Raw genomic sequence first — 49,846 nt, forward strand, 5'->3', positions numbered from 1 at the left:
TAATAGGTTGGGTTTTCGTACCAGACTACGCCCAGCCCACCTTCGGTTGCACTATTATTATTTTCCTCTGAAGTGAGTACATCAAGATCACTATCCTGGTCCATATCTATAAGTACCACAAGGTCGTACTTGATCCCCTCCAGGTTGCTGACAGGGTAAAACTGCCGGGTTTTGCCATCTCGCCAGACTACACCATACTTTTCTTCTGCTCCTTCAAAGCTGAGCACTAAATCCTCAGTGCCATCCAGGTTGATGTCTCCTACACTCACAGCTTTTCCACGGCTTCCGACTATATTCGGATAGGCAATAGTATCTGCCTGCCACTGCCCTTCCGCGCTTTGCTGAAAATGTAAAAGCCCCATTTTCAGGTCGGGAGCATAAATATCTCCGGTTTCGGTAAGTGTTAAAAACATAGGCTCACCATCCTGCACACCTATCCTATGGCTTTCCCAATGATCACTAAGCTTTTGAGCGGAACCAGGATTTTTAAGCCAGCGGACGCCTCTGTGCTCACCATAGCGATCGGAAATCAGGATGTCTTCCAGGTTATCTCCATCCATATCGCGGCTTAAAATAGACATAATCCAACCGGCAGGGCTGATTTCATGGTATTGCCAGGCAGCAACATTGCGGGGATTGGCAGGTGATTCCAGCCAGCCTATTGTACCATTTGGATCTTTGGAGCCGACAATCAGGTCTAATCCGTTTTTGCCATCCACATCCATCGCCAGACCAAACATCCAGCGTGTAGTGCCGAGGGTGGAAGGTACATCTACAGATTGCCAGTGTTCGCCTTGCGCATATTTTACTTCATCGGCCGGTGCCCAGTGAAAAGTAATCCGCTGCTGATCTCCCTCACTTAAAGTGACGATATCAGCAAATCCATCATCATCCAGGTCGGCTAGCAGGGCATCTTCCACCTGAGGAGCAGGTACTTCCACAAAAGGCCAGTCCAGTTCTGTATTGGCAGGGTTTATATACAGACGGGCCACATTGCCCTGCTCCCAGCCACAGATGATGTCAAAAAAATGATCTTCATTGACATGGTGTAGTTTGGTGCCGTCAGCGCCAAAGGAGGTGCTATCAATCGTATGCATTTTCCAGCTTTGCTGAGCATGAGCAGAAAAACTGATGAGTAGCAATAAGGTGATACGAGGCAAATTCATGTATAGCGTAGCTTAAACTTTTCCGTTACATTTCTCAAATCTTTAGGAAGTCTGTCTACTACTTCCTGGGCAATATCTGCCGGTACACTTCCATAAAAAGCCTCGGCGATACTTCCGGCTATGCAGGCCTGGGTATCACTATCACCTCCCAGAGAAACAGCCCGGCGAATACTGTCTTCAAGAGACTCACTTTCCAGAAAAGCAATGATGGCTTGGGGTACCGAACCCTGGCAGCTTACATCAAAACTATAATATGGCCTGATGTCTTCCAGCTTTCGGCTCAAATCGTAGCCAAAGTTTTCCTCAATATAAGCTTTGATTTCGGATTTGCTATTTCCTTTTCTGGCCAGAAAAATGGCTGTCGCTGTAGCCTGTGCTCCTTTGATGCCTTCGGGATGGTTGTGCGTAACCGCTGCGCTTTTTTTGGCTTCTTCTAGAACCTGTTCCAGTTTATCAAATGCCCAGCCAACCGGGCTAACCCGCATGGCTGATCCATTGCCCCAACTGTTGTATGGCTTAGGATTTTTGTCCATTATCCACTGCATAAAGTTGCCTCCGTAGCCAGCATCAGGATATTTTCGTCCATACTGCTGTAGGGTGGCAGTATAGTCCTTCTGATTCAAAAGACAATCCGCTACGGCTACAGTCAGTACGGTATCGTCCGTGAAAGTAGAGGCGGACTGAAAAAGTGGAAAATCTGTTCGTTTGATAGGAGAAGCTTCATAGACTGAACCTATGATATCTCCGGCAATAGCACCTAGCATAATTTGAAAAGTTTATAAACGCTATACATGGATAATCATGAGACATAAAAGGATGTTTGCAGTGATCTTACTAATTTTGTGGTCTTAGCAGTTAAAAGGCAAGATGATCAAGCAAATGTATCAGGAAGAAAAGCAGGGGTGTAAACGGCAGATGAACATTCTGGGAGCAAGCGGTACGCCTTTCCTCTTCGTCATTGATTTTTTGGTCCGTGAGCCTGTTATCATTCCTTTGCATGAGATAGACAGCACCCAACTCTTATACGATTTCCAAGGGTTTAACAATATTCCTAAGGCAGCGTATGCTGCAAACTTACAACCTCTGGTATTTGAGAAATTCCCGGTTGACTTTGCTACATACAAGCGTTCTTTTGATACGGTGATGCATCATCTTAAGGCAGGAAACTCCTTTCTGGTGAACTTGACTTTGCCTACCCCCATCGCGATCAACCGCAGCCTGAAGGATATTTTCTATCAAAGTAAAGCCACTTATAAACTTTGGTACCAGGATGAATTTGTTGTTTTTTCTCCCGAGCCTTTTGTCAAAATCAGAGGAAGAGAAATTTTTTCTTATCCGATGAAGGGAACGATAGACAGTAGCCTGCCTAAAGCAGAAGAAAGATTGCTTTCTGACCCTAAAGAAATGGCAGAACATGTAACCATTGTGGATCTGATCCGCAACGATCTGAGCTATTTTGCCAGCGATGTACAGGTGAAATGCTTCCGCTTTGTGGAAGAAGTGCAGACGTACAAAGGCAAGCTTTTGCAGGTGAGTTCGGAAATCAGTGGACAGCTTGCCGAAAATTATCATGAGCAATTAGGTGATATATTGATGAGCATGCTACCGGCAGGTTCTATCAGCGGAGCGCCCAAGCCCAAAACGCTGGAGATCATCCGCGAAGCAGAAGGTTACGAACGAGGCTACTATACCGGGGTGATGGGCATTTTTGACGGACAAAACCTGGACAGCGCGGTGATGATCCGTTACATAGAAAAACAGGGTAGACAGTTGATCTACAAAAGTGGAGGAGGCATCACCGCGCGCAGCCAGGCCGAAACCGAATACCAGGAACTTATTGATAAAGTGTATGTCCCTTTTGCTTGAATCTATCTGCGTAGAAAATGGAGAGGCTAAACTGCTGCCCTATCATGAAGAACGGATGAACCGTAGTCGCAAAGATTTGTGGGGCATTACAGAAGAAATAGAGTTAGCAGCAATGATTACACCTTTGCTCAGCCAGTACGCGCAGGGGTTATATAAATGTAGAATACTTTATCGGGAAGCTATTGAGCAGATAGAGTTTGTGCCTTACCAACGGCCCTTGATCAATACGCTCAAAAAAGTACACAGTCAAGAGGTTGACTATGCTTACAAATTTACCGACCGGAAAGCCTTAACTTCACTTTTTCAGCAAAGAGGAGAATGCGATGATATGCTGATCATCAAAAAGGGCGTGGTGACAGATACTTATTTTGCCAATATTCTTTTTAGCCAGGAGGGACAATGGTATACTTCAGATCAGCCCTTGCTGAAAGGTGTACAAAGACAATTTTTAATGGATCAGGGAATAGTTCAGGAAAGACCAATACTGGGGAAAAATTTAGAGCAGTACAGTCATTTCAAATTCGTCAATGCATTGAATCCTTTTGATACTTCTCCTGCACAGCCGGTCAGCCAGATTTACTGAGGGCTTCTTATATTTGCCTGAATGCTTGATTTTTGGTTTAAACAAATTTTTTATGACCTCGTCATCTAATCCCTCTCTGGTACATCTGCAGCATTTTACAGTACGCTCTTATGATGTGGATTTTCAGCGCCACTTACGAGTGGATGTGCTGTGCAGCTTTTTTCAGGAGGTGGCCAGCGAGCATGCACTAAAGTTAGGAGTAGGTTACCAGCAATTGGAGGAACAGCAGCTTTTCTGGGTGCTTTCTCGCCTCTTCTTACAAATCAAAAAACTGCCTCAGTGGCATGAGGAAATTACGATAGAAACCTGGGCCAAAGGCACTGAGCGTTTGTTCGCCCTGCGTGATTTTGTAGTGCGCAGTGCGCAAGGTGACATACTCGTTCAGGCTACTTCTTACTGGCTGATGCTGGATGCCAAAAGCCGTCGTCCCGTACGTCCGGATAGCTTTTTTACCCGGCTCAAACATGAGCAGCATGCGATAGACACGCCCATAGAAAAGCTGGAGAGCATGAAGGAAAGTTTAGCGTTTAGGGAAGTAGCCAAATATACTGATCTGGATCATAACCGGCACGTGAATAACATCCGCTATATCAGTTGGATGCTGAATGCATTTTTCCTGGACTTTCTTCTGGAGCATGAACTGCAAACTTTGCAGATCAATTTCCAGTCCGAACTAAGAGAAGGAGACAGGGTGGAGATTTACAGCAATGAAATACAGGAGGATGATTATCTGATCAGCGGTTTTCGTCAAGGAGAGGAGCAGCCCAGTTTTAATGGAAGATTGCAGTGGAAACGGAAGTAATGTATCTCAAAAAGAAGTTTATCCCTCTTGATGCCGCTTGTTTAGCAAAGCCTCTTCCTGTATCATTTTTGGCTGGTTTTGGATATTCAGGTCAAAAATATCAGAACGGGCGTAATGTCCATCCACATCAAAATCCAGTTTAGCCGCAGTGATATCTTCCAAATCTATTTCAGCGGTCAGTACACCTGCCTGATCGTATAGTGGTCCGGCCAGAATTTCTCCCAGAGGAGAAATGATCACACTTCCACCACGGCACAGCACTTCTTGCTCACTTTCTACTAATTCCTGATAAGCTTTTGGATACATGCTTTTTTCAAAATACTGATTGCTGGCTAAGACAAAGCAGCGGCCTTCCAGTGCGATATGCTGCATGGTAGCCTGCCATCCGGGGCGTGCATCCGCTGTAGGGGCGATATAAATTTCCACACCCTGTCGGTACATACTCATCCGTGCCAGCGGCATGTAGTTTTCCCAGCAGATCAATCCTCCTATTCTGCCGATCTGCGTTTGCATACTAACCAGAGACTCTCCACCGGCCTCTGCCCAGATGACTCTTTCCTGTCCGGTAGGTTTGATTTTGCGATGCACACCCATCAGCCCTACTTTGGGAGAGATATAAAGCAATGAACAATACAGGCTCCCATTTCGGCTGTTTTTCTCAGTAACCCCTACCGCCAGGTATACCTGCTGAGCGTTGGCAAGTTTTTCAAGCCTGTGGAGATCTTCACTTTCTACATCTACCGCATTTTGATGGTATTGGGCATAGAGCTTTCGTCCTGCTTCGCTGCGGCTGCCGACCTTGGTGCCAAAAGAAAAACCCCGGGGGTAGCCGGGGATGAATGATTCGGGAAAGACGAGTAACTGACAGCCTTCCTGCGCATACTTTCTGGTAAGCCGCTCCACCTTCTGAAGGCAGGCTTCTTTGTCAAAAAAGACCGGGCTGTCCTGTACTACGCCTACTTTTACTCTTGTCACGAATAATTAATTTGGAACTAGATGATGCTAAAAAGCAATCTCTTTAGGAAGATACTTGGCTGCCAGATCTTCGTAGTACGGACGCAACTCCTTCACATTGGGAGCCTTAGGCGACTTAGTATACAAATCGTAAGGGTTAAATGCTCTCACCCACTTAAACATCTCATGGTCATGCTCATTCATCAGGTGGTTATAAGCTTCCTCCTTATGCTGGGCATAGAATGAATGATAGCGAATGATGTAAAGGGCCGGTTCCGGCAAATAATCCTTCATCGCCGTATACAAATACTCATCATGTCCCCATGACATATGCACATTGTCCAGGCCACAATTAGGCTCATAGATACCATATTTGGTATTATAGCGCTCATCATGATAGTCCGGATTATCTTTGAAAAACTCAGGATATACGATCTTATCAGAGTACTTACAACCTACGGGGAAGGTATCACCTACAACGGCCCACTGAGGCTCGCCAAACAGGCAGAGGATTTTACCTAAGTCATGCAGAAATCCGGTCAGTACCATCCAGTCGGGCTGACCGTCGGCACGCATAGCTTCAGAAGTTTGCAATAAGTGTTGCGTCTGGTCAAGGTCAATGTCCGGGTCAGAGTCATCCACCAGCGTGTTAAGAAACTCTACAGCTTCCCACAGCGTCATCTTCTTTTTTTGCAGCTTTTTGTACTCAGCTTCTTTCTGCATCACAAAGTCATAGGTCTGATGCAGGTGGTTCTGGCGGTAAAATTCCTTCACCGTATCCCGCCCGGGATTATCATAGTTTCTGAATTCTTCCTTAGTCTTTTCTTTCTCGCCATTTTCAGGATAACGTTCGCGAAGATCTTCCTCCCAAAGATCCTCGATATCCAACTGTTTTTTTACATTTTCCATAAGTATCAATTTACGTATTTCTTATTAATTATTTCCTAACCAGATGTATATCCCTATGATGATCAGTGTAAGGATAATGCTAAATGGTTTGGTATATTTCCATTGGTTCAGTTCCAACGCTCCATAATCAGAAGGCTGAAAACGTTCGGTATTGGGGTAAAACTTCGAAACAACAAACATCACCAATAAGTTGAGCACAAATTCTATTCCCCATATATGTACAAAGTGTATGTCTATCTCCAAGATAAAAGTAGTAGTGACATAAAAAGCCAGCCCTACAAAGAGTGCTGCTTTGGCTCCGGCAGCAGAAATCTGCGGAATAAACAGCCCGGCAATCATGATAGAGGCAATGGGAATAAAGAAGATACCATTCAATTGCTGTAAAAGCTGGTACAAACCTTCGGGAGCGCTGGCTACCATAGGAGCGGCCATGATGGCTACAATCGCCAGTACGGTAGAGCTGATTTTTCCTGCTCTTACCAGTTGGCTGTCGGTAGCATCTTTGTCAATCAATCGCTTATAAATGCCTACGCTGAAAATGGTGGCCGTACTGTTAAGCACACTGTTAAAGGTACTGAGTACGGCTCCCATTACTACTGCCGCAAAGAAGCCAACCAGACTGAGCGGTAGTACTTTTTTGATCAGTTCAGGATAAATCATATCCTGATTATCATAAAGTGTATCTCCAAAATAATAGTAGCCAATTACTCCCGGCAATACGATGATGATAGGCACAAAAACTTTTAAGGCCCCGGTGTAGAGCAATCCTTTTTGGGCTTCTACCAGGTTTTTGGCTCCCAAAGCGCGCTGTATAATGGTCTGGTTCATACCCCAGAAGTAGAGCTGATTGATCACCAGTCCGGTAAATAAGGTACTAAAAGGCAAGACCGAATCCGGCGCTCCGATGACATTAAACTTCTCAGGACTGTTTTCATACACTTTGGAAAGCCCGGTCAATATATTGCCATTCCCGATATCCCAGAGCGCGAGAATAGGCACCAACAATCCGCCGAGGAATAAACCGATTCCATTGATGGTATCCGAATAAGCCACCGCCTTCAGTCCTCCGAAGATGGCGTAGCAGGAGCCAATCAGGCCAATAGCTACCACGGTGATCCACAACCCTTCGGTTTGGGTGACATTCAGCACTTCCGAGACATTAAAAATACTCTCCAGGTTGATGGCTCCGGTGAAGAGTACAATGGGCAGTAGGGTAACGACAAAAGAAATCATGAGAAAGAAGGCCACCAGCGTACGGGTGCTGCTGTCAAAGCGCGATTCCAGGTACTGTGGTATGGTAGTCAGGCCCATTTTCAAATATGTCGGTATAAAGTAAGTTGCCGCCACTATGAGTGCCAGGGCGGAAGTGACCTCCCAGGCGATGATGATAAATCCGTTTTTATAAGACGAACCGTTCAAACCGATCAGGTGCTCGGTAGAAATATTGGTGAGTAGCATGGAGCCGGCAATCACAATTCCGGTCAGGCTTCTTCCCCCCAGAAAATAACCGTCTCTTGAGGACAGCGGGTCTTTACGAAGTTTGTACCATGAGTAAAAAGCAACGAAAGCCGTGAAGCCCACGAAAGACAAGAGGGTTTGCATGTTGGTGTATTAGTCAAAAAGGTTGTACAATTTATGAATGAAGTATAAGGCTGGCAATTTATCAGGAAAATATTTACGCACACGTTTGCGCTGAAATTATCTTCAAGTAGTCGCTATTATCCTGCTTGTGACCAGGCTATCCATGGGCACTCTATCTGATAAATGCCTTTTTGGATAGATCCACCCTTCAACTTTTACGCAACCTTTTTCTAGAGGAGTTTCTGATGATCAGCTGGGGAATTAGTAGCTGTGTTTGAGGAGGAAAAGCTTCGTAATCATCTATCATATGCAGGCAAAGCTGGGCAGCTTGTTGTCCCATCTCTCGGATAGGGCTTTTTACCGTAGAAATGGAAGGGCGGAAAAAGCTGCTGTAAACTTCATCATCAAAGCCCACCAGAGCCAGCTCTTCAGGAATTTGTATGCCTTTCTGAGCTGCCATTTGCAGACAGCCTAAAGCAATCTCATCATTTACCGCAAAGATACCATCAGGAAGCTCCTGTCTTTCAAATAGCCTTTGGACCGCTTCCATGCTATTGCCGATGATAAAATCAGAATAAGTGAGCAGCGACGCATCAAAGGGCAGGCCGTTAGCTTCGAGGGCTTTCCGATAGCCTTTAATCCGGTTTCTGGAATTAAGCGCTTCCATCGGCCCAGCGATATGGGCAACTCTCCGGCAACCCACATTGATCAGGTGCTGTACTGCCTGGAACGCTCCCTTTTCATCGTCCAGCAGAATCTGATGACAATCTATATCGCTAAGCCCGCGGTCAATGTTGACCAGAGGAATTTTATTTTTGAGAATGCTTTGCAGGTGCGCATAGTCTTTGGTCTGCTGCGTAGGCGAGAAGATAATCCCATCTACCCGAATGGAAGCAAGATAGTTGAGCATGTGCACTTCCTTTTCATAGTGTTCTGAGGCATTCATGATCAGCATATCATAACCGGCAGGTTCCAGCACATCATTGATGCCTTGGGCCAGCGTAGAAAAAGTATGACTGACCACCTCGGGCATCAGTATACCCAGCGTAAAAGTTTTGCGCTGTATAAGTCGGGAAGCATTGAGATTTTTCCGAAAGCCTACTTCATGGGCGTAAGCCAGCACCCTTTGCTTGGTTTTTTCGCTGATGGAGTAATGATCGTTCAGAGCCCGTGAGACGGTGGAGGGAGATAAATTGAGTGCTTTGGCAATATCTACGGTGCTCTGGTACTTACTCATACTTTAGTGGTGACTTCTATTAAAAATAAAATTCAACTAATTGTAGAAAATATGTGTCTATCATCATAACAAAATTGAATCATAATGAAGACATTTATTCTACTAATTCCCTTAGCTATAATCAGTAATGGTTGCGAGGAAAAGTTTTGCGAGCCAGAAATTTTTGATTTTACACAAGCTAGAGTTACGTGGTCAGGCGACCCAAGAATAGATTTATGTGGATTTGCAGTTGGAATTGACGGTATTGGCTACAAACCTATTAATCCAGATATTTTCGGTCCTGAATTTAAGATTTCTAGAGATACAATTGTTGAATTGAGCTATAAAGATTTAAAAAAAGAAGTCTATGCATGTGGTTACTCTCCTTCCAAAGCAAGGGCAATTGAAATTCTAGAAATAAGATGACAGCAGCCAACAAAAAGCAGCAGCTACGCCTCTTACATATTGAGCTTGAAAGCTTGTTGCTCCAAGTGTTAAAAACAAAACATGAACTAAAAACACAAACACACCGGCTCAGCAGCTCCCTCAGGTCATTGGAAAAAGCTTACTGGGCTTTTCTGATCACTTTTTTTACCTGAAATATTCGGATGACACCTACAACAAGGGTAATTACGGACACTCCTAAAAGTACAAAGCCTAACCATTTATATTCCTGAAAATAGTCTATCTCTACTATACCCACCCCTGCGCCAAACAAGGCTACGGATGTTCTAAAGTAAGCCAGAAAAGTTCTTTCATTGGCCATTTTGGTTCTTTCAATCGCCAGTATATCACGGAGTATAAGTTCTTTATTTTCTTCCATGCTAATAACTTTTCATGATGGTAGCTAATATAAGTGTATTTGGTAAAAAGGGTAGAGATGCTTTTTAGAAAATTATTGCGATGCGCATAGCTAATCCATTGAAACTGTAAAAAGCCAGAAGAATAGCTTAGGTTTTTTTTAATCTTTTTATGCCTATATTTTAGGTGGACGCTTTTTGCAGTTTCATAATTGGCAATTAATTGTAATCTATGATACTAATTTTGCCTTACCATGAGTTTTGACAAAAAGCAGGATAGTTCAGGGTAGATTTTTTTGAGAAATCGCCTACATTTTATGCGCTAAAGATAATTTAGATGACAACAACCTTAACTAAGATTAGTAAAGCCTTAGCACAAAGCTTTGGTGCGATAGCTCTCACCTTTTTTTTATTTCAGTGTACTTCTCCTGATACGGGTGCGCTAAAGATAAAAAAGAACGATCACATTGTCTTGCTGGGAAATAACCTGGGGTCACGGATGATGAATTTCGGACATTTTGAAACGGAAATGCAGCTGCGGTATCCCGATAGCCTATTGTTTATCCGCAATATGAGTGACCCCGGCAACACACCGGGCTTCAGGCCGCATGCCAGTCGCAATTCTCCCTGGGCGTTTCCCGGTGCAGAAAAGTTTCAGACCGAACTGGCTACTGATTCAGGAAGCGAAGGGCATTTTCCAACACCCGACGAATGGCTTACTCACTTAAAGGCCGATGTAATTCTGGCTTTTTTTGGCTTCAACGAATCTTTTCAGGGAGAAGCCGGACTGGAAAATTACAAAGCCGAGCTGGATGCTTTTATCAAACATACCCTGAGTCAGCGGTATAATGGCGATACCATTCCTCCCCGGCTGGCTATCGTTTCTCCTATCGCCTTTGAGGATCTTTCCGATCGCTATGATTTACCGGACGGTAAGCAGGAAAATGCCAATCTGGCTTTATATACCAAAGCTATGGAAGAAGTAGCTGCGCAAAATAATGTTCCTTTTATAGATGTGTTTGCGCCTACCCGCTTATGGTTTGAAGGGGATGATGCCTATACCATTGATGGCTCCCAACTCACCGATGAAGGCTATGCCCGCTTTGCTACCTTACTGGCCGATGAAGCTTTTGGGAAGAGAGATATAAAGGCAGAAAACCATCGTGAGTTGGTACATGATGCCGTGATGGAGAAAAACTGGATGTGGCACAATGACTATAAAATACCCAATGGGGTACATGCCTACGGCCGTCGCTACGATCCTTTCGGGCCGGATAATTATCCCTTTGAAATTGAGAAAATCCGTGAAATGACTGCCATACGAGATGAGGCGATCTGGAAAGCAGTGAAAGGTGAAAAGATGGACATCCAAGCGGCTGATGAGAAAACCAGCAAGCTGCCTCCCGTACAAACCAATTATGAGCCTAGCAACAAAAACGGGACTACTGAATACCTGTATGGTCAGGATGCGCTGGACCAACTACATGTTGCTCCCGGCTATAAAATAGAGCTTTTCGCTTCCGAAAAAGAGTTTGCCGATCTGGCGAATCCTGTACAATTATCCTTTGATAATGAAGGAAGACTCTGGATAGCCACTATGCCTAGCTATCCGCACTACAAGCCCGGAGATGCCAAACCCAACGACAAAATCATTATCCTGGAAGATACGGATGGAGATGGCAAAGCTGACAAGCAAACTACTTTTGCTGACAGCCTGCATCTTCCGGTGGGTTTTGAAATTGCTCCTGAAGGGGTATATCTCTCACAGGGCACCAACCTGAAACTTTATACTGATACCGATGGAGACGATCAGGCAGACAAAGTACAGATTCTGCTCAGTGGTTTTGACGATCATGATACCCACCATGCCCACAGTGCTTATACGGCCGATCCTTCAGGCGCGATTTATATGGGAGAAGGCGTCTTCCTGCATACCAATGTAGAGACTTCTTACGGACCAGTAAGGGCTACCAACGGTGGATTTTATCGCTATAACCCCAATCGTCATCGCCTGGAGCGCGTAGCACAGCTTCCGATTCCCAACCCCTGGGGTATTGCTTTTGATGAATGGGGGCAGGATTTCTTCGCCGATACTTCCGGTCCGGATGTACATTGGATGATGCCCGGGGAAGTGAAACCTCGCTATGGTGTAGCTACGCCCAAGTCCAGAAACCTGATTGAAGACGCCCACCGTGTGCGTCCTACCTCAGGGATGGAGTTCGTTTCCAGCCGACATTTTCCTGATGAAGTACAAGGCGATCTGCTGATCAACAACACCATAGGTTTTCTGGGTACCAAGCAGCATACCATGGTAGATGATGGCACCGGATACTATAGTGAGCATCGTCAGGACCTGGTGTGGAGTGACGACAAAAACTTTCGTCCGGTAGACATGGAGTTTGCTCCTGATGGCTCTCTTTATCTGGTAGACTGGCACAATGTACTGATTGGCCACATGCAGCACAATGCCCGTGATCCGCTGCGCGACCATGTGCACGGACGTATCTATCGCATTACTTACCCTTCGCGTCCGCTGGTAGCGCCTGCCAAAGTTGCCGGAGCCAGCATCAGCGAACTTTTGGATAATCTTAAGCTGCCTGAATACAGGACCCGCTATCGCTCTCGTCGTGAACTGAGAGGTCGCAATGCCGACGAAGTGAAGAATCAATTGTATAGCTGGATAGATAATCTGGAGCAGGACAACCCCCGCTATGAGCATCATTTGCTGGAAGCGCTCTGGGTAAGCTGGGGACTTAATCAGGTAGATGAGTCATTGCTTCGTCAGTTACTCAAATCAGAAGACTTTCATGTGCGGGCAGCTGCGGTAAGGGCTTTACGCTACAATGGGCATCAGATCGCTGATCAGTCCGAACTGCTGACGCAGGCAGCCCAGGATAATCACGGCCGGGTACGGCTGGAGGCCATTGTTGCCGCCTCCTGGTTGCCCAAAGAAGTAGGTCTGCCTATTGTGGAAGAAGCAGGCAAGAAGCCTATTGACGATTGGATGGCCGAAGCATATGAAACGGCATTGGCTCATTTTAACGGTAAATCTGTGCAGGAGAAAACCGAAGAGGAAGTGACTACAAAGCTTACAGGCGCTGATCGCGATCTTTTTATTGCCGGGCAGGAAATCTACAATCGCGAAGGCTTTTGCAGCACCTGTCATCAGGCAGATGGAAATGGACTGGATCCTTCCGGCTTTCCTCCGCTTGCCAAAACGCAGTGGGTAGTAGGTAATGAAGAACGTCTGATCAAACTGGTGCTGAAAGGCTTGCAGGGACCTATTGAGGTACTTGGTAAAGAATATCCCGGCCAGGTGCCTATGACACCTTTTGGAGGTATGCTGAAAGATGAGGAAGTGGCTGCCGTACTCACCTATGTGCGTAATTCTTTTGGAAACGAAGCCTCTCCCATTTCTCCCGATAAAGTGAAAGAGGTAAGAGCTGCCATTGAGGATAAAACAGGTTTCTACAATCCTGAGGAATTGCTTGAACAGCATCCTTTGGAAGAATAAATTTACGAACGATATAACCTAACCCGATAATGAAAATATTTAGTCATCTAAAACAACATCTCAGCTTTCTGCTGAAGCCTTTTTGTTTTGGCACTTTAAGCTTGCTTTTAAGTTCACAAATCGTGCATGCCCAGGAAGGAGAAAAGTGGGTCACCTATGAACCTGAAAATGGTCAGGCTAATGGCAAATACATTGTATTAGTGAGTGGTGATGAAGAGTACCGCTCTGAGGAAGCCCTGCCTATGCTGGCTAAAATTTTAGCCAAACATCATGGCTTCAAGACTACCGTACTCTTTGCCATTGACCCCGAAAGCGGTGAGATTGACCCTGAGTACCAAACCAATATTCCCGGCCTGGAACATTTGCAATCAGCGGACCTCATGGTGCTTTTTCTCCGCTTCAGAGAGTTGCCGGATGAGCAGATGAAATACATTGACGAGTATATGCAGTCAGGTAAGCCGGTGATTGGAATGCGCACCGCTACCCATGCTTTTCAGTACAAGCGGGATACCCAAAGCCCTTATGCCAAATACAGCTACGACAGCAAGGTAGAAGGCTGGAGAGAAGGCTATGGCCGACAGATACTGGGAGAAACCTGGGTGGCACATCACGGCCATCACGCGCATGAAGGAACCCGAGGGCTGGTTAACGGTCTTTATGAAGACCACCCAATTCTTTGGGGAGTAGAAGATATCTGGGGGCCAACCGATGTGTATACCATCCGCGACCTTACTGAAGATTCACAAGTATTGTTGTGGGGCCAATCCACCAAAGGCATGAGCGCGGATGCTCCTTTGAGCTACGACAAGTCAGTGATGCCGGTAGCCTGGACCAAGCATTATACCACCCAAAGTGGTAAGACTGCCAGAGTCTTCAATACCACCATGGGGGCTTCGGTAGATTTGCAGAGCGAAGATTTGCGCAGAATGATGGTCAACGCCTGCTTCTGGGCTACGGAGATGGAAGACCAGATTCCTGAAGAAGCGAATGTAGATTATGTAGGGGAATATGACCCCACCATGTTCGGCTTCGGTGATCACCAGAAAGGTCTAAAACCCTCAGATTTTGTAATACAATAATGTATAATGATTGATGAATAATGATAAATGATTATTAGCATCTTCATCATTCCTCATCAATCATCACTCATTAATCATTAATAAATACAACAACCCATGACTAAAGTAGGATTTGACGTACTGGTCTGGTCGGCTGTGATGTCCGACGAAATGAAACCGATTATTGACAGGTTAAAAGAAATCGGCTATGATGGGGTAGAGTTTTTTGTAGGCTCACCCGATGAGACAGCTTATAAACGAATAGGGGATTATGTAAAGAGTCTGGGCATGGAAACTACCGTAGTCTCAGTTGTCAGCCCGGATATGAACCCCATAGACTCTTCTACCGCTGTAAGAGCAAAAGCACTGGACCGCCTCAAGTGGGTCATTGACCGCGGACATGATATGCATGCCAAAGTTCTGTGTGGCCCCCTTCACTCCGCGCATGCGCATTTTAAGCAGCACGCTCCTCAAGACGAAGAGTATGGATGGGCAGCTGAAGTGTTACATGCCGCCGGTGATTATGCCGCCCAGGCTGATATAACCTTTGCCCTGGAAGCGGTCAACCGTTTTGAGTGTTATCTGTGCAATACCATGCAGCAAATGACAAGATTGCTCAAGGCGGTAGATCATCCCAACATCAAAGCCATGTTTGATACGCATCATGCCAATATTGAGGAGAAAAAGCTTTCCGATGCGATCCGTACTATAGGACCGCAGCTAGCACATGTACATATCAGCGAAAATGACCGTGGTACCCCCGGTGATGGTCATGTACCCTGGGATGATGCTTTCTCGGCCCTGGCAGAAATCAAATATGATGGCTGGCTGACGATTGAAGCCTTCTCCCGCAATGATCCTGACTTTGCCAATGGCATAGGCGTGTGGCGTGAGTTCTCCCTGCCCTGGGATATCGCCGAAAAAGGCTATGCTTTTATCCACCAGATGAAGGAAAAGCACGGGCTTTAGTAGAAACAGGAAATTTAATGTTTTATAAACTTTGGCAGAGTGTCTTGCTGTAAAGATGCTCTGCCATTATATTTATGACCCCTATCAAGCTTCTACATCTTGTTTTAGAAACTGTCTTAGGAGATCGTGCGAGTAACGAAAATAATCAGATAACAATTAAAGATGCGTGTCAAATTACAAAATACAACAAAGCCTTTTATGCTTTTCGGAAGCAGCCTGAGCCTGCTTTGCAGCTTACTTCTGATAGCTTGTGGAGAGCAGGAACCACCCTGCGAAGGGGTGGATACTACCGAGGCGATGAGAATTACCGATTCGCTAACCCAGTATTTGAACTGGCCGGAGGAACTTGAACTGACTTATTTTGCCGGTCCTGACGTTACGCCCAGCCCCGCCTGTCTGGCAGTAGCTCCTAGCGGTGAAGTTTTTGCGGGTGTGGATATGATGGGCTCGCTGGGAAAAGATCCCGATAAGGGGGCTATCATCAAACTGGTAGACTGCAACCATGATGGCGTAGCCGACAACCATACCGAGTTCGCTAAAGTGGATAATCCAAGAGGAATACTCCCAATAGGTGATCAGGTTTTTGTGCTGCATACTACCTTCTCAGAAGAAACCGGTAAGGCCAGTGGTATGGACCTGGTGGTCTTCGAAGATGCTGATCAGGATGGGGTGGCAGATGGTCCTTCAGAGCCATTGATCCAAAACATAAGTTCTCCCAAATTCCTGCAAGACCGGGGTACCGACCATTCCACCAATGGCATCCGCATGGGCATTGATGGCTGGATTTACATCGCCGTAGGTGATTTTGGTTTTCACGATGCGGTAGACCGCTCAGGAAAGAAAATGACCATGCTGGGTGGTGGTATTGTCAGAGTACGTCCTGATGGTAAAGAGATGGAAGTCTACACCCACGGCATGCGAAACATTTACGATGTGGCCATTGACCCTTACATGAATATCTTTGCCCGGGGCAATACCAACGATGGGGGAGGCTGGAACATCCGCTTTTCGCACCAGATCCAATCCGGCGAATATGGTTATCCCGTACTGTTCAAGCATTTTACTGAAGAGATCATTCCTGCGCTGGTAGATGTAGGAGGAGGCTCAGGTACCGGTTCCTTATTCATGGATGATCCCCACTGGCCCGAAAAATACGATCAGGTGCCGATGATGGCCGACTGGGGAAGAAATCAGTTGTACATCCATCGTGTCACTGCGGATGGCGCAAGCTTTACCCAGGAACAGGAGGAATTCATCAATCTGCCGCAGATCACCGACCTGGACATTGATGGCTCCGGTCAGCTTTTCCTTTCTGCATGGGATGGCGCAGGATACAAAGGCGATTCCAGCAAGGGTTTTATCGTGCGTACTGTTCCCCAGGGCTGGGAGTATACCCCTTTTCCTGACATCAAAGAAGCTTCGGAAGAACAACTGGCTTCCCTCCTGAATTCAGAAAGTGCGGTGGCGCGTCTGCATGCCCAGCAGGAACTGCTGACACGTCCAAAAGAAGATGCGGCGGAAGCGGCCTGGAAAGTAGCCGCTAACCAGAGCGCCCCACTCTATGCCCGGGTAGCCGGAATCTTCACTTACGCACAGATCGCCGGAGCAGATGGGATAGATAACCTGGCAAACCTCGTTACTGATCAGGAGGTAAAAGAGTTTGCCCTGCGTGCTCTTGCTGACCGTAAGCCTTATGTAGCGCATGTACCGCTGGAACCTTTTGTACAAAGCTTGCAAGATACTTCTGTGCGTGTACAGGCTGCTGCTATTGTCGGACTAGGCCGCTTAGGCCATAAGGAAGCTGCCCAGGCACTCTTAGAGATTCCTGTACCGGATTCTTTTGTCGCTCCCGCAAAAGGTACGGAAGGGCCGCATGCCACGCCCAATGCTGCGATCGTTCCAGCCCACCTGGCGGTGCGTGCTTTGGTGGAACTGGATGCGGTTGAGGCCAGCGTGGATGCTATCGGAACGGAAAATAATACCCTTGCGCTATGGGCACTGCGCTATATGCATGATCCTAAAGCAGTGGAAGGCTTGATCGCTGCCTACGAATCCGCTAGTGATATTAGTCTAAATAGTGAATTGGTTTCTACAGCTAATGCGTCTGGTAGCGATAATGCTCTGAAAAAAGAAATTCTTACTACACTTTCGCGGCTTTATAAGGAAGAAGCTCCTTACGATGGTTCCTGGTGGTGGAGTACCCGTCCTGATACGCATGGCCCTTACTATAAGGCCATCACCTGGGAAGCTTCTCCTGAGATCAAAGCCTTGCTGGTAAAGGAAAGAAACAAAGTCAACGCTCAGGGTAAAGAATTCTTCGCTGACCTCAATGCCAGGCACCGTATGGGTATTACTGAATTTGGGGGAGAAGAAGAGGTTGCCGTTAAGGAAGAAGAAGTGAATGTTGACCTTGCTAAGATCAGCAATGAGAAAGGTCAGATCGGTAAAAGCTCTATTGAAGACATCATGCTGGCTCTGGATGAGGTAGAGGGCAATCCCGAACTGGGTAAAACGCTCTTTACCAAGCAGGGCTGTGTAGCCTGCCACAGCATCAGTACCGATGAGACCATGAAAGGCCCTTTCATGGGACAGATTGGCTCCATCATGACCCGTGAGCAGATTGCTGAGTCTATTCTCAAGCCCAATGCTTCTATCTCGCAAGGCTTTGCCTCGGTGTACATCAAGACGAAAGATGGGAAGAACATCACCGGCTTTGTGTCGGAAGAGTCGGCAGACAAAATGGTAGTGCGTAATATTACCGGACAGGTATTTAATGTCAACAAAGAGGATATTGAGACCCGTAAGGAACTGGAAACTTCCATGATGCCTCCCGGTCTGGCCAATTCACTCTCTTATGAAGAATTTGCTTCATTAGTCAACTTCCTTTCTCAGCAGAAGAAGTAACTGATTTTGATAAGCTGTGCCAGATTCCTGAAATCTGGCAGAGCTTATATCAAATTAGTTTGATGTCTGGTTTACCCCTTATACTCCTATGCCAATAAGAATAACTCGTGTAGTCATTATGCTCAAACTACTTGCATTCATTTCTATAACAGCCATACTACATCATGTTACTTATGCGCAGGAGGTCTTGTCTGAAAACACTTCTACCGCCCTGCATCGGGGTATTTATGAAGTTAGCCTGAGCGCCAGTCCTACGGACGAGAATCCTTATTATGATATTCAATGTACTGTCACCTTTACAAAACCCGATGGTACGGAAGTGCAGGTAGATGGCTTTTATGATGGTGGAATATCTTTCAAAGCCCGGGCTTACTGCAGCCAACTCGGAGTATGGCAGTGGCAGTCTTCTTCCAATAACCCTGGACTGGATGGCCGGGAGGGTACTTTTGAGGTACTGCCTTCCGATCTGCGAGGAAAACTCCGTGTCCATCCGGGCGATCCCCATCAGTTTGCTTATGATAATGGCGATTGGTTTTTGCACATTGGAGATACCGGTTATCGTTTTGTGGTAGCTTCCGAACCCTACTGGCAGGAGTATATTGATCAGGCCAGTGAGATGGGCGCGACCAAGATTCGCACCTGGTTTGCTATGGACAGGGGAACGGTAAGCAACCTCTTTACACACAATCAAAAAGACCTGGCGCTGTATTACTGGAAAGAAATTGAGCGAAGGATATTGTACACCCTGCATCACCACTCGCACATTAATTTGCAGCTAATACCTTATGCCGAAGATACTGAACTGATCAGAAAGTATAGCGAAGGAAATGCGGCGGCTCAACTGCTAGCCCGCTATGCGCAGGCGCGTTGGTCGGCCTTTCCCAATGTGCAGTGGACCATCACCAACGACCGGGAGATCAGCCGAAGTGACAGCCTGAGCGGTAGACAGGTACACTACGAAACCATCAACCAGATGGGCAGGGATATGGCGGAACGAGAAGCCTGGGGCACGCTGCTCACCAATCATCAATCCCGTTTTAAAGGTTATGATCATGTGAATGAAGCCTGGTCGGATTTGATTACGCTGGAAGACCTTGATCAGGTAGGAGGAGAACTCATTCTGGAATACCGCCAGAAGAGGAAGCAGCCTGTGTTGCTGGATGAAGACCGCTACGAACTTTATCGTTATCCTGCGCACAGCAGGTATTATTTTCGCAGGCTGATGTGGGCTTCCCTGCTCTCGGGGGGCCATGCTACCTACGGTGGCCTGAAAACTTACCTGCCCTATGACGGTCAGTCTTACATTGGCAATGAGCGAGAAGTGGAAGTCAGGTATGAACCTCACAAAGGCCGGGATTATGGCGTATCCGGTTATTTTGATGCCAACCGGCAGGGCATACTCTCGCAAGGTGCTCATGATTTCCGCTACATCCATACCTTTTTTGAACAGACCGGCCTGACGCTGGTAGGTATGCTGCCTAATGATGCACTGGTAGGAGGTGACCCTTATCGGTGGAAATGTGCCCATAACGATAGCACTTACCTCATCTACCTGGCCAACCCCAGCGGTACGGAACCCGGTAGCGATCATCCCAGCCTGGAAGCTCCTACTGTAAGTATGACATTGCCCAAAGGCATCTATGCCCCAAGCTGGTTTGATCCTGATAGTGGCACCTGGGTCTATGGCGCTGACAGCCAGGGAGGTGAAATGACCCTTACCGCTCCCGGTCCCGAGGACTGGGTGTTGCTGATCAGAAAGAAGTGAAAACAATGAGGAGTCAGTAAAGTATGAGCATCTCTTCAACCCCTGATTTGTGGCTGACAGGGTGATCAAAAGCCCCCTTTTCATCCTTCTTTATCGCTTGAAGGCCATTTCTTCCTCCAAAGCGCAGCTAAAAGTTTTGTAGGGTGCGAATATTGCGTCAGAGTGTATTACATCATTTTGTAAAGCACTTTTATCGCTTTAGAAGCGGCTTACAATATTTTGTAAAGCACTTTTATCGCAATAATTGGCCTTACAAAAAAATGTAGAGTGCTTATATTCCAATAAAATGTCTTACGATAAAATGTAAAGTACATTAATTGCTTAAGGTCCACTTTACAATTTATTGTAAAGCCTTTGATGCGTTACTTAAACCCTTTACGAAGAATTGTAGACTACTTTGACGGAATAAAATACCTTTACAAAATATCTCAGCCAACTTTGAGGCTCCTTTATCATTTTTCACTTATCTGTAATGCAAAATCCCAGCATCAAGTACGGCACAATAAGCATAGGAATGCTTTTCTTGGCCTTGCCCTACAAGTAAAAAGAGATGTAGCTTCGTTCTGAGCGTATGAAGCAGTCTGTATGTTTTTGATATAAAAATTTAGCTAAAAATTTTTGTTTAATCATGATAGTATTAGGCAGAAGTAGTTATATTTATAGAATGATAAAATCACTTTGAATTCTTTGAAAAGACCAGTTCTAATTCTTCTCTATACATCTTTAACGGTTTTAATGATGTTATTTTTTAGTGATTCCAATGGGATTGAGGCTTGCCTCATATCAGCAGCCACTGGGCTTGGTATTTATCTTGTTTTGCGATTATTCTGTAAAAAGTTTTTCTACATTAAAAAATATTAAGTACCACAAAACATCAAGGCCGTAAGTTTGGCTGAAGGAAGCTAAACTGTACATCAGGCGATGTAGAATAAAGCAGAAAGTATTTAAAAAATGTCTCCGCGACGGTAGATAAAAGCTTCAAAAGGCTTATTGATTTTCATCAAATAGCTCGTTTTCATTATACACTCTCCAAAAAACCTTATACCCTTTTTATCTTGTTAACTTAACATGAAGTATATACGATATAATTGTATATATTTTAGTAAAAACACATAAAGAACATAGTATAAAAATAAAAAATCATAAATAAAGATTCTTAGAGAATGAAAAAATTACATTGGTTAATGATTATTACTGTGCTGATGTGCTTCAGTTCTTGTAATCCGAAAATTACGACAAGTATTAGTAATGCTTATTCGCCCTTGGATTATAAGCAAGAAGTGGTGGTAATGGGACTAGACCAGGCAGAACCTGATGGCGCAGAGAATTTAGGGCAAGTTAAAATTGGTGATACTGGATTTAGTACAAAATGCAGTTATGACATAGTGATTGATAAAGCGAGACTTGAAGCTAGAAAAGTTGGAGGAAATGCCATTAAAATTATTGAACACAGACCTCCATCCGCTATGGGAAGTGCATGCCATAGAATAACAGCCAATATTTTAAAAATTGAGAATATTGAGAACTATTCACCGAAAATGGAGGAAGAGGTACTGGTAGATGTTGATTATGCCATTTTAAACGTTTATCGGTATGGCGGAACTGGAGCATTAGTCAACTATGATTTGCATTTGGGTGATTCCGTAATTTGTAGAGTGAAAAATAACTATAAAACGACATTACACATTAATAAAGACGGATTAAATACACTTTGGGCCAAAACTGAAGCAAAGTCAGAAGTGCCCATTGATGTAAAGATGGGTAAAACCTATTATTTACGTTGTGGAGTTACCATGGGAGCATTTGTGGGACGTCCAAAACTGGATCTAATTGATAGTAAAACTGGTAAGTCTGAGTTTGAATCCTTTAAAGCGAAAAATCAATGAAAAATTTGTTCATTTTTCCTTTGTTCATTTTTATTTCAAATTCAATCTTCTCTCAAGACTTAATTGTAACCAATGAGGGGGACTCGATAAATTGTAAAATAACAAAAGTAAAATCAGATAACATCTACTTTACTTTCAAGCATAGAAAAGAGATAAGAAGTACGCTTTTGCTAATGTCAAATGTCAAATACCATCAATTAGATTATTATCAAACTAGTGAGGTGCCTAAAGAAAAAGTGGTTGGTTATGAGAACTATCAACATTTTAGGATTGCAATAAATGGAGGGTATAGCTATCAAATTGCGAAAGTAGCAGAGAGTGTTCGCAGCGCTTTTAAGGACTACATACAAGAGTTAAAATCAGGATACCATTTTGGCGGAGAAGTAACATATTATTTTTCTGAGCCATTGGGGGTTGGAGTAAAGTACAATGTCTTTAAATCCTCCAATAGCATAGATAATATTTATCTTAAAGACACTTATGGTAATAAGACTTATCATAAAATGAGTGATGATTTAACAATTTCTTTTATTGGCCCCACATTCTCGACTAGACTCTTAAATCATGATAAAAGCAATGCTTTTCTTATGAACCTAGCATTGGGATATATAGCTTATTCAAATGACAAAGTTGTCATTGATGATTATAAAATGACAGGAAGCACAATGGGATTGACTTTTGATGTTGGCTATGATATTGGTCTATCTGAAAATTTATCATTAGGATTTCAAATTTCATTGTTGACAGGAGCTCTAAATGAATATGATTGGAATGATGGTACAATTACAGAAACGATAGAATTAGAAGAAGGAGAATACGAAAGTTTAAACCGGATTGATTTCTCTGTTGGATTAAGATTCAGTAAATAAGAGCCTTGAGATCCTACATTTTATGACACCGAAAATCGTTATCTTTGAGAAAAACAATGCGTTATGGGCGTAGCAGAATTAAAACTAGATATTTTTAGAATGGTAGACCAACTACCAGAAAGTGAGCTGCAAAAGCTGTATGCCATGATTACGCATCTTGCCAATCCTGAGGCCAAACCGTGGGATACCTTATCTGAAGCTGAGAAAGCTGCCATAGAAGAAGGTTTAGCACAACTGGATCAAGGCCAGGGGAAACCTCATGCCGAAGTCATGGCTAATTTTAGGAAAAAGTATCATCTATGAGTCAGGCAGATTGGAGGATCATCTGATCTCCAATTATCTAATGGCTACAAAGATGATCCCTAACTGTTTTGCAAGATAACTTCCTATAGATTAGCCTTGGTTAAAACTTAAACTGCTAAAAGATAGAACAGATAAGCCCCATATACGCCCAGCAAGAGTGCTCCTTCCCAACGCTTCAGGATAAAGCCTGTTTTGACCAGGGGAATCAAAAGAACAGAAATGCCTACCATCACCAGGCTATCTACCAGGGCAATGTCCGGGGCTTTGATGGGGGTAATCAGGGTAGAAACTCCCAGAATGATCAGAATATTATAAATATTAGAACCTACCACATTTCCCAAAGCAATATCCGACTGCTTTTTGATGGCTGCCACTACCGAAGTCGCCAGTTCCGGCATACTTGTACCTGCGGCTACTATGGTCAGGCCGATCACCGCATCACTCACCTGAAAACGTTTGGCCAGGCTGACGGAATGATTGACCAACAGATCTGAACCAAAGATCAATACGGCCAGGCCCAGCAACATCAGCAGGACTTCTATGGCCCAGTGCCTGGATGTTTTAGGCATGGCTTCCTGAAACTCTTCCTGCACCTCAGTATTTGCCTGTCGGGCTTTACGGATATTGAACAAAGTATAGCCTATGCTGCCTGTCAGCAATACTATTCCCTCCAGGCGACTCAGTTCGTAGTCTAAAAAGAAAACAAGGAATAGCAGGGCTGTCACCAGCATCACCGGCACATCCAGGCGGAGTACTTCTGCTTTGACTTTGATAGGATAACAAAGTGCGGAGACTCCTAAAATTATGCCTATGTTGAAAATATTGGACCCTACCACATTCCCGATGGATATACCACCATTTCCCTGCAAAGCAGCCTGTATACTAACGATCAGCTCGGGTGTACTGGTGCCAAGAGCTACCACCGTTAAACCAATGATAAGGGGTGTTATCCCTAGACGGACTGCCAGAGCACTGGCCCCGTTCACCAGCCAGCTTGCTCCGAAGTAGAGTAAAATTAAAGAAACGGCAACCAGAAGTATATCAATAAGCATGAGCCACAGTCATTTTTCAGAAAGTATACGTCAAAGCGATAATAAAGAATCCTTAACTGAGTAGAAAATATTTTATTGGATATGAGCCTTTAAATATTTTGCTGCGAAACTACCCACTACATCTTCTTATTTAGCTTTTTTGATTCCCCACTTTGTGTCTCACAAATCGGAATTCCGGCCAAGTGACCTGTGAGAACATCGGCCATGGTTAGAGCAAATATTAATTTCAATGCATAAGACTAATGACTACCTACGGTTAGAGCACGCATTAAGGGACCACTGAGGCTAAAGCTAAATGCGCACCTGATAAGATTGTAAATCATTAATCATCCACCGCCTGACCTACCAGCAGGCGGAATTTCCATCCGGTAGGGTCATTGGTAGGGCCCTGCGTCTGCTTCATGATGATGCCGACGATATCTTCTACCGGATCAGCGAAGTACTGGGTGTTGAAATAGCCACCCCAGTCAAAGGTCCCGCTACTGCCCCGGCCTCCCATCGCTTCTCCTTCTTCAGTAAGTACGCCGAAAGCCAGTCCGTAGTGACGTCCTGTACCTTCCCACAGCTCACCGATCTGGTTGGCCATCATGGATTGAATGGTGGTACGACTCAGGAAGCGCTTGCCGTTCAACTCGCCTCCGTTAATATACATCTGCAGGAAAGTAGCATAATCTCTGGCAGTACTGGAAAGTCCGGCTCCACCGGAGAAGAAAGTTTTTGCACCTTTGATGGGGTATTCGGGATCATAAAAAGTAACCGGAAAGGCTTGCCACGCTTCATCTACTTTGTGCTGTACCGTTACCAGACGATCGGCTTTGCTGTCAGGCAGGTAAAATCCGGTATCGTCCATACCCAGTGGGTCAAAAAGGCGTTCCTGCAAAAACTCGTCAAAAGGCATTCCGGAGATGACTTCAATGAAATAGCCTAATACATCCAGCCCTTCACTGTAGGTATAGGCATCGCCCGGATTATGGTGTAACGGAAGACTGGCCAGACGTTTTACACTTTCTTCAATGGTGATGTCTTCAGTAGTGAACAAATCCATCACGCCAGCTTTCTGGTACATCATCTTAAAGCGCTCGTCTCCGTCTATCATACCGTAGCCCAGACCGGAAGTATGGGTGAGCAGGTGACGAATGGTGATTTCCCGCTCTGCCGGCTCGGTAGTATAAGTCGTATCGCTGTAGCGAAAGCTTTTCAGGAGTTGCGGGTCTTTGAACTCAGGAATGTACTTGGAGATAGGATCATCCAACTGGAAGTGTCCTTCTTCCCATAACATCATCACGGCAGTAGAGGTGATGGCCTTACTTTGGGAAGCGATACGAAAGATCGCGTCTTTTTCCATGGCTTCGTTGGTCGCATTATTGGCTTTACCAAAAGCTTTGTGGTATACAATCTTCCCATTGCGGGCTACCAGGGCTACGATGCCCGGCACCTGCCCCTCTTCAATGGCTTCCTGGCACATGGCATCTATTCTTTGCAATCGTTCGGCCGACATGCCTACGCTGGCAGGAGAGGCTTCGGTAAGGGGAGGGGATTTTTGCTGAGATTTGGTTTGAGCCATTGCGGTAAAAGCAATGAAAAAGCAGAGGCAGTGTAGTAGGTTGTTTTTCATTAGTCAAGGTCGTTTTTAAAACCTTAAAATATCAAAATTTCAGAGATGCTTCATGTTTTTATGCACTTAACTATCGCTGATTGCAAGAAAAGGGTGGGGATATCCTCGCTTTGGGTGGGTAAGAGGTTTTCCAAAAAGTATTTTAAGAGAAATATGAAAATTGCACAGATGAAATGAAAACTTGATGATATAAAAAAGATTTAAAAACAATTCACATGAATTTATAACTAATTTTTATGGGGTATAATACACAATTTAATAAAATTGTAATGCTCATATTCTCCAAAATAAGCGTTTTATATTCATAAATTCATGTACCAAAAAATAAAAAAATAAACTAATGAATATCTGTAAATAAGATAATAGAATAGCTTATGTTTATATATTTGTGAGAAAATAATCAAAATAATATCTCTTACTATATAATAATAACCAATGAAAACATGCTTACCTATTAAAGTAACTTTAAGTATGCTATGCCTAGTAGTATTACTTATATCTTCTTGTGAAGATGACGAAGTAACGGTTTTTGAACCTACTGAACTAGCCATACTGGGTCCGGAGGAAGTATCACCTGGCGATACCGCTACCTACACTACTGATCTTTATGAAAATGAAACTTATAGTTGGATGGTACCCGAAGGGGCTACTATTACCTCAGGAGGATCCACTCCGAATATAATATCGGTTACCTTTACCGCAGCAGGAGGCGGTGAAATCAGTGTAGCTGCCCGTGGAATTAATGGTACCAAGACAGTAGAAGTGATCACTTCAGTTCCGGAAGCCAGCGTAGCCCTGGATGAGGAGGAAGTAGCATTGTCTGAAGGCGAAACTGCCAACGTACTGATTACTTTTGACCAGGATATTGCCAGCGCTCCCGAAGTCAGTCTGGTAGAGGTAGAAGGATTGGCAGGGAGTACCATCGGTGCAGTAGAAAAGGTAGATGACCGTACTTTCCGGTTGGCTTATACTGCCGGTAGCGGAGATGGCGTTGATCAAATCAGCGTAACGCAGGCTGTATCCACTGAATTCTACGGTTCTGTAACGATGGATACCGTCATGATTTTTGATGCATACAGAGTAGACAACACCTCAGCCACCGGTGAACTAACGGCCTCACAAACGCCGGTCAGCGATGACATGTCGGTGACAATTTCAGCCGTTTTTAGTGAAGCGCTCAGTACCTCTGATACTGTACAGGTATCTATCAATGGTGTCACTAGCGATGCTGCCTATGTTACCGATGCAAATATGATTACCCAGGACGGTATCACCTGGACGTACGTGTTTGAGCCGGAAGGTGGTGCCAATGAGTTGGCTACAGTATCGGTCAATAACCTTCCAGCCGATCTGGTAGGCAATCCGACCGAGGCGGTGGAACCGATCATTCTTCAGATCAAGAACGATTAAATTACAATATTGATAAAAGGAAGCCGCAGTGATGTGAGATTCAAGACCCGCTAAGTGCGGTTTCTTTCATTAGAATTTATTGATTTGGGTGTAGTTGATGGCTACACCTTTTTTTATGCTTTATCTTCAATGAGCGAAGACCATAAGGCATTATGCCGAGCAACAAATACTAGCGTAATGAAGTACCGATTGTCTTCAGTTACTTTTCTACAAATGATTTAGCTTGGCTGAGTATTATCTGATCAGTTAAAAAGCCTTACCCTATCGTCGATCATGGCAAAGAGGAACGGGTGCAACATTGCACCGCCCCTTTCAAATTGATACAAAATGAATAACTTAAGCCCTGAATTTAGAATCAGCCAAGCACATGTCTGCATCAGATCTAACCAAAGCGCATAAGCGATTCCCTACCTACCAGCCTGACATCCATCGGCAGAGGTCAGTTGGCCTCGAGAAAGGAAGCCGTTTGGTATACGGTACCTCCGGTCTGGGAGGCGTATGGGGAAAAGTAGATGAGGAAGAAAGCATAGATTGTCTGCTGTATGCTTTTGAGCGGGGTGTGCGTAGCCTGGATACTTCCCCTTCTTACAGCAGAAGCGAGGAATTTGTGGGAAAAGCCCTGCAAAGGTGGAGAGGAGAGCAGCCTTTCATCAGCACCAAAGTGGGCCGTTTGCCTGCTGATAAAGCCGATGAGTGTTATGTGGATTACTCTCCTGAAAGCATGCGCCAGAGCCTGATGCGTAGCCTGGACAGGTTGGGCGTAGAGCAGCTAGACCTTTTGTTTCTGCATGAGCCTCATCTGGTCCCTCTGGATAAGATCAATGAGATTCTGGATACGGTTCAATCCTTTAAAGCAGAAGGCTATACCAGAATGCTGGGGGTAGGCGGCAATCCACCGGATGCCTTTTTCCCATTTATCACCAGCGATCATTTTCAGGTAGTGTCCAGCTTTCTCAGACTGGATGCCTGCAATCTGTCGGCTTTGGAAAAAGATATCCCTCATTATCAGGCGCACAATATCGCTTTGTACGCTGCTTCTGCCTTGCATATGGGCTTGCTGGGTGATCTTTTTGAGCGGTATGCTGAGCATCCTCCCCACACCCAATGGATAAGTGATAAAGATGTGGAGGTGGCAAAAAGGATAAACATTCTGGCCAGAGCGCAGGGCATGCCTCTAGCCTCGCTGGCTCAGCGCTATCTCTTTTCCATGCAGGAAGCCCACAGCGTAGTGATAGGGGCCAGCAAACTTGCGCAGATTCAGGCTACCCTACACGACTGGCAGCAGGGAGCATTATCCAAAGAACTATTTGAGCTAATAAGTCAGACTATTCTCAACACAAGAAACTTATAGGAAAATAAAGTATGAAAACGATTATACTGGAAGAGCCCGGAAAATTTAACTACACTGAAACGAATTTGGAGAAAAGCCTTCAGGCGGAAGAAGCTTTGCTAAAAGTACACCGTATCGGTATCTGCGGTACAGATTATCATGCCTTCCGTGGGAGGCAGCCTTTTTTTAGCTATCCCCGCATTCTGGGGCATGAGCTGGGGGTGGAAGTAATAGAAGTGGGAAAGAAAGTTCATCATGTAAAAATAGGTGACCGATGTTCAGTTGAACCTTACCTTAACAGCACGCAGGATCAGGCGGTTAAGCGGGGCTTCACCAACTGCGGCGAAAATCTTTCGGTACTGGGCGTACATCAGGACGGTGGCATGCGGGAGTATCTGAAAGTTCCTGCACAATATCTGCACAAATCTGATAAGCTCAGCTATGAGCAACTGGCGGTAGTAGAGCCCCTGGGCATTGGCTGTCATGCCGTCAACCGGGCCGGTATTACTGCCGACGACTATGTGCTGGTGGTAGGCTCAGGCCCTATTGGTTTGGGTACGGTACTCTTTGCTACGGCAACAGGAGCCAAAACCGTTGTGATGGATGTGAATGAAGAGCGTCTGGCTTTCGCCCGGACTGCGGCAGATATTGCCGGAACGGTGCTGGCTGGAAAAGAAGACACGCTTGAGCAACTGAGAGCGCAGTTTGATGGTGATTTGCCTACCGTAGTACTGGATGCTACCGGCAATCCACATTCCATGAGCAAGGCTTTAGAATATGCGGCTCCTGCGGGGAAAATCGTGTTTATCGGTCTCTTTCAGGGAGACTTTTCTTTTCATGATCCCTATTTTCACAAAAAAGAGCTGACGCTCATGGCAAGTCGCAATGCGCTGCCTTCAGATTTCCGGCAGATCATCCACATGATGGAAGAGGGTAGTATCAATACCGATGCCTGGATCACACACCGCAGTAGTTTTGAGGATATGATAGCACAGTTTGACTTATGGCTAAAGCCTGAATCCGGAGTGATCAAAGCAGTGGTTTCGCTATAATTTTAGACTGACGGCAATAATGTAGGAAAGAAAGATGAAGTCAAGCATCTGTAAAGATTGATGTAGCGATGTTACGATAATTTTGTCTATTTGCATTTTGATTATGCTGGCATAATGCATATAAATCTTAAATTGGAAAGAATATTTTAGTTAATACAACAACCGAATGAGCAATCCCTCTAAAACTCCCCTGCTTCCTTTTATTTTGATTACCAGCTTGTTTCTGATGTGGGGACTGGCCAATAATATGACTGATACTCTGTTGGCAGCCTTCAAGAAGATCATGAGCATGTCGGATTTCCAGACCAGCTGGATTCAGATTGCCTTTTATGGTTCTTACTTTTGTCTTGCACTACCCGCAGCGATTCTGATCAAAAAGTTTACTTATAAGACAGGAGTCTTATTGGGTTTAGGGATGTTCATCGCCGGCTCTTTATTATTTTATCCGGCAAGCCAGACGATGGTTTATGGACATTTTCTGGCTGCTCTTTTTATTCTGGCGGGAGGCCTGTCTATTCTGGAAACCTCTTCCAACCCCTACATTATCGCCATGGGGCCGGAAGAAACAGGCACGCGTAGGCTCAACCTGGCGCAGTCTTTCAATCCTATCGGTTCTATCATTGGAGTATTACTAAGTAAAGTGTTTATTCTTTCTAAGCTCAACGCTGCCAGTGCTGAAGTAAGGGCCAGCATGACTCCTGAACAACTGAAGGACATACAGGCTGAAGAGCTGACGGCCGTGATGGGGCCTTATGTGGGGGTCGCTGTACTTTTATTAGTGCTTTGGCTGACCATCGCTATTGTAAAAATGCCCAAGGCTTCCGATGCGGATGAAAGTCTGAATCTGGGCCCAACGTTTAAACGTCTGATCAAAAATCCAAATTATGTGTGGGGGGTGATTGCCCAGTTTTTTTATGTGGGAGCACAGATTGGTGTATGGTCTTATACCATACGCTATGTCATGTTGGAGTTGCAGGTTGATGAAGATGAGGCAGCTTCCTACTACCTGGCAGCCTTGATACTATTCACCATTAGCCGTTTTATCTGCACAGCGCTGATGAAAGTGATCAAACCCGGTAACCTTCTGGCGCTGCTTTCTATTCTGGCAGTAATCTGCACCTTCCTGGTAGTGGTAGGAAGCGGTTATGTGGGCGTGTATGCACTGGTAGGTATCTCCGGCTGCATGTCGTTGATGTTTCCCACCATTTACGGTCTGGCAGTAAGAGGATTGGGCGATGATACCAAATTGGGTGGCTCCGGCCTGATTATGGCTATTCTGGGAGGGGCAGTCATTACCTCCATCCAGGGGCAGGTCTCAGACATGACGGGTAGCATTCATCTCGCATATCTGGTGCCACTTTTCTGCTTTTTGGTAGTGGCTGTATACGGGAGACTGGCCAGAAGAAGAGCTAGGCAGGAAACCCGGTACAGTGGCTAATATTACTCTTTACCTTAAATTTAGGCAATATCCCAGGCAGTCATTGATGTCAAATATCCAGAATGCTAAGCTGTTAGGCAAAGTGCATGCGGTTTCGGTTCTTAAAAAAGTATCCATGAAGAAGTATACACTAAGTAAATAGAGAGTTGATAGAATGAATTATACTAGTTGATTTTATCTATTTTTAGGGATTAATAATGCATGCATTTTGATAAAATGAAAATTAATGCGAGTATTATTGGGAAAAGTGGAATAAGGGAGTGGCAATGTCTGAACAGCGAAATACATATTTGAAGACTATTCATCAATCTGATCTTTTGTGGGAGGAGTTTTGTAAAGGAAGTAAGGATGCCTACTTCCGGATCTATCAGGAGTATGTAGATGAGTTGTTCAACTACGGATATAAAATACATGCCGACCGCGAACTTGTTCAGGATTGCCTGCACGATCTTTTTGTTAATCTTTGGGAAAAGAGAAGTCATCTGGGTAAGGTGCAGTCCATACAGTTTTATCTCTATGCTTCCTTGCGGAGAAAAATGCTGCGTACCCTGAAAAAAAGGAATCTGGAGTCTTTTTGTGACGAATCCATGTTTGAACTTTTCTCAACAGACTCTCATGAAAACTCGCTCATCTTTCAGCAGGAGAGTTCTCAGAAATCCGCTCGTCTGAAAAATGCTGTCAAACAGTTGTCGGCCCGCCAAAGAGAAGTAGTCTTCCTGAAATATTACGATAATTTCAGCTATGAAGAAATTTCAGGAATTATGGGAATAAGCGTTGAGTCGCTCTATAAACTGATGTCCAAAGCGCTGAAATCTCTTAAAATTTTGCTGCACGAAAAAGCTGTTCTTTCTCTATTGTTTTTATTTCATCTAATAAGAAGCATTTTTTAATATTACTCTTATGCTTTTTATTTCAAATCAGTGAATTTTTTGTAAAAGTTAAAAATTTTTTCCTTTTGGTAGGGAAGGTTTGCTATTGGTATGTCTCTTAATAACAGATACTAATACAACAACCAAAACTACTAATGAATTTGGATAACCATTTACTGGAGCAACTCCTCTCCAATGACTCGTTCATTGAATGGGTCAGGTATCCTTCACCAGCGTTGGATGAGTACTGGCAAGCCTGGATGGAGAAAGATATCAGGCGGCAGGAAACAGTAGAGGAGGCACGAAGTATTCTTCTTTCTATTTCGTTCCATAAAGCTTTACTTACCAACACAGAAAAAAACGTACTTCAAGAACGTATCGCTACTTCCATCGGTGATAGTGAAGTGCAGCTGGCGAGATCGCCTGTTTCGCACAGCTTTTTTCCAGTGTACCTGCGTTATGCTGCTGCTATTGCGGTCCTCACTGTCTTCACTTACTTTCTGCTAAACGTATTTCAGGGTTCTTATGCTACTGTAACTACCGCTTACGGTGAAACCAAATCTATCATTCTTCCCGACAAGTCTGAAGTTACCCTCAACGCCAATTCATCGCTCCGCTATCCCAGAGATTGGGAGAAGCAGGAAGATCGTGAGGTCTGGCTGGAAGGTGAGGCACTTTTCAGGGTGAGTAAGCAGGAAGTCATAGATGAAAATGATTCAGCGAAGAATAGAAAATTTGTAGTACACGCTACCAAGCTGAAAGTAGAAGTACTGGGCACGGAGTTTAATGTGCGGAACAGAAAAGGGCAGACTGAAGTCACGCTGAGAGAAGGAAAAGTAAAGCTACTTAGCGCAGTAGAGACAGCCGAAGAAGTGGTAATGCAAGCCGGTGAACATGCCCGACTGCTGGCAGACCAGAAAATTGCCATCAGCAGAGTGAAAGTAGAGGAGTTTACCACCTGGACGGAGAAGCGCTGGTCTTTCCGGGATACCCCATTAGAGGAAGTAGCAAAATCCATTACTGAATATTACGGACTGGAAGTGGAGATCACGGAAGCTTCGCTCAAAGAAAGGAAGTTTAGCGGTTCTCCACCCAAAGATGATATGTCGGCACTGCTGCAAATGCTTAGTGCAATCTATCAGGTGCCGGTCCGGCAAGAAGGCAATACGATCCGAATGGGTCACTAAATCATATAGATACAATCTAAATTTTTTCACATGAACAAGGATGTACTCAATCTAAAAATCTATTTCCGAATAAGCGTTTTTTGCTTAGTGGGAATAGCGTTAGTATGTAGTCCGGCACTGGCACAAAACATGACCGCCAGTATACAGACAGCAAATCAGCCTACTGCACGCCCTGTATATACACAGGATGAAAAGCAGGTAGCCTTGTACGAGCTATGTAATCTGCTGGAAAAGAAATTCAGCATATCAGTCAACTATGAGTCGAATGTGCTGGATAACAAATTTGTAAACCGAAAGAAAGCAGATGACCTGCTTCAAACGCAAAAGGAGAAGTTATCTGCTAAGATGCGTGAGGTGTTGAACGATTATAACCTTAATTTTAAGGAGTTTGAAGGAGACAACTTCATCATCGTCCCTCAAACTGAGGCGCAGCCTCAGAAACTACTTCCCCAAAGCTTAGCGGTACCTGAGGCAGATCACCAACTGGTCCTGAACAAGGTTAAGAGCCAGGAAATGGGGCGTATTCTTATTCAACAGTATGAACAGAGTATTAGTGGTAAAGTAACTGACCTGGAAACAGGAGAAGGTTTACCCGGAGTAAATATTCTGGCCAAAGGTACTTCTACCGGTACTGTATCGGATATGGATGGTAATTACCGACTTACCGTAGCCGATGAAGTGACTACCCTGGTTTTCTCTTCTATCGGGTATGAGACCGAGGAGGTTCAAATTAACAACAGAAGTACCATTGACCTGGCATTATCACCCGATATTCAGTCACTGTCTGAAGTAGTAGTAGTAGGGTATGGTACGGTGAAAAAAAGCGACCTGACCGGTTCTGTGGCTTCCGTAAGCTCAGAGGAACTTACAGCCTATCCTGCGATAGGTGCTGAGCAAGCTTTGCAGGGTCGTGCGGCAGGTGTGCAGGTGCAGGCCAATAATGGTGAGCCGGGAGCAGCATACAAAGTGAGGATCAGAGGAGGTACCTCTATCAACTCTTCCAGTGACCCGCTTTATGTGGTAGATGGTTTTCCGGGAGCGGCCATACCTCCTCCTGAAGATATTGCATCTATGGAGGTACTCAAAGATGCATCAGCTACTGCCATTTATGGTTCGCGTGGTGCCAATGGTGTAATTATGATTACGACCAAAAAAGGAGAAGCCGGACAAACGAAGATAGACCTGAACACTTCCTGGTCGCTACAAAACGAAATCAACCGCCTTGATCTGCTTAATGGAGAGCAGTTTGCCCGATACATTAACGAAGTAGACGCTTCAGCAGATAGAGACCCTACCTTTGCTAATCCGGCACAGTTTGGAGAAGGAACCGACTGGCAGGATGAAATCTTCCAGCAGGGAGCTATTCAAAACTATCAGCTATCGGTATCAGGAGGTAATGAAAATGTACGTTATTATGTATCCGGTGTAGTATATGATCAGAAAGGAATCATCATCAATTCTGATTTTTCTCGTTACTCTATCACGAGTAATCTTGACATAGACGCCACAGATAAGTTAAAAATTGGTCTTAACCTCTTCGCCCGCCGTAGTAGTCGCGAAGGTATCCTTTCTCAGGAAGGTAGTGGTGGTACCAATGGGGCAGGGGTAATTTCTTCAGCGTTCAGATTTGAACCTACCCAGGGTATTTATGATGCCGATGGAGACTATACCATCAGCCAGATCGGAGACCCTTTTGATAATCCGGTAGCCATAGCCAGAGAGAGGTCTAATGAGCAGGTATCTGACCGCCTTCAGGCCAATATATTTGGAGAGTATCAGATTTTTGAAAACCTGACGTTCAGAACTACGCTGGGCGGAAGCCTTGATAACATGAGAGAAGGTACTTATATCTCCACCCTGCTGAATGCGGGTAGAAGTGTCGGCGGTGATGGAACCATTAATTCCGGAAAAGATACTGACCTGATCAATGAAAACTACCTGACGTATAACAAAACCTTTGATGGGGTGCATGAGCTGACAGTAATGGCAGGTTACTCATACCAGTCGTTCAGAGATGAGTCATGGAGTGCCCGCGGACAATCTTTCATTACCAATGCCGGCCTATGGTGGGATCTGGATGGTTCATCGGTATGGCAACAGCCTGGCTCCGGCTTAATTGAGTCAGAATTGTCTTCTTATTATGGACGTATTAATTACGGTTTTGACAGCAAGTACCTGCTTACCTTCAACGCTCGTTATGATGGCTCCAGCCGTTTCGCCAGAAATAACAAATGGGCTTTCTTCCCTTCAGGTGCATTTGCCTGGAATATGAGCGAAGAAGGCTTCCTGCAGGATGTAGATATGCTTAGCCAGTTGAAGCTACGTGCCAGTTACGGTATCACCGGTAACCAGGGGATTGGCCCTTATCAATCGCTAGCTCAGTTCGGAACTGTGTTTGCCGTAGTGAACGGCCAACCTGCCAATGCGGTAAGACCTACCGATGTAGCCAATGACAACCTAAGTTGGGAAAGTACAGCACAGTTGGATATCGGAGTGGATGTGGGCTTCTTCAATGACAGGATAAACCTAATAGCCGATTATTATCGCATGGTTACTTCTGACCTTTTGTTTAGTGTACCTTTACCAGAATATTCAGGGTATAGCTCTCAGTTGCAGAATATTGGTGAAGTAGAGAACAAAGGTTTTGAATTTACCTTAAACTCTAGAAACCTGGTAGGAGAATTTAAGTGGGAGATGGGACTAAACCTTTCCCTTAACCGTAATAAGGTACTAACACTGCCTGAGGGGAATGATATTTTCTACGCTTCCAATCCCGGACACATACTTACTGACGAAACGCAGATACTGAGAGAAGGTGAGCCGGTAGGTACTTTCTTCGGATGGGTGTATGAAGGCGTAGCCCAATCAGAGGATGAAGTGTTGGAAGGTGCAGAAGGTGTAGGAGGAGAAAAGTATGCTGATCTTGATGGTGATGGGGTACTTACCAATGAAGATCGTACCCTCATCGGTAATCCTCACCCTGACTTTATCTACGGATGGAATAATACCTTCCGCTGGAGAAATTTTGACCTGAATATGTTCATTCAAGGCTCTCAGGGTAATGAAATCATGAACTATACACGATTTGAGTTGGACTGGCTGACCGGTAAAAACAATGCGACCACTGATGCACTGGACCGCTGGACTCCTGAGAATACAGATACCAATGTACCCAAAGCTTCTTTTAGTCGCCCGGCCCGTCCTTCAACCCGCTGGATTGAGGATGGCTCTTATGTTCGCCTGAAAAACCTGGCCTTAGGCTATACTTTACCGGCGACAACCATGGAGAGTATTGGTTTGCGTGCCTTGAGAGTTTATGTAAGTGCGCAGAATCTGCTTACCATCACCAACTACAAAGGCTTTGATCCTGAAGTGAACTACCAGAGTGGAGGTAATACAAATTCAAACCGTAACCTGGGGCTTGACTACGGAAGTTATCCTAATGCCAAATCTTATACTGTGGGCTTACACATTGGTTTTTAGACAATGGCATGGTTTAAACCCAAAAAGCGAAAAACAATGAAAAATATTATCAATAAATTCACAGTCCTTTTACTAGTAGGAGTATTTGCTAGTTGTACAGATCTTGAAGAAGAGCCGGTAGGAGTACTGGCCCCCGAAAGTTTCTTTAGAACCCCCGGAGATGTGGAAGCTTCTATTTTTGGGGCTTATGGACGTATGGCTTCTGAGCCTTACTATGGACGTAAGCTGAGCCTCACGCTACAACTCCTGAGCGATATGTGCGATATAGGGGACCGGGGTACTCCGGCCAGAAGGCAGGAAATCAATGATTTCAGAACGGAATCTAACAACGGAATGATTACCTCATTCTGGCCACGCTCTTACGAAATAATCAGTGCAGCCAATGCATCTATCGCCGGAGCAGAACTGCTGGGTGAAGGCGCAATTAGTGAAGAAAGAAGAAATGCCTTGATCGCTGAAGCGCGCTTTGTGAGAGCTTTCGCCTATTATCACCTGGTACGTCTGTTTGGTGACATTCCTTATATAGACTATTTTGTAAATGATCCTGAAGCAGTAAAGACTATTGAAAAAACCCCGGCAGCAGATGTGTACGCTAATATTATCGCTGACCTGGAATTTGGTATAGCGAACTTACCTATGCAGCATCCGGATAATGTACGGACCAGACCTTCCAAAGGTACTGCTTACACCATGCTTGCTTCAGTATACCTAACTATGGAAAACTGGCAGCAGGCTTACGATCATGCCAAATGGGTGATTGACAATGCCGGAGAACTTGACTATGCCCTGGTACCTGATTATCAGACGCTCTTTATAGCTACTGAGCAGGATGGTATCGCTGAGCATATCTTTGCCATAGATTTTCTGGGCTTACAATCCAGTGGTGGTGGTGAAAATGATGACCTTCTCGGGCCAATTACCGGCATCAGAGGGGCAGATCAGAATGGCTGGAGTGTGAGTGTCCCTTCTATGGAAGTGTATGAAAGATGGAGCGAAGAGGATTACCGCAAGCAGGTGAGTCTGGAAGACACTACCCTGGTAGAAGGTGTGCTTACCCCCTATACTGAGTATCAGCAGGTACAAAGACCACATATTGCTAAGTTTGCTCGCTTCCCTGGTAACGCTAATACTGAAACCCGTTACTCTGATCATAACTATGTTGTCTTTCGCTATGCGGAAGTGCTTCTGATTGCTGCTGAGGCTTTGAATGAGATCAGTGGCCCAACTCCTGAAGCATTGGGCTATGTAAATCAGATCCGTGAGCGGGCACGTAACTGGTCAGGAATTACTACTAATTTTCCAGCAGATGTACAGGCAGGAATCTCAACTGATGCATTCCGGGACCTGGTATTAGAGGAGAGAAGGTGGGAACTGGCATTTGAGTTTAAGCGCTGGTATGATATCAAACGTAGGCAGTTGGGTGAAGAAGTATTCACCGGACCTAATGCACTTGAGCCACACGATAACTTTGATCCTACTAAGCATTATCTTTTGCCTCTGCCTCAGGACGAACTGGACAGGAACCCCAACCTTCTGCCGCAAAATCCTGGGTACTAATTCGATTACAGATTGAAGATTTATTGAGAGAGTGATAGGTAGTGATTTGGAAGTCTTCAAATGTGCGGCGATGGTTTGAAATTAGTATGATAGCTAGTTTAATAAAAAAGAGGCTTGATGATTTCCATCAAGCCTCTTTACTTTTATACTAGTTTATCATTGGTTTTAAGCCAAATCATTCAACTGCTTCATATCATCCTCATCCAGCTTAATATGAGCCGCTCCGGTATTGTCCTTTAGGTGCTCAACCGAACTGGTGCCGGGGATGGGCAGAATATTGTCGCTGTGAGCCAGCAACCATGCCAGGGCAATCTGGTACATTGAAGCATCATGCTTTTTGGCAATAGATTGTAAACTTTCATTGTCCAGCGCACCCGAATCCAGAGGATACCAGGGAATAAAGCCCATGCCTTGTTCTTTTGTCCATGCTACTTCATACTGCCACTTACGATCTGTCAGGCTAAACTTATTCTGAACACTCACTACCTCAAAATATTCCTGAGCCTGTTTAATTTGCTCTACACTTACCTCTGACAGGCCCAGATGACGAATATACCCCTGTTCCTGCAATTCTTTCAGCTTGCTCAAAAACTCATCCGTAGGCACTTTTTCGTCAAATCTGTGCAGTTGGTAAAGGTCAATGCGATCAACCTTCAGGCGTTTCAGGCTGCCTTTTAATGCTTCTTCCAGGTGCTCAGGACGCCCATTAACCGGCCACTCTCCAGGACCAGTACGTTCCAACCCTCCTTTAGTGGCGATCAATAGCCCTTCGGGATAGGGATGTAAAGCCTCAGCGATCAGCTCTTCTGATACATAAGGACCGTAACTGTCAGCAGTATCTATGAAGTTAATGCCTAAGTCCTGGGTAGTTTTGAGCACACGAATGGCTTCAGCCTTGTCTTTGGGTGGTCCCCATATACCTTCTCCGGTAATGCGCATGGCCCCATAGCCTAATCGGTTAATGCTAATGTCGCCCAGCGTGAAAGTACCAGCAGCGGCGGCGTTTATTTTGGTGTTAGTTTCCATAATTATTTTTATCAGGTGTAAAAAATCGTTCTGATCAAAAAAAAATGCTTACCTATTACAACACCATCCAAATCGTAGGGTTATGAAAAAGTAATATTTCTATTAGCTTTGAGAATTACTTAAATCCGGCTGAATAGATTGAAAGTGCTGAAGAAAGTTGTCCGCGTCCTGCTGATCTTCTTAATTATCTTAGGGGCAATATTGGTGATAAGTATTGGCCCAATTGATGACTCACCCTATCAGGAGCAAGCTTACTATAAAGCCACACTAAAGGCACTGGATAGTCTGGAGAATGTATTGTCAGTTACAGAAGCAACCCCCGGAGATACCGTTCAGGCTGGCTGGAGCATAAAAAATATTACTCCTCAGGAGCCGGTCAGCCTGATGGGCTATGGCTGGAAAGGGGATTACGAAAGAGTACATGATTCGCTGCACGTGCGGGCAGTAGTATTTTCCAATCAGCAGGAGTCCGTTGCCTGGCTTACTTATGAACTGATGATCGTACATCCAGACCTGGCTAATGCCATACGCTATGCAGTGGATACGGCACAACTTCCTGTGCAAAATCTGTATTTCACTGCAGTGCATACCCATAATGGCTTCGGTGAGTGGGCCAGAGGTTTTGGCGGGAAGCTAACTGCCGGGGGATATAATCCGGAATTGGTAAACTTAATTGTAAAACAAACGCTGGATGCCCTACAGGAAGCTTACCGAAGTCGTAAGCCTGTAAAAGTAGGTTATGAAGCGTTTGCTGCTCCCGCGTTGGTGCGTAATCGTTTGGTGAGGGGAGGGGGTACTGATCCCTATCTGAGGGTAATCAAATTGGAGCAGGAGGGCGGTAATACCGCTTTGGTTTGTACTTATGCCGCTCATGCTACTTTTCTTAATAGCAAACGTATGGATTTGTCGGCTGATTATCCATCAGCTTTGGTAGAGATACTGGAGCGGGATACTGCTGTAGATTTTGCTGCCTATGCTGCGGGAGCAGTAGGAAGCCACAGCCCCGTCCGGGAAGGAGAGTTTACCTATGAAAAAATGTATGCTTATGCTCAGGAAATGGCCCAGCCCATTTCTAAAAATTGGGATAATATAGAGACTGATTTCACCGAGCAACTGCTTTATGCTGATATCCCTTTTCATCTGGGACAGCCTCAACTCAAACTTAGTGGTGGCTTAAGAGTGCGTGCCTGGCTTTTCAATGCGGTACTGGGAGAGCTTAGCCCGCAGATCAGTGGGATTAAGTTAGGAGATATAATTATGGTAGGAACACCCGCCGATTATTCGGGTATGCTATATGAGCAATTAAGGGCTGATGATAAACAGTTGATCATTACGAGCTTTAATGGAAGCTATATCGGTTATGTGATTCCTGACGAATATTATGATGAAAACCATCGCGAGGCCAGAGAATTAAACTGGTTTGGCCCCTATACCGGAAGTTATATGACAGAAGTGATGAATAGCTTTGTTCAGATATTGGCAGAAGATTCAGAATAAGGCATAAAAAAAGCGGACAAAAGTCCGCAGGTTTGGTTTTGGTAAAATCCTTACTATGCTGAAATAACCTTAATCAGTTTTCCACTTTTGCTGAAGCGAAGTTGAGTGTTGATTTTTTTGTCTTTCAACGATAATAAATAAGTTTCTTCAGAGGAATCGTGAAATGAATAGTTGACAATCTGCGATATCAGGTCAGAAGCTCCCTTTGCAGGAATAAGGTAAACTTGGGAAATAGTATGCTTTCCAAAAGGACTATTTGCAAAGCTTTCCATCACTACAGAAGGTAGTTCAGATGCTTTAATAGGCCTAAACTCTTCTGGTGCTTCTTCTACTACCTTTGAATCATTATGCAGATAATTCTGGTAAAAATCTGAGGTTGTGATTTTATCTTCTGCCAGCATAAAGCTGACGATGCTCACCACACTCACCAAGAAAAAAAATTGCATGAATTTCATAAATCCTCCTTTTCTAAAATTATCTGTTACATAGAGTGAAAAAACCGTACCACTCATTCTAACAATGCCCAAAATGCTTTTTTAGAGGGAGATAGAGGGATTATGAAACAAAAAGTGTGGAATCTTTTTCCCCACACATTACACACTGTGATCGCGAAAGCTCTACACTTGTGTATTATTTTGTGTCAAATATTGCCTGCACTTATCCTGATAAGGTTGTAGATCAGGAGGGGGCATGCCAATTTCTTTGGCTTCTTCATCCCAATGACGCATGCGCAAACTTAATTTAAATAGCTCATCCTGCTCAAAAGCAGCAGCTTCCTCAGCATTCATTTTTCCTCCCTGGTATTCCAGTGTTTGTTTGCTGGCTTCGGAAAGCTTGTCATAATAATCCGCTTCCTTAAAAGTCAGGTACCTTTTGGCCTGTACATGATTTTCTACCAGTTGCGCCATACGTTCAGAAAAACCCAGATGACGAAGGTAATCTCCTCCAATCTTATCGTGACTCATAGCGCCATAATTACCCATGAAGGTCTTGCTTTCCTGTTCGTTAGCAGCCAGGTGCCCGATGTCATGGAAGAGGGCTGCCAGGATAACTTCGTCCTCGTATCCTTCTTTAGAAGCGAGTTGAGCACTTTGCACCGCATGTTCCAGTTGGGTAATAGACTCTCCGTATTCATCATGGCCATATTTATCAAACAGGCCAAATACTTCGTCTACGATTTGGTCTACAGTTTTTTGGTTTTGCATAAGGTTGAGATTTACCAGCAAAATACGGAATTAGGTAATAACATTTCCTATTACTTCTTTAAGTCTTGGTTAACAATCAGGCTATTGTGATGAAGCAAATCTTTGCTGATATTCTTTCCAGGTTTGCATAGACTTTCGGAGATGGACAGCTTTGTCTTCTTTAATGTTATAGCATTGCAGGCCGACAGGACCATCAAAACCCAAGTCAATGAATGTTTTGAGAAACTGATAGGTATCGAAATTACCTTCACCTAGAGGCTGGATGTAGGATTTCCAGATATGATCAGGATCGGAAGCCTGTACGTCCGCACCGTTAAGGCTGATCGCGAAAAGCTTTGGCATCGCTTGTTTGGCCAAAGCAGGGTAGGCCTGCACCGGATCAATTCCCTCACGGTTTTTATGCGCCAGAAAATGACAAAGGTTAAAGGTATAGCCCAGGTTAGGACGGTTTACTTTGGCGGCTACCCGCATGGCATCTTCTATAGATTCAACCCAATAGTACATATGAGGGTAAAGCATCACTTTGGTATCGTACTGCTGTGCCATGTCGGCAATCTGCTGTAAAATGGGTATGGCAATCTCGTCATAGTCCGGAGAAGAAGGGGGGTACTGTTTACCCGTGACATACAGCCAGGGCATAGCACCTGTACCTTCAATTTTTTGAAATATTTCCTCTAAACGTGGATCATAAGGCTGCTTAGGCTTGTCCAGATTCACATTGACGTAAATGGTAAAGAGCCTGAGGTCATTTTCCTGAAGTTCATTGTATACTAGCTCAAAGTTATCCAGCCTTTCTTTTTCCATACCATCGTAGCCATTATCAAGCAGCAGTTGGACTTGATCTTCAGGACTATCATACTTTTCATCCTTTACACCATTGTTGAAGACAAAGAAAGGATTATCAAGCTGCTCCTGTGCATAGAGGGGTGAAATGAGCAGGAATAAAAACGAAAGTCGGATCAGGATGATCAACATAAGCATAAGTGGTTAAAGGGTATCAGAAGTAGCCGGAATTGCCGCAGGCATTTCAGGAAAAAATAGTGAGAAAGTAGTTCGCTCACCTTTGTAGGAACTTACTTTAATCGTGCCGCCATGCACATTCATGATATTGCGCGAGAGACTCAGACCAATACCGGAGCCTTTTTCTTTGGTAGAAAAGAAAGGTACAAAGATCTGGTCCAGCTTATCTTCTTCTATGCCCGTACCATTGTCAGTTACTTCCAGAATAATCTGGGCGTTTTCTTCATAAGCGCTTAGCTTGATCTGTGCCTGATCAACATGTTCCACAGCCTGTATGCTGTTGGAGAGCAGATTAATCAGTATTTGTTCCACCTGCTTACGGTCGGCGCTTAAATGTAAGTCACCGGGAAGAATGTCGGTGTGCAGTTGAATATTGTGTTTTTTTAATTCGGCCCGCATCAGCCGGTGGATGGTTTCAAAAAGTTCTTCTAAAGCAAAATCCTCTATTTGCGGCTGGGGTACTCTGGATAATTTGCGGTAATCTTCCACAAAGCCCAGTAATCCATCACTCCGCTTTTGTATGGTGCGCAGCGAAAAGGCCAGGTCTTCCAGCAAATCTTCATCTACCTGGCTGGGTGTTTTCAACTGACCTTCAGGATTCTCCAGCAACATTAGCATGGTTTCGGTCAGGGAAGAGATAGGCGTGACGGAGTTCATGATCTCATGGGTAAGAATACGGATTAGCTTGTGCCAGGCATCAATCTCACTCTGGCTGATCTCCTTTTCTATATCCTGAAAGGTGATGATCTTATAAGGTTGTTTCAGCAGAATGGCAGAGCTGACATGCACCGAAAGCCGTTTGTTTTCTCCTTTGACTGTGATCTCAATCAGCTTGCTCTCATTTTCCCGTAGCTGCTCTATCTCTTCCACAAAGCGCGGATGGCTGAGTCTTAGATTGCGCCAGTAGTGGTAGTTACCAGTTTGCAGCATGTCCAGCGCAGGCTGGTTAATCAGGGCAATCTCTTCATCTCCTTTGATAGAAATAATCCCGATCTTGATATGTTTGACAATCAGCTTGAGGTATTCAAACTGTGCTTCCTTTTCTATCTTTACCTGCTTATAAGCTTCAATGATCTCCCTGAAAGCATCATTCAGTTCACGAAACTGTCTGCCTCCTTTCTGACTGCTGAAGCTGATGGTAAAGTCACTATTGCGGATAGAAAGTAAAAGCTTGGCCAGTTCACGATTGGTACGGTTGACATAGCGGATGAGTTCGTATACCTGTATGATGAGCAGAGCCCCCAGGATAATATGGTTGAAGAACAAATCGGCTCTACCAAAGATAAAGGCAAAGCCGATCATGGTGATCAGTAGCAATGCTACCCGGAGGGTGGTATTTAGGGTGAATGATTTCATAAATTAATCGGGCCAGAGGCCCTTCCGGATATTAGTCACTTGCGAGACACAAGCGACTGAGTTTTTCCTGACAGTCGCTAGCATTCTGCCAGTGACCGTTATCCAATAGGGCCTCTGGCCCGATCATATTACAAACAAAAATTTGTTTTACAAGCCATACTTATCCAACCTACGATACAGAGCAGTACGGGTGAGACCCAGTTCTTTGGCAGTGCGGGTGACATTGCCCTGATTACGCTCCAGTGCTTTTTGGATAAACAGCTTCTCATTTTCATCCAGCGTAAGCAATTCATCCTCCTCAGTTTTATACTGGTGCATATTGACAGCTCCTCCATTAAACGAAAAATTTTCGGGTTGTAAAGTGTCTTCCTGGCTCAGGATGACTGCCCGCTCTACGGCATGCTGTAGTTCCCGCACATTACCCGGCCAGTGATAATGTTCCAGCTTCTTCAGAGCAGATTTGCTGAGCTGACGTCCGGGCTTATTGTATTTTTCTCCATAGATATCCAGAAAGTGTTCTACTAACATGGGCAGGTCGTCTTTACGCTCCCGCAAGGGAGGCACCACGATCTCTACGGTATTGATCCGGTAGAGTAAATCCTGCCGGAATCCATCATCATCTTTGCGCTCTACCATCTCATACAAAGGCATGTTGGTGGCGCAGATCAGGCGGATGTTGAGTGGAATTTCCTCATTACTTCCCACCCGGCTGACTTTACGGTTTTGTAGCACACTTAGCAATTTAGCCTGCTGAGACAAAGCCAGGTTGCCGATCTCATCCATAAAGAGCGTGCCTCCACTGGCCAGTTCAAACTTACCCGCTTTGTCCTGATAAGCATCGGTAAAAGCGCCTTTCTGATGGCCGAAGAGTTCACTTTCCATCAGGCTGGCAGTGATGGCCCCCATGTCTACTTTGACGAAAGGTCCTTTGCGTCTGCCAGACTTCAGGTGTAATGAACGAGCGACCACTTCTTTGCCAGTACCATTCTCTCCTAAGATCAAGACATTGGCATCGGTTCCGGCTACCCGCTCAATCATCTCATATACCTTTTGGATCGGTAGCGACTGCCCGATCATTTGTGGTGCCTGTAAAGATTCAGATTTGTTTTTTATAGGTGCGCCCTGACCTCCATTAGCCAGTGCTTTATGAATAGCATCCAGCAGTTTGCTGTTCTTCCAGGGTTTGAGCACAAAGTCGGTAGCACCCTGCTTCATCGCTTCTACCGCCAGTTCTATATCCCCATAAGCCGTAATGAGCACTACCGCGGTTTGCGGAGCGATGGTGCGTATGCGTTCCAGCCAGTACAATCCTTCCCGCCCGTCATGCTCACCCCGACGAAAATTCATATCCAGCAGGATGACATGATAATCACCGCGCGAAACAATGCTGTTGATGTTGGCAGGATTTTGCTCGGTATCTACCTGAGAGAAGAACTGCTTGAGGAACATGCGGGCTGTCCCCAGCACATCCATATCATCATCTATGATCAGTATTTTCTTGTCTTGCTTCTCCAATGAATCTTATGCTGTTATTTTGTAAACTTTTCCTTTTTTAAAGGAGGCTGATTTTTTATAAAACTCCTTCAATAAAGGTTGATACGCTTCAATCTTATTTCTGCTGACGTCAAACACCACTACTGTAATAGGAAACTGTTTTATATTTTGCTGATGCACCATGTTTTTATCTATTGTCAATAGAATATCAAAGTGATTATATACTGCTTTTGTAAGAAGGTTCCCATTTTTAAGTCCACTCCAACCCATCTCAGTTACGGTAAACACCTGACTATGGGGCAAGGCAAATTTTAGTTTTCATGTTACACATTCATCCAGTAAAATTTTCATTCCACAATATTTTCACTCAGAATTTCTGATGAGCTGGTAATCATTTTTTGCGATAACTCCAGTAATCTTAGCACCTGCTCCTTTTGCACTGAAGGGAAATCATTCAAAAACTCTTCTATATTTTCGCCAGTCTCCAGATAATCAAATAGTGATTTGATGGGAACTCTTGTACCGTTGAAGACAGGGGTACCCCCCATAATTTCTTTATCAATGTTGATCACCTTCATTTCCTGCTTATTTAGATGTTTCTTAAAGCTAATAAAAAGCTTCCATATAAAACAGACGTACATTTATGTGCTGCCAGCGGACAATACACTGTCACGAAAATGATACACTTTTTCTGATGAGAAATGATTGATGATGAATGAATAATCTGATAATCAGTAAATTATAGGATAGTATAAGGATTGGTGAAGAAATTGATCTATCTAATGAGGAATGAATGATGACTAATGAATAACGCTTTTTTCATTCCTCACTAATCATTCATCATTAAAAAGCATGATGTACAAAACCTCTCTGCGCAACCTCTGGAAAAATAAGAGCCACACCCTGATCAATGTGCTGGGCCTTTCACTGGGTATTACCTGTAGTATTGTATTGTTCCTGCTGATTCGTTTCTGGCTAAGCTTTGATACCTACCATAGCAAAGCCGACCGGATTTACCGGTTGGTAAGCCAATCCACCTATCAGGGAAATACGGATTATACCGGAGGCGTACCTGTACCTTTGCCGGACGCGCTGCGTACTGACTTTCCCGACTTGGAACAAGTGGTATTTATGTCCTATTTCCGCCAGGGGCTGATTACGATCAATGCTGGTAGTGATGAGGTCAAAAACTTTCAGGAAGAAGAAGGTTTGGTGTATATTGAACCTACTTTTCTTGAAGTATTTGATCGCCCCCTGATACAGGGGAATCCCGCTGCCGTGCTTGATAATCCTAATGAAGTAGTGCTGTCCAAATCTTTGGCAGAGAAGTATTTTGGCAATAACTGGCAGGAACAGGCGATTATCGGACAAACCCTCACGCTCAATAAAGCAACCGAACTTAAAATTACCGGCATCGCCGAAGACCATCCGGAGAATACCGACCTGCCTTTTGATATGCTGATCTCTTATGCTACGGTAAAAGACGCCATGCTGGAAGAGGGGGGCTGGGGTAGCATTGATAGCGATAATCAGGTGTTTATGTTGCTGGCCGAAGGACAATCACCCGCCTCAGTCAATGAACGTCTGCCGGATTTTCTGACCAAATATGATGATCATCCGATGGAAGGGATGGAGGTGATCTTGTCATTGCAACCCCTTCAGGAAGTACATTTTGACGAAAGGCGAAGTGCCTACAGTTTCAATACGATTCCTAAGCCTATCATTTATACGATGAGCATCGTAGCCGCTTTTATGGTGCTGATTGCCTGCATTAATTTTGTCAACCTGGCTACAGCCATCGCTACCAAGCGTGCCAAAGAAGTAGGGGTACGCAAGGCCCTGGGCAGTAGTCGCAGCCAACTCATGCGCATTTTTATGGGCGAAGCCGTCATCATCACATTCATATCCGTACTGGTGGCCCTGGGGGCAGCAGAACTCCTGCTGATCAGGATGAACGACTTCCTGGAGCTTGACCTGCAACTGGACTTACTACAGGATGTTTCATTGCTCATCTTCCTGTTCGCCCTACTGCTGGTAGTCAGCATGCTTTCGGGAGCCTATCCTTCCTGGGTGCTGACGCGTTTTGAGCCCAGCAAAGTGCTTAAGACCGGCATGTCATTTTCTCATCAGAAAGGTTATAACCTCCGCCGGGGGTTGGTGATCTTTCAGTTTGTCATTGCCCAGGCTTTCATCATCGGTACGCTGGTGCTGATCAGCCAGACCCGCTATCTACGGCAGGCTGATCTGGGTTTTAACCAAAAAGGTATAGTATCCGTGTTCCTGCCGGGAGAGGATATCCAGGCCAAAAAGACCTTAAAGAATGAGCTGCTACGTATCAATACGGTAGAAAATGTCAGTCTGGCCTACAGCAGTCCTTCTTCCGGCTCGGTATCGGTCACTTCTTTTGGTATTGATGGTGATGAAACTACTTACCATACGCAGGTAAAATATGTAGATGAAAACTATATAGATGTGTATGGGCTTCAGCTACTGGCCGGTACCGGACTCATTGAATCCGATAGCATCACCCGGCTGGTGGTCAACGAAAGGTTTCTGAGCAAAGTAGGGATTACTTCTCCCGAAGAAGCGCTGGGACGACAGATAGACATCTGGGGCAGGACATTGCCCATCGTAGGGGTGATGAAAGATTTCCATACCGTATCACTGAGAGGAACAATTGACCCTACTGTTTTGATAGATGCCAGCAATTTCCGGGAGGCACATGTGTTGATCAACACCAATAACATAAGCAACACCCTGGCTGAAATTGAAACGCGCTGGAAAACAGCCTATCCCGAGTATACTTTTGATTATAATTTTATAGATGAGGCCATTGCTGAGTTTTATGAAGGCGAACGCAATATGTCGGTCATCCTGACGATTGCCTCGCTGGTCGTCATCTTCATCGGTTGCCTGGGGCTTTACGGACTCATTACCTTCATGGCAGAGCAAAAGACCAAAGAAGTGGGCATACGCAAGGTGCTGGGGGCCACAGTGAGCAGCATCGTCAGGCTGTTTTCTATGGAGTTCGTCAAACTGATCCTGATTGCTTTTGTCGTCGCTGCGCCATTGGCTTACTATGTGATGCAGTTGTGGCTGCAAAACTTTGAGTACAAAATTGATTTGGGTGTAGGGCTGTTTGTAGCAGGCATACTGATCACGCTACTGATTGCCCTGACCACCATTACCTACCGCTCACTACAGGCCGCCCGCACCAACCCCGCACAGGCGTTGAGGAGTGACTGAGTTTAAAGTTAAAAGTTGAAGGTTAAAGGATAAAGAACTTGCAGACTGTAACAGCGTGATTCATTACGTTCCATAGATACAGTATATATCAGGCAAATGATGCTTTGTTATCTATGCGCCAGGATCATACACAGCTATGATAGGGTGGATAAGTAGCATATTCTAGAGATTCAAGCGTAGAATCCGGAGAATAACCCACCCATCGCAGTGATTCCATGGCTGATGCTTACATAGACCATGCATATGCATGTTGCGCGGCCTCTAAATCTTACATATAAGGCATGGATTCAGCTTGTTCTGTCAGTTATTTTGCAGAATAAGTGGTGATTCACCAGTGATCTGTGCCAGAATGTCAGTTATAGCATAGCGCGCACATTGGATTCATCACTTATTTTCGAGAATCAGACTTCACGCACTATGATTGTGTCACTTATTCTGGCTTCGGATAAGTAAAACACATTGGATTGGTCATACTTAAGCCGCTCAAAGCATATAATTCCGGGAAAATTTATCCGTAAACACCCTATATAAGCCTTGGTATCTACTGAAAGTAAAGGTATTAAACGGACATTTACCTCCAAACCTTTTTCATCATACACAGATGTTGGGAAACACTTGCTCACCCTAGGAGTAAAGCCTTAACAAGCCACAAAGTAGCTGAGGGAATTGATTAGGAATGCTTATATTGCTCAATAGATTATGGGTATAGTGGCGATATGTATTGTAGCTATACAATAGTTATGCTCTAGCTAAAAAATAAATCAACTATTGGTTGATTTCGTATATTTAAGATCATGTTTAAAAATTCTATTTGGTATTTACGCCAGTCGGTTGATGATAATTTGACAGTTTTGCCAAAGTAGC

39 protein-coding genes (1 of these 39 only partly in view) are annotated in these 49,846 nt (G+C 44.7%); 22 read left to right on the forward strand and 17 right to left on the reverse strand.

Annotation, left to right across the window (positions count from 1 at the left end; genetic code table 11):
* Positions 1 to 1,166 carry the 5' portion of a VCBS repeat-containing protein gene (locus tag WJR50_RS03345; RefSeq protein ID WP_341291800.1) on the reverse strand. 1 nt of this gene lie to the left of the window's left edge, so only the first 1,166 of its 1,167 coding nucleotides appear in the window; its start codon is at positions 1,164 to 1,166; the stop codon is cut by the window's left edge — 2 of its three bases fall inside, at positions 1 to 2.
* A complete protein-coding gene (locus WJR50_RS03350) occupies positions 1,163 to 1,930 on the reverse strand; it encodes an ADP-ribosylglycohydrolase family protein (protein WP_341291801.1) in 768 nt (255 codons plus the stop codon). The genes WJR50_RS03345 and WJR50_RS03350 overlap by 4 nt, the downstream gene beginning before the upstream one ends.
* Positions 1,931 to 2,033: 103 nt before the next feature.
* Here WJR50_RS03350 and WJR50_RS03355 point away from each other — a divergent pair, with 103 nt between their 5' ends.
* From WJR50_RS03355 to WJR50_RS03365, 3 genes are read left to right on the forward strand one after another with little or no spacing between them, the layout of a single operon-like run.
* Positions 2,034 to 3,032 (forward strand): aminodeoxychorismate synthase component I, encoded by a 999-nt coding sequence (locus WJR50_RS03355; RefSeq protein WP_341291802.1) that lies wholly within the window; start codon positions 2,034 to 2,036, stop codon positions 3,030 to 3,032.
* Positions 3,016 to 3,615, forward strand: coding sequence for an aminotransferase class IV (locus tag WJR50_RS03360; RefSeq protein ID WP_341291803.1), 600 nt, complete (start codon positions 3,016 to 3,018; stop codon positions 3,613 to 3,615). The genes WJR50_RS03355 and WJR50_RS03360 overlap by 17 nt, the downstream gene beginning before the upstream one ends.
* 52 nt (positions 3,616 to 3,667) lie before the next feature.
* A complete protein-coding gene (locus WJR50_RS03365) occupies positions 3,668 to 4,417 on the forward strand; it encodes an acyl-[acyl-carrier-protein] thioesterase (RefSeq protein WP_341291804.1) in 750 nt (249 codons plus the stop codon).
* 18 nt (positions 4,418 to 4,435) lie between these two features.
* Here the strand turns inward: WJR50_RS03365 and WJR50_RS03370 are convergent, their stop codons facing one another.
* From WJR50_RS03370 to WJR50_RS03385, 4 genes are all read right to left on the reverse strand, one after another.
* Positions 4,436 to 5,392, reverse strand: coding sequence for a carbon-nitrogen hydrolase family protein (locus WJR50_RS03370; RefSeq protein ID WP_341291805.1), 957 nt, complete (start codon positions 5,390 to 5,392; stop codon positions 4,436 to 4,438).
* A 27-nt stretch (positions 5,393 to 5,419) separates the two neighbouring features.
* Entirely contained in the window at positions 5,420 to 6,280 is an 861-nt protein-coding gene (locus tag WJR50_RS03375) for an inositol oxygenase family protein (RefSeq protein WP_341291806.1), read from the reverse strand.
* 24 nt (positions 6,281 to 6,304) lie between these two features.
* Positions 6,305 to 7,882, reverse strand: a complete 1,578-nt coding sequence (locus tag WJR50_RS03380; protein ID WP_341291807.1) for a solute:sodium symporter family transporter — start codon at positions 7,880 to 7,882, stop codon at positions 6,305 to 6,307.
* Positions 7,883 to 8,069: 187 nt separating this feature from the next.
* Complete coding sequence (locus WJR50_RS03385; RefSeq protein WP_341291808.1) at positions 8,070 to 9,098, reverse strand: LacI family DNA-binding transcriptional regulator; 1,029 nt, start codon at positions 9,096 to 9,098, stop codon at positions 8,070 to 8,072.
* Positions 9,099 to 9,182: 84 nt separating this feature from the next.
* On the opposite strand from WJR50_RS03385, the gene WJR50_RS03390 reads away from it, so the two are divergent.
* Positions 9,183 to 9,503: a hypothetical protein gene (locus tag WJR50_RS03390; RefSeq protein ID WP_341291809.1), complete on the forward strand. Its 321-nt coding sequence runs from the start codon at positions 9,183 to 9,185 to the stop codon at positions 9,501 to 9,503.
* A 139-nt stretch (positions 9,504 to 9,642) separates the two neighbouring features.
* Here WJR50_RS03390 and WJR50_RS03395 read toward each other — a convergent pair whose 3' ends face one another.
* On the reverse strand, positions 9,643 to 9,900 hold the full coding sequence (locus tag WJR50_RS03395; RefSeq protein WP_341291810.1) for a YidH family protein: 258 nt from the start codon (positions 9,898 to 9,900) through the stop codon (positions 9,643 to 9,645).
* 314 nt (positions 9,901 to 10,214) lie between these two features.
* Between WJR50_RS03395 and WJR50_RS03400 the strand changes: the two genes are divergently transcribed.
* The 8 genes from WJR50_RS03400 to WJR50_RS03435 all read left to right on the forward strand — a co-directional run bounded on the left by WJR50_RS03400 (position 10,215) and on the right by WJR50_RS03435 (position 23,145).
* A complete protein-coding gene (locus tag WJR50_RS03400) occupies positions 10,215 to 13,391 on the forward strand; it encodes a PVC-type heme-binding CxxCH protein (RefSeq protein WP_341291811.1) in 3,177 nt (1,058 codons plus the stop codon).
* Positions 13,392 to 13,420: 29 nt separating this feature from the next.
* On the forward strand, positions 13,421 to 14,470 hold the full coding sequence (locus tag WJR50_RS03405; protein WP_341291812.1) for a ThuA domain-containing protein: 1,050 nt from the start codon (positions 13,421 to 13,423) through the stop codon (positions 14,468 to 14,470).
* Positions 14,471 to 14,566: 96 nt separating this feature from the next.
* The gene (locus WJR50_RS03410) at positions 14,567 to 15,418 is read left to right on the forward strand and encodes a sugar phosphate isomerase/epimerase family protein (RefSeq protein WP_341291813.1); all 852 of its coding nucleotides are present in this window, start codon (positions 14,567 to 14,569) and stop codon (positions 15,416 to 15,418) included.
* Between the two features lie 162 nt (positions 15,419 to 15,580).
* On the forward strand, positions 15,581 to 18,322 hold the full coding sequence (locus WJR50_RS03415; RefSeq protein WP_445223444.1) for a DUF7133 domain-containing protein: 2,742 nt from the start codon (positions 15,581 to 15,583) through the stop codon (positions 18,320 to 18,322).
* Between the two features lie 88 nt (positions 18,323 to 18,410).
* Positions 18,411 to 20,087 carry a DUF5060 domain-containing protein gene (locus WJR50_RS03420; RefSeq protein ID WP_341291814.1) on the forward strand — a complete coding sequence of 559 codons (1,677 nt, stop codon included), beginning with the start codon at positions 18,411 to 18,413 and terminating at the stop codon, positions 20,085 to 20,087.
* 1,163 nt (positions 20,088 to 21,250) lie between these two features.
* Positions 21,251 to 21,973: a hypothetical protein gene (locus WJR50_RS03425; RefSeq protein WP_341291815.1), complete on the forward strand. Its 723-nt coding sequence runs from the start codon at positions 21,251 to 21,253 to the stop codon at positions 21,971 to 21,973.
* Positions 21,970 to 22,842: a hypothetical protein gene (locus WJR50_RS03430; protein ID WP_341291816.1), complete on the forward strand. Its 873-nt coding sequence runs from the start codon at positions 21,970 to 21,972 to the stop codon at positions 22,840 to 22,842. Before WJR50_RS03425 ends, WJR50_RS03430 begins: the two co-directional genes overlap by 4 nt.
* Positions 22,843 to 22,905: 63 nt before the next feature.
* Positions 22,906 to 23,145, forward strand: a complete 240-nt coding sequence (locus WJR50_RS03435) for a hypothetical protein (protein ID WP_341291817.1) — start codon at positions 22,906 to 22,908, stop codon at positions 23,143 to 23,145.
* 107 nt (positions 23,146 to 23,252) lie between these two features.
* Here WJR50_RS03435 and WJR50_RS03440 read toward each other — a convergent pair whose 3' ends face one another.
* Together WJR50_RS03440 and WJR50_RS03445 are read right to left on the reverse strand one after the other, a co-directional pair.
* Positions 23,253 to 24,197 (reverse strand): calcium/sodium antiporter, encoded by a 945-nt coding sequence (locus WJR50_RS03440; RefSeq protein ID WP_341291818.1) that lies wholly within the window; start codon positions 24,195 to 24,197, stop codon positions 23,253 to 23,255.
* 322 nt (positions 24,198 to 24,519) lie between these two features.
* Positions 24,520 to 25,812, reverse strand: coding sequence for a serine hydrolase domain-containing protein (locus tag WJR50_RS03445; RefSeq protein WP_341291819.1), 1,293 nt, complete (start codon positions 25,810 to 25,812; stop codon positions 24,520 to 24,522).
* A gap of 471 nt (positions 25,813 to 26,283) precedes the next feature.
* Here WJR50_RS03445 and WJR50_RS03450 point away from each other — a divergent pair, with 471 nt between their 5' ends.
* From WJR50_RS03450 to WJR50_RS03485, 8 genes are all read left to right on the forward strand, one after another.
* A complete protein-coding gene (locus WJR50_RS03450; protein WP_341291820.1) occupies positions 26,284 to 27,222 on the forward strand; it encodes a PKD-like domain-containing protein in 939 nt (312 codons plus the stop codon).
* 367 nt (positions 27,223 to 27,589) lie between these two features.
* A complete protein-coding gene (locus tag WJR50_RS03455) occupies positions 27,590 to 28,573 on the forward strand; it encodes an aldo/keto reductase (RefSeq protein WP_341291821.1) in 984 nt (327 codons plus the stop codon).
* An 11-nt stretch (positions 28,574 to 28,584) separates the two neighbouring features.
* A complete protein-coding gene (locus WJR50_RS03460; RefSeq protein WP_341291822.1) occupies positions 28,585 to 29,604 on the forward strand; it encodes a zinc-binding alcohol dehydrogenase family protein in 1,020 nt (339 codons plus the stop codon).
* A 166-nt stretch (positions 29,605 to 29,770) separates the two neighbouring features.
* Positions 29,771 to 31,042: an L-fucose:H+ symporter permease gene (fucP, locus tag WJR50_RS03465; protein ID WP_341291823.1), complete on the forward strand. Its 1,272-nt coding sequence runs from the start codon at positions 29,771 to 29,773 to the stop codon at positions 31,040 to 31,042.
* A 266-nt stretch (positions 31,043 to 31,308) separates the two neighbouring features.
* Entirely contained in the window at positions 31,309 to 31,932 is a 624-nt protein-coding gene (locus WJR50_RS03470) for an RNA polymerase sigma factor (protein ID WP_341291824.1), read from the forward strand.
* Positions 31,933 to 32,066: 134 nt separating this feature from the next.
* Positions 32,067 to 33,098 (forward strand): FecR family protein, encoded by a 1,032-nt coding sequence (locus WJR50_RS03475; RefSeq protein ID WP_341291825.1) that lies wholly within the window; start codon positions 32,067 to 32,069, stop codon positions 33,096 to 33,098.
* A gap of 30 nt (positions 33,099 to 33,128) precedes the next feature.
* The gene (locus WJR50_RS03480; RefSeq protein WP_341291826.1) at positions 33,129 to 36,581 is read left to right on the forward strand and encodes a SusC/RagA family TonB-linked outer membrane protein; all 3,453 of its coding nucleotides are present in this window, start codon (positions 33,129 to 33,131) and stop codon (positions 36,579 to 36,581) included.
* 36 nt (positions 36,582 to 36,617) lie between these two features.
* The gene (locus tag WJR50_RS03485) at positions 36,618 to 38,138 is read left to right on the forward strand and encodes a RagB/SusD family nutrient uptake outer membrane protein (protein WP_341291827.1); all 1,521 of its coding nucleotides are present in this window, start codon (positions 36,618 to 36,620) and stop codon (positions 38,136 to 38,138) included.
* A gap of 165 nt (positions 38,139 to 38,303) precedes the next feature.
* Here WJR50_RS03485 and WJR50_RS03490 read toward each other — a convergent pair whose 3' ends face one another.
* Positions 38,304 to 39,164 (reverse strand): aldo/keto reductase, encoded by an 861-nt coding sequence (locus WJR50_RS03490; protein ID WP_341291828.1) that lies wholly within the window; start codon positions 39,162 to 39,164, stop codon positions 38,304 to 38,306.
* 144 nt (positions 39,165 to 39,308) lie between these two features.
* Between WJR50_RS03490 and WJR50_RS03495 the strand changes: the two genes are divergently transcribed.
* A complete protein-coding gene (locus WJR50_RS03495; RefSeq protein WP_341291829.1) occupies positions 39,309 to 40,661 on the forward strand; it encodes a neutral/alkaline non-lysosomal ceramidase N-terminal domain-containing protein in 1,353 nt (450 codons plus the stop codon).
* A gap of 53 nt (positions 40,662 to 40,714) precedes the next feature.
* Here the strand turns inward: WJR50_RS03495 and WJR50_RS03500 are convergent, their stop codons facing one another.
* The 7 genes from WJR50_RS03500 to WJR50_RS03530 all read right to left on the reverse strand — a co-directional run bounded on the left by WJR50_RS03500 (position 40,715) and on the right by WJR50_RS03530 (position 46,314).
* Positions 40,715 to 41,107 (reverse strand): hypothetical protein, encoded by a 393-nt coding sequence (locus WJR50_RS03500; protein ID WP_341291830.1) that lies wholly within the window; start codon positions 41,105 to 41,107, stop codon positions 40,715 to 40,717.
* A 171-nt stretch (positions 41,108 to 41,278) separates the two neighbouring features.
* Positions 41,279 to 41,866: an HD domain-containing protein gene (locus tag WJR50_RS03505; protein ID WP_341291831.1), complete on the reverse strand. Its 588-nt coding sequence runs from the start codon at positions 41,864 to 41,866 to the stop codon at positions 41,279 to 41,281.
* An 81-nt stretch (positions 41,867 to 41,947) separates the two neighbouring features.
* Positions 41,948 to 42,841, reverse strand: coding sequence for a sugar phosphate isomerase/epimerase family protein (locus WJR50_RS03510; protein ID WP_341291832.1), 894 nt, complete (start codon positions 42,839 to 42,841; stop codon positions 41,948 to 41,950).
* Between the two features lie 12 nt (positions 42,842 to 42,853).
* Positions 42,854 to 44,242 (reverse strand): sensor histidine kinase, encoded by a 1,389-nt coding sequence (locus tag WJR50_RS03515; RefSeq protein ID WP_341291833.1) that lies wholly within the window; start codon positions 44,240 to 44,242, stop codon positions 42,854 to 42,856.
* A 147-nt stretch (positions 44,243 to 44,389) separates the two neighbouring features.
* Positions 44,390 to 45,757: a sigma-54-dependent transcriptional regulator gene (locus WJR50_RS03520; RefSeq protein ID WP_341291834.1), complete on the reverse strand. Its 1,368-nt coding sequence runs from the start codon at positions 45,755 to 45,757 to the stop codon at positions 44,390 to 44,392.
* A 6-nt stretch (positions 45,758 to 45,763) separates the two neighbouring features.
* Complete coding sequence (locus WJR50_RS03525; protein ID WP_341291835.1) at positions 45,764 to 46,006, reverse strand: hypothetical protein; 243 nt, start codon at positions 46,004 to 46,006, stop codon at positions 45,764 to 45,766.
* A gap of 77 nt (positions 46,007 to 46,083) precedes the next feature.
* Entirely contained in the window at positions 46,084 to 46,314 is a 231-nt protein-coding gene (locus WJR50_RS03530; RefSeq protein ID WP_341291836.1) for a DUF433 domain-containing protein, read from the reverse strand.
* Between the two features lie 274 nt (positions 46,315 to 46,588).
* Here WJR50_RS03530 and WJR50_RS03535 point away from each other — a divergent pair, with 274 nt between their 5' ends.
* Entirely contained in the window at positions 46,589 to 48,982 is a 2,394-nt protein-coding gene (locus WJR50_RS03535; RefSeq protein ID WP_341291837.1) for an ABC transporter permease, read from the forward strand.
* The last annotated feature ends 864 nt before the right edge of the window (positions 48,983 to 49,846 follow it).

This window comes from Catalinimonas locisalis (assembly GCF_038039535.1).
Classification (GTDB): domain Bacteria; phylum Bacteroidota; class Bacteroidia; order Cytophagales; family Cyclobacteriaceae; genus Catalinimonas.

What these genes read in the sequence shown, in the direction of transcription:
- WJR50_RS03350 (WP_341291801.1), bottom strand. Translation starts at nt 1,930, where the DNA reads ATGCTAGGTGCTATTGCCGGAGATATCATAGGTTCAGTCTATGAAGCT.
- WJR50_RS03355 (WP_341291802.1), top strand. Translation starts at nt 2,034, where the DNA reads ATGATCAAGCAAATGTATCAGGAAGAAAAGCAGGGGTGTAAACGGCAG.
- WJR50_RS03360 (WP_341291803.1), top strand. Translation starts at nt 3,016, where the DNA reads ATGTCCCTTTTGCTTGAATCTATCTGCGTAGAAAATGGAGAGGCTAAA.
- WJR50_RS03365 (WP_341291804.1), top strand. Translation starts at nt 3,668, where the DNA reads ATGACCTCGTCATCTAATCCCTCTCTGGTACATCTGCAGCATTTTACA.
- WJR50_RS03375 (WP_341291806.1), bottom strand. Translation starts at nt 6,280, where the DNA reads ATGGAAAATGTAAAAAAACAGTTGGATATCGAGGATCTTTGGGAGGAA.
- WJR50_RS03380 (WP_341291807.1), bottom strand. Translation starts at nt 7,882, where the DNA reads ATGCAAACCCTCTTGTCTTTCGTGGGCTTCACGGCTTTCGTTGCTTTT.
- WJR50_RS03385 (WP_341291808.1), bottom strand. Translation starts at nt 9,098, where the DNA reads ATGAGTAAGTACCAGAGCACCGTAGATATTGCCAAAGCACTCAATTTA.
- WJR50_RS03390 (WP_341291809.1), top strand. Translation starts at nt 9,183, where the DNA reads ATGAAGACATTTATTCTACTAATTCCCTTAGCTATAATCAGTAATGGT.
- WJR50_RS03395 (WP_341291810.1), bottom strand. Translation starts at nt 9,900, where the DNA reads ATGGAAGAAAATAAAGAACTTATACTCCGTGATATACTGGCGATTGAA.
- WJR50_RS03400 (WP_341291811.1), top strand. Translation starts at nt 10,215, where the DNA reads ATGACAACAACCTTAACTAAGATTAGTAAAGCCTTAGCACAAAGCTTT.
- WJR50_RS03405 (WP_341291812.1), top strand. Translation starts at nt 13,421, where the DNA reads ATGAAAATATTTAGTCATCTAAAACAACATCTCAGCTTTCTGCTGAAG.
- WJR50_RS03410 (WP_341291813.1), top strand. Translation starts at nt 14,567, where the DNA reads ATGACTAAAGTAGGATTTGACGTACTGGTCTGGTCGGCTGTGATGTCC.
- WJR50_RS03415 (WP_445223444.1), top strand. Translation starts at nt 15,581, where the DNA reads ATGCGTGTCAAATTACAAAATACAACAAAGCCTTTTATGCTTTTCGGA.
- WJR50_RS03420 (WP_341291814.1), top strand. Translation starts at nt 18,411, where the DNA reads ATGCCAATAAGAATAACTCGTGTAGTCATTATGCTCAAACTACTTGCA.
- WJR50_RS03425 (WP_341291815.1), top strand. Translation starts at nt 21,251, where the DNA reads ATGAAAAAATTACATTGGTTAATGATTATTACTGTGCTGATGTGCTTC.
- WJR50_RS03430 (WP_341291816.1), top strand. Translation starts at nt 21,970, where the DNA reads ATGAAAAATTTGTTCATTTTTCCTTTGTTCATTTTTATTTCAAATTCA.
- WJR50_RS03435 (WP_341291817.1), top strand. Translation starts at nt 22,906, where the DNA reads ATGGGCGTAGCAGAATTAAAACTAGATATTTTTAGAATGGTAGACCAA.
- WJR50_RS03440 (WP_341291818.1), bottom strand. Translation starts at nt 24,197, where the DNA reads ATGCTTATTGATATACTTCTGGTTGCCGTTTCTTTAATTTTACTCTAC.
- WJR50_RS03445 (WP_341291819.1), bottom strand. Translation starts at nt 25,812, where the DNA reads ATGAAAAACAACCTACTACACTGCCTCTGCTTTTTCATTGCTTTTACC.
- WJR50_RS03450 (WP_341291820.1), top strand. Translation starts at nt 26,284, where the DNA reads ATGCTATGCCTAGTAGTATTACTTATATCTTCTTGTGAAGATGACGAA.
- WJR50_RS03455 (WP_341291821.1), top strand. Translation starts at nt 27,590, where the DNA reads ATGTCTGCATCAGATCTAACCAAAGCGCATAAGCGATTCCCTACCTAC.
- WJR50_RS03460 (WP_341291822.1), top strand. Translation starts at nt 28,585, where the DNA reads ATGAAAACGATTATACTGGAAGAGCCCGGAAAATTTAACTACACTGAA.
- fucP (WP_341291823.1), top strand. Translation starts at nt 29,771, where the DNA reads ATGAGCAATCCCTCTAAAACTCCCCTGCTTCCTTTTATTTTGATTACC.
- WJR50_RS03470 (WP_341291824.1), top strand. Translation starts at nt 31,309, where the DNA reads ATGTCTGAACAGCGAAATACATATTTGAAGACTATTCATCAATCTGAT.
- WJR50_RS03475 (WP_341291825.1), top strand. Translation starts at nt 32,067, where the DNA reads ATGAATTTGGATAACCATTTACTGGAGCAACTCCTCTCCAATGACTCG.
- WJR50_RS03480 (WP_341291826.1), top strand. Translation starts at nt 33,129, where the DNA reads ATGAACAAGGATGTACTCAATCTAAAAATCTATTTCCGAATAAGCGTT.
- WJR50_RS03485 (WP_341291827.1), top strand. Translation starts at nt 36,618, where the DNA reads ATGAAAAATATTATCAATAAATTCACAGTCCTTTTACTAGTAGGAGTA.
- WJR50_RS03490 (WP_341291828.1), bottom strand. Translation starts at nt 39,164, where the DNA reads ATGGAAACTAACACCAAAATAAACGCCGCCGCTGCTGGTACTTTCACG.
- WJR50_RS03500 (WP_341291830.1), bottom strand. Translation starts at nt 41,107, where the DNA reads ATGCAATTTTTTTTCTTGGTGAGTGTGGTGAGCATCGTCAGCTTTATG.
- WJR50_RS03505 (WP_341291831.1), bottom strand. Translation starts at nt 41,866, where the DNA reads ATGCAAAACCAAAAAACTGTAGACCAAATCGTAGACGAAGTATTTGGC.
- WJR50_RS03510 (WP_341291832.1), bottom strand. Translation starts at nt 42,841, where the DNA reads ATGTTGATCATCCTGATCCGACTTTCGTTTTTATTCCTGCTCATTTCA.
- WJR50_RS03515 (WP_341291833.1), bottom strand. Translation starts at nt 44,242, where the DNA reads ATGAAATCATTCACCCTAAATACCACCCTCCGGGTAGCATTGCTACTG.
- WJR50_RS03525 (WP_341291835.1), bottom strand. Translation starts at nt 46,006, where the DNA reads ATGGGTTGGAGTGGACTTAAAAATGGGAACCTTCTTACAAAAGCAGTA.
- WJR50_RS03530 (WP_341291836.1), bottom strand. Translation starts at nt 46,314, where the DNA reads ATGAAGGTGATCAACATTGATAAAGAAATTATGGGGGGTACCCCTGTC.
- WJR50_RS03535 (WP_341291837.1), top strand. Translation starts at nt 46,589, where the DNA reads ATGATGTACAAAACCTCTCTGCGCAACCTCTGGAAAAATAAGAGCCAC.